At 72.2% G+C, this 57671-nt stretch carries 47 protein-coding genes (1 of these 47 running past the window's edge); 17 read left to right on the plus strand and 30 right to left on the minus strand.

Annotated elements, in window-relative coordinates; all coding sequences use genetic code 11:
- Positions 1–131: 131 nt before the first annotated feature.
- Both J2X59_RS10630 and J2X59_RS10635 read right to left on the minus strand, forming a co-directional pair.
- Positions 132–302, minus strand: coding sequence for a hypothetical protein (locus J2X59_RS10630; protein ID WP_153257418.1), 171 nt, complete (start codon positions 300–302; stop codon positions 132–134).
- Positions 303–437: 135 nt separating this feature from the next.
- Positions 438–4097, minus strand: a complete 3660-nt coding sequence (locus tag J2X59_RS10635; RefSeq protein WP_326496648.1) for a S8 family peptidase — start codon at positions 4095–4097, stop codon at positions 438–440.
- A gap of 158 nt (positions 4098–4255) precedes the next feature.
- On the opposite strand from J2X59_RS10635, the gene J2X59_RS10640 reads away from it, so the two are divergent.
- The 4 genes from J2X59_RS10640 to J2X59_RS10655 all read left to right on the plus strand — a co-directional run bounded on the left by J2X59_RS10640 (position 4256) and on the right by J2X59_RS10655 (position 9037).
- Positions 4256–4912 (plus strand): TetR/AcrR family transcriptional regulator, encoded by a 657-nt coding sequence (locus tag J2X59_RS10640; protein ID WP_066657692.1) that lies wholly within the window; start codon positions 4256–4258, stop codon positions 4910–4912.
- A complete protein-coding gene (locus J2X59_RS10645; RefSeq protein ID WP_326496649.1) occupies positions 4909–5625 on the plus strand; it encodes a hypothetical protein in 717 nt (238 codons plus the stop codon). The genes J2X59_RS10640 and J2X59_RS10645 overlap by 4 nt, the downstream gene beginning before the upstream one ends.
- Positions 5622–7691 (plus strand): YhgE/Pip domain-containing protein, encoded by a 2070-nt coding sequence (locus tag J2X59_RS10650; protein ID WP_326496650.1) that lies wholly within the window; start codon positions 5622–5624, stop codon positions 7689–7691. The genes J2X59_RS10645 and J2X59_RS10650 overlap by 4 nt, the downstream gene beginning before the upstream one ends.
- 326 nt (positions 7692–8017) lie before the next feature.
- Entirely contained in the window at positions 8018–9037 is a 1020-nt protein-coding gene (locus J2X59_RS10655) for a LacI family DNA-binding transcriptional regulator (protein WP_271825680.1), read from the plus strand.
- 163 nt (positions 9038–9200) lie between these two features.
- On the opposite strand, the gene J2X59_RS10660 is transcribed toward J2X59_RS10655, so the two are convergent.
- The 4 genes from J2X59_RS10660 to J2X59_RS10675 all read right to left on the minus strand — a co-directional run bounded on the left by J2X59_RS10660 (position 9201) and on the right by J2X59_RS10675 (position 11969).
- Entirely contained in the window at positions 9201–9872 is a 672-nt protein-coding gene (locus J2X59_RS10660) for a TrmH family RNA methyltransferase (protein WP_374191726.1), read from the minus strand.
- Between the two features lie 87 nt (positions 9873–9959).
- On the minus strand, positions 9960–10271 hold the full coding sequence (locus J2X59_RS10665; RefSeq protein WP_209684090.1) for a DUF4190 domain-containing protein: 312 nt from the start codon (positions 10269–10271) through the stop codon (positions 9960–9962).
- Between the two features lie 58 nt (positions 10272–10329).
- Entirely contained in the window at positions 10330–11196 is an 867-nt protein-coding gene (locus J2X59_RS10670) for a DUF3592 domain-containing protein (RefSeq protein ID WP_326496651.1), read from the minus strand.
- Positions 11193–11969, minus strand: coding sequence for a TetR/AcrR family transcriptional regulator (locus J2X59_RS10675; RefSeq protein ID WP_326496652.1), 777 nt, complete (start codon positions 11967–11969; stop codon positions 11193–11195). The genes J2X59_RS10670 and J2X59_RS10675 overlap by 4 nt, the downstream gene beginning before the upstream one ends.
- Before the next feature lie 138 nt (positions 11970–12107).
- Here J2X59_RS10675 and J2X59_RS10680 point away from each other — a divergent pair, with 138 nt between their 5' ends.
- Positions 12108–12905: an HAD-IIA family hydrolase gene (locus J2X59_RS10680; protein ID WP_058730132.1), complete on the plus strand. Its 798-nt coding sequence runs from the start codon at positions 12108–12110 to the stop codon at positions 12903–12905.
- A gap of 93 nt (positions 12906–12998) precedes the next feature.
- Here the strand turns inward: J2X59_RS10680 and J2X59_RS10685 are convergent, their stop codons facing one another.
- The 3 genes from J2X59_RS10685 to J2X59_RS10695 form a co-directional block, all read right to left on the minus strand.
- A complete protein-coding gene (locus J2X59_RS10685) occupies positions 12999–14435 on the minus strand; it encodes a phytoene desaturase family protein (protein WP_326496653.1) in 1437 nt (478 codons plus the stop codon).
- Complete coding sequence (locus J2X59_RS10690) at positions 14432–15328, minus strand: UbiA family prenyltransferase (RefSeq protein ID WP_326496654.1); 897 nt, start codon at positions 15326–15328, stop codon at positions 14432–14434. The genes J2X59_RS10685 and J2X59_RS10690 overlap by 4 nt, the downstream gene beginning before the upstream one ends.
- Before the next feature lie 108 nt (positions 15329–15436).
- A complete protein-coding gene (locus J2X59_RS10695) occupies positions 15437–16318 on the minus strand; it encodes a CPBP family intramembrane glutamic endopeptidase (protein WP_326496655.1) in 882 nt (293 codons plus the stop codon).
- Positions 16319–16402: 84 nt separating this feature from the next.
- Between J2X59_RS10695 and J2X59_RS10700 the strand changes: the two genes are divergently transcribed.
- The gene (locus tag J2X59_RS10700) at positions 16403–17092 is read left to right on the plus strand and encodes a metal-dependent transcriptional regulator (RefSeq protein WP_066652032.1); all 690 of its coding nucleotides are present in this window, start codon (positions 16403–16405) and stop codon (positions 17090–17092) included.
- Positions 17093–17605: 513 nt separating this feature from the next.
- Here the strand turns inward: J2X59_RS10700 and J2X59_RS10705 are convergent.
- The gene (locus tag J2X59_RS10705; RefSeq protein WP_326496656.1) at positions 17606–18901 is read right to left on the minus strand and encodes a sodium:proton exchanger; all 1296 of its coding nucleotides are present in this window, start codon (positions 18899–18901) and stop codon (positions 17606–17608) included.
- A gap of 349 nt (positions 18902–19250) precedes the next feature.
- Positions 19251–19895 (minus strand): HEAT repeat domain-containing protein, encoded by a 645-nt coding sequence (locus J2X59_RS10710; protein ID WP_326496657.1) that lies wholly within the window; start codon positions 19893–19895, stop codon positions 19251–19253.
- Between the two features lie 91 nt (positions 19896–19986).
- Between J2X59_RS10710 and J2X59_RS10715 the strand changes: the two genes are divergently transcribed.
- A complete protein-coding gene (locus J2X59_RS10715) occupies positions 19987–20940 on the plus strand; it encodes an aldo/keto reductase (RefSeq protein ID WP_326496658.1) in 954 nt (317 codons plus the stop codon).
- Positions 20941–21094: 154 nt separating this feature from the next.
- Here J2X59_RS10715 and J2X59_RS10720 read toward each other — a convergent pair whose 3' ends face one another.
- The gene (locus J2X59_RS10720; RefSeq protein WP_326496659.1) at positions 21095–23512 is read right to left on the minus strand and encodes a hypothetical protein; all 2418 of its coding nucleotides are present in this window, start codon (positions 23510–23512) and stop codon (positions 21095–21097) included.
- Positions 23509–24060, minus strand: a complete 552-nt coding sequence (gene pyrE / locus J2X59_RS10725; protein ID WP_058729844.1) for an orotate phosphoribosyltransferase — start codon at positions 24058–24060, stop codon at positions 23509–23511. Before pyrE ends, J2X59_RS10720 begins: the two co-directional genes overlap by 4 nt.
- 76 nt (positions 24061–24136) lie before the next feature.
- On the opposite strand from pyrE, the gene J2X59_RS10730 reads away from it, so the two are divergent.
- From J2X59_RS10730 to J2X59_RS10740, 3 genes are all read left to right on the plus strand, one after another.
- Complete coding sequence (locus J2X59_RS10730) at positions 24137–25825, plus strand: hypothetical protein (protein WP_326496660.1); 1689 nt, start codon at positions 24137–24139, stop codon at positions 25823–25825.
- A 93-nt stretch (positions 25826–25918) separates the two neighbouring features.
- Complete coding sequence (locus tag J2X59_RS10735) at positions 25919–27277, plus strand: M23 family metallopeptidase (RefSeq protein WP_251154127.1); 1359 nt, start codon at positions 25919–25921, stop codon at positions 27275–27277.
- A gap of 250 nt (positions 27278–27527) precedes the next feature.
- Positions 27528–28364 carry an exodeoxyribonuclease III gene (locus J2X59_RS10740; RefSeq protein WP_066652020.1) on the plus strand — a complete coding sequence of 279 codons (837 nt, stop codon included), beginning with the start codon at positions 27528–27530 and terminating at the stop codon, positions 28362–28364.
- 369 nt (positions 28365–28733) lie between these two features.
- Here the strand turns inward: J2X59_RS10740 and J2X59_RS10745 are convergent, their stop codons facing one another.
- Entirely contained in the window at positions 28734–29657 is a 924-nt protein-coding gene (locus J2X59_RS10745; RefSeq protein ID WP_326496661.1) for an AEC family transporter, read from the minus strand.
- Between the two features lie 126 nt (positions 29658–29783).
- Here J2X59_RS10745 and J2X59_RS10750 point away from each other — a divergent pair, with 126 nt between their 5' ends.
- Together J2X59_RS10750 and J2X59_RS10755 are read left to right on the plus strand one after the other, a co-directional pair.
- Complete coding sequence (locus tag J2X59_RS10750) at positions 29784–30377, plus strand: nitroreductase family protein (protein ID WP_066652018.1); 594 nt, start codon at positions 29784–29786, stop codon at positions 30375–30377.
- A 70-nt stretch (positions 30378–30447) separates the two neighbouring features.
- Positions 30448–31206: an HAD-IIB family hydrolase gene (locus J2X59_RS10755; protein ID WP_326496662.1), complete on the plus strand. Its 759-nt coding sequence runs from the start codon at positions 30448–30450 to the stop codon at positions 31204–31206.
- A 91-nt stretch (positions 31207–31297) separates the two neighbouring features.
- Here J2X59_RS10755 and J2X59_RS10760 read toward each other — a convergent pair whose 3' ends face one another.
- A complete protein-coding gene (locus J2X59_RS10760; RefSeq protein ID WP_326496663.1) occupies positions 31298–31921 on the minus strand; it encodes a phosphoribosylanthranilate isomerase in 624 nt (207 codons plus the stop codon).
- 64 nt (positions 31922–31985) lie between these two features.
- Positions 31986–33038, minus strand: coding sequence for a serine/threonine-protein kinase (locus J2X59_RS10765; RefSeq protein ID WP_066652012.1), 1053 nt, complete (start codon positions 33036–33038; stop codon positions 31986–31988).
- A gap of 200 nt (positions 33039–33238) precedes the next feature.
- On the opposite strand from J2X59_RS10765, the gene J2X59_RS10770 reads away from it, so the two are divergent.
- The gene (locus J2X59_RS10770; protein WP_058729617.1) at positions 33239–33442 is read left to right on the plus strand and encodes a DUF2945 domain-containing protein; all 204 of its coding nucleotides are present in this window, start codon (positions 33239–33241) and stop codon (positions 33440–33442) included.
- Between the two features lie 4 nt (positions 33443–33446).
- Here J2X59_RS10770 and J2X59_RS10775 read toward each other — a convergent pair whose 3' ends face one another.
- From J2X59_RS10775 to J2X59_RS10815, 9 genes are all read right to left on the minus strand, one after another.
- Positions 33447–34220, minus strand: coding sequence for a DedA family protein (locus tag J2X59_RS10775; protein WP_209684115.1), 774 nt, complete (start codon positions 34218–34220; stop codon positions 33447–33449).
- A gap of 329 nt (positions 34221–34549) precedes the next feature.
- Positions 34550–36679 carry a PTS fructose transporter subunit IIABC gene (locus J2X59_RS10780; RefSeq protein WP_326496664.1) on the minus strand — a complete coding sequence of 710 codons (2130 nt, stop codon included), beginning with the start codon at positions 36677–36679 and terminating at the stop codon, positions 34550–34552.
- Between the two features lie 82 nt (positions 36680–36761).
- Positions 36762–37787, minus strand: a complete 1026-nt coding sequence (locus J2X59_RS10785) for a 1-phosphofructokinase family hexose kinase (RefSeq protein WP_326496665.1) — start codon at positions 37785–37787, stop codon at positions 36762–36764.
- Complete coding sequence (locus J2X59_RS10790) at positions 37784–38572, minus strand: DeoR/GlpR family DNA-binding transcription regulator (protein ID WP_326496666.1); 789 nt, start codon at positions 38570–38572, stop codon at positions 37784–37786. Before J2X59_RS10790 ends, J2X59_RS10785 begins: the two co-directional genes overlap by 4 nt.
- A 149-nt stretch (positions 38573–38721) precedes the next feature.
- Positions 38722–39276, minus strand: coding sequence for a DUF2231 domain-containing protein (locus J2X59_RS10795; protein WP_066652001.1), 555 nt, complete (start codon positions 39274–39276; stop codon positions 38722–38724).
- 90 nt (positions 39277–39366) lie between these two features.
- Positions 39367–41535, minus strand: coding sequence for an ATP-dependent Clp protease ATP-binding subunit (locus J2X59_RS10800; RefSeq protein ID WP_326496667.1), 2169 nt, complete (start codon positions 41533–41535; stop codon positions 39367–39369).
- Positions 41536–41588: 53 nt separating this feature from the next.
- On the minus strand, positions 41589–42983 hold the full coding sequence (locus tag J2X59_RS10805; RefSeq protein ID WP_326496668.1) for an MFS transporter: 1395 nt from the start codon (positions 42981–42983) through the stop codon (positions 41589–41591).
- 632 nt (positions 42984–43615) lie between these two features.
- Complete coding sequence (gene tatA / locus J2X59_RS10810; RefSeq protein WP_396137163.1) at positions 43616–43906, minus strand: twin-arginine translocase TatA/TatE family subunit; 291 nt, start codon at positions 43904–43906, stop codon at positions 43616–43618.
- 253 nt (positions 43907–44159) lie between these two features.
- Complete coding sequence (locus J2X59_RS10815; RefSeq protein ID WP_326496669.1) at positions 44160–46904, minus strand: glycoside hydrolase family 2 protein; 2745 nt, start codon at positions 46902–46904, stop codon at positions 44160–44162.
- A 318-nt stretch (positions 46905–47222) separates the two neighbouring features.
- On the opposite strand from J2X59_RS10815, the gene J2X59_RS10820 reads away from it, so the two are divergent.
- Both J2X59_RS10820 and J2X59_RS10825 read left to right on the plus strand, forming a co-directional pair.
- The gene (locus tag J2X59_RS10820) at positions 47223–47621 is read left to right on the plus strand and encodes a pilus assembly protein CpaE (RefSeq protein WP_326496670.1); all 399 of its coding nucleotides are present in this window, start codon (positions 47223–47225) and stop codon (positions 47619–47621) included.
- Between the two features lie 80 nt (positions 47622–47701).
- Positions 47702–48532, plus strand: a complete 831-nt coding sequence (locus tag J2X59_RS10825) for an aldo/keto reductase (RefSeq protein ID WP_326496671.1) — start codon at positions 47702–47704, stop codon at positions 48530–48532.
- Between the two features lie 50 nt (positions 48533–48582).
- Here the strand turns inward: J2X59_RS10825 and J2X59_RS10830 are convergent, their stop codons facing one another.
- Positions 48583–49731, minus strand: a complete 1149-nt coding sequence (locus tag J2X59_RS10830) for a class I SAM-dependent methyltransferase (RefSeq protein ID WP_326496672.1) — start codon at positions 49729–49731, stop codon at positions 48583–48585.
- A 39-nt stretch (positions 49732–49770) separates the two neighbouring features.
- Here J2X59_RS10830 and J2X59_RS10835 point away from each other — a divergent pair, with 39 nt between their 5' ends.
- Positions 49771–50274 carry a hypothetical protein gene (locus tag J2X59_RS10835; RefSeq protein WP_326496673.1) on the plus strand — a complete coding sequence of 168 codons (504 nt, stop codon included), beginning with the start codon at positions 49771–49773 and terminating at the stop codon, positions 50272–50274.
- A 153-nt stretch (positions 50275–50427) separates the two neighbouring features.
- Here the strand turns inward: J2X59_RS10835 and J2X59_RS10840 are convergent, their stop codons facing one another.
- From J2X59_RS10840 to dnaK, 4 genes are all read right to left on the minus strand, one after another.
- A complete protein-coding gene (locus J2X59_RS10840; protein WP_251160524.1) occupies positions 50428–50838 on the minus strand; it encodes a heat shock protein transcriptional repressor HspR in 411 nt (136 codons plus the stop codon).
- Between the two features lie 123 nt (positions 50839–50961).
- Positions 50962–51966 carry a DnaJ C-terminal domain-containing protein gene (locus J2X59_RS10845; RefSeq protein ID WP_326496674.1) on the minus strand — a complete coding sequence of 335 codons (1005 nt, stop codon included), beginning with the start codon at positions 51964–51966 and terminating at the stop codon, positions 50962–50964.
- A gap of 24 nt (positions 51967–51990) precedes the next feature.
- Positions 51991–52665, minus strand: a complete 675-nt coding sequence (locus tag J2X59_RS10850; protein WP_326496675.1) for a nucleotide exchange factor GrpE — start codon at positions 52663–52665, stop codon at positions 51991–51993.
- A gap of 2 nt (positions 52666–52667) precedes the next feature.
- A complete protein-coding gene (gene dnaK, locus J2X59_RS10855) occupies positions 52668–54539 on the minus strand; it encodes a molecular chaperone DnaK (protein WP_326496676.1) in 1872 nt (623 codons plus the stop codon).
- Positions 54540–55158: 619 nt separating this feature from the next.
- Here dnaK and J2X59_RS10860 point away from each other — a divergent pair.
- Positions 55159–57671 carry the 5' portion of an Ig-like domain-containing protein gene (locus J2X59_RS10860; protein ID WP_326496677.1) on the plus strand. The gene runs 49 nt beyond the window's last position, so only the first 2513 of its 2562 coding nucleotides appear in the window; the start codon lies at positions 55159–55161; its stop codon lies beyond the right edge, outside the window.

A 57671-nucleotide genomic window follows, 5' to 3' on the forward strand; every position in this document is an offset into this window, starting at 1 on the left:
CCCAATATCCACTGGGCGCACCCCCCCCCCCCCAAAAACACCCCAACCCCCCCCCCCCCCCCCCGGGGGGGGGGGGGGGGGGCCCCGCGCCCCCCCCGCCTCCCGTCCGTCGTGGTGGTGGCGTTCCGCGATCAGGCGCGGAAGAAGTCCTGGTACGACGGGTCGCCCACCGGCTGGGCGTGACCGGGCTGCGCGAGCCGCTCCTCGACCATGGCCTGGAGCGCGTCGGGCGGGGTCAGCCCACGGCGGCGCCACTCCATCGGGTTCGCCCGGAGCTGCATCAGGGAGGTGTGGGATCGCATGGCCTCACTCTCCCATCCATTGCCTAGTTTGCCTAACTACATGTCCCATTGCCGCACTCGGGACCACTCCGCTCGACGACCGGGAACGGCGAACGCCCCGCCACCGGACCGGCGACGGGGCGTTCGTGTCGAGAACTACTTGCGGGGTGCCACCTTCGCGGTCTCGGCGGAGGTCGCCGAGCCGTCCTGGTAGCCCGTCGCCTTCGCCGTCACCTCGACGGAGAAGCGGTGCCCCGCGTCCGTCGTGCCGAGCGTGTAGCGCTGGTCCGTCGCACCCTGCACCGCGACGCCGTCACGGAGCCACTGGTACGAGTACGAGACCTTCTTGCCGTCCCACGAGCCGGGCTTCGCCTTGAGCGTCTTGCCGACCTTCGGGGTGCCGGAGATCGTGACGGCGCTGCCCTCGCGGAGGGTGAGCGTCGGCGCGGTCTGCGCCGCCTGGAGCACGTCGGCCTGGTCGCCCACCGCGTTGCCGAGGTGGAGCAGCAGGACCCGGGCGTTCGTGGCGTCGGCCTGTCGCGTGACCTGCAGCGCGCCCTTGTCCGCGTAGAGCACACCGGTGGTGGTGCCCTGCGCGAAGGTGAGCGCCGGTGCCGACGGGTCGTACGTCGCCGGGTCGGTCTCGTCCACGACGTTGGAGCCGCTGGTGGCGAGGGCCGGGGCGTACGCCGACTCGGTCAGGACCGAGTAGTCGAACGGACCGGTCGCGCCGATGGTCGACGCCGACACCGTCAGCACCTTGACGGCGCTGTCGAACGTGTTGACGTCCTGTCCCGCGGTACCGCCGTTGAGCGGCTGCGCGTCGACCGTCTTGCCCGTCGCGAGGTCCACCGTGGTGGCGAGCGTCGCGTCGACCGTGGCCGACTTGGCGTCGTAGACCAGGTAGTCCGGCTCACCGTCGCGGTCCGTGTCGATGAGGACCTCGACGTTGGTCACCGCGCCGGGGTTCGCGTCGGCACCCGCGGTCTGGACGCCGAAGGCGAGCGTGTCGGATGCCTTGTCGTAGTTCGCGCCGTAGGCCCGGATGTCGGCGGCCTGCAGCGACTGCTTCGCCGAACCGGCGGGCAGCGGCTCCTGCGGGTCGGTCCCGCCCAGGACGAACGGTGCGACGGACGAGTGGTACCCGGTCACGGCGTCGCCCTGGTCGACCGAGCGGCCGGTGAGCGCGAGCTCCGCGGTCGTGGTCGAGCCCGAGAACGCGATGTCCTTGCCGTGCACGGCACTGACCGGCTTCGGCGCGACGTACGCACCGAGGCGCATCGGGTTCAGCTTCGCGTCCGTCGGCGTGAAGGACACGACACCGGACTCGGCGGCGACGAACTCACGCTGGTAGCCGGACTGCACCGACTCCTGCGTGGGGTCGATGACCCGACGGAGCTGCGTCGGGTCGGCGATCGTGTACGTCAGCTTGACGGTCGCGGTGCCGTGCGCCGGAGCGGTGACCCGCTTCGTGCTCAGCGAGAACGCGACACCCGGCTGGTCCACCTGGGCCTGGTACGCCACGTCGTACGTGTGCGGACGGCCGTCGGTGTTCTGGATCTGCAGGGTGCGGGACTCGGTGGTCTTCCCGCTGACCTCGACGACACCGTACGAGGCGGTGACGAGCTGGTCGTTCTCGATGCTGCGCACCGTGGTGCCCGCGGTGACCGCCTGCAGCGCGTCGACGCGGCCGGTGCCCTGGCGCAGCAGCGTGGCGTCCCGGTCACCCTGACGAACGTCGTGCGTCGCGGTGTTCATCACGGCGGCCTTGACCTGCGGGGCCGTCCACGACGGGTGCGACTGGAACGTCAGCGCGACGATGCCGGCCACGTGCGGGGTCGCCATCGAGGTGCCGCTCATCGACATGCGGCCGTCACCGGTGCCGTTGGCCGCGGAGATCACGTTGACCCCGGGGCCGGCGACGTCCGGCTTGACGATGTCGTCGAACGAGCCGTGCACGCCACGGCTGGTGAACGGAGCGAGCGTGTTCACGTTCGCCTGGTCGGTCGCCAGCTGGAAGCCCTTGAGCTCCTGGGCGAACTGCACGTGCAGGGTCCCGGCCGTCGCGGCGGCCTGGAGGCTCGCAGCACTGTCCGAGGTCAGCTCGGCACCCGGGATGGTCGCGTTCCCCGCGATGCCCGAGTCGAAGCTGGTCACCGTCCCGGCCAGCAGGACGCCGACACCGCCGGCTGCCTGCACGTTGTTGAAGCGCACACCGGAGCCGCACTCGAGCGCCCCGTCGGTCCACTTCAGCCAGACGACCTTGCCCTTGATCTTCGCGGACTCGTCGGCGCTGAACGCCTGGCAGCCGTCGATGTTCGTGGTCGGGACGACGACGTCGCCCTCCACCGGCAGCGTGCCCTGGTAGTTCTGCGAGTACTGCGCTCGGTAGGTGCCGGCGACGTCGGACGGCGCGGTGGCCTTGACACCGTCGAACAGCGACTGCCCGGTGGCGCTCGCGGCGACGGTGAGGGCGCCCTCGGCGTTGCCCGGCGAGCCACCGATGTCGGTGAAGTCGTCGGCGTTGCCCGAGGCGATGACGGGCAGGACACCGCGGGCGGTGAGCGCGTCGATCTTCGCGTTGTCGGGGTCGTCCGGTGCGCCGTAGTCGGAACCGAGCGACAGGTTGAGGACGTTGATGTCCTTGCCCTCGGTCAGGGCCTGGCCGACCCAGTCGAGCGCGGCACCGGTCAGGTCGGTCGAGCCGCCGCCGTCACCGAACACCTTGAGGGCGTAGAGGCCGGCGTCCGGCGCGGTGCCCGGGCCGATCCACATGTCCTGGACGGACTGGTTGGTCAGCTTCGTGTAGTCGCCGCGGAACGTCTTCTTGTCCGCGGTCAGGCCGTAGCCCGCGGCGGTGCCGGACACGTGCGTGCCGTGGTCGCCGCCCTTGCCGTCGATCGGGTTCGCGTCCGGCTTCGGGGTCGGGTCGTAGCCCGCGCTCGAGGAGTCGGCGTTGTAGGTGGGGCCGGCGAAGTCGTAGCCACCGAGGTACTTCTTCGCATCGAACCAGCTCGGGTCCGGCGCGCTCGTGCTCGCGAGGGCCTGCTCGTACGCGGCCGTCGTGCCGGGGCCGCCGAAGTCGGCCTGGGTGTAGTCGAGACCGGTGTCGAGGACGGCGACGTTGACGCCCTTGCCGGTGCGGCCGGTCTGCTGCCACGCGTCGAGCGAGCGCGTGTAGACGTCGCTCGCGGCGTTCTTCGGGCTGACGCCGTCCGCGCCCGGCTGCACCAGGTCGGGGTCGACGCCGCTCGGGGCCTTCGACGCGTCACCCGGGGTCGGGTCGACGATCTTCTTCGGCGTGAGCGGGATGATGCTCTCGACGTCCGACCGGCTGGCGATGTCGCGCAGGGCGTCGACGTCGGCGACGACGGCGACACCGGGGACGGTGTACTCGGTCGAGTACAGCTCCGTCGCCTCTGCGTCGGACCGCTTGACGGCGGCGCGGACGGCGTCGACGGTCGACGTGATCGCCTGCACGCGCTCCTTCGCGGCGGACGACGGCGTCTTCGACCTCGTCAGGTCGCCGCCCTTCGCCTTCGCGTCGACCTCGAGGGCCCCCTGGCCGGTCGTGCGGACGAACGCCGCGACCGTCTTCTGGGGCTTGGCGTCGCGCAGGGGCGCCGCGAGCTTGAGGTCGGCGGCGGAGAGACCGCTCGGCGCGGCGTTCGCTGCGCCGCCCACGGCGAGACCGCCGCACGACAGGGCGACGGCGGCGATGCCGGCGGTCAGGATGCGTGCGACGCGTGACCGCGTGGTGCGCTCCGTGGTGGGTGGTTGCTCGGGTACTGCACGGTTCGGTGTTGCACGTGTCACAGGGCGCACTCCTCGGCTCTGTCCGTGGTGGGAATTCCTGTGAAGTTATGCGTTCGTTCACAGGCGGAACAGTCCGCACTTTGGAGGACTGGCCCTCGTTCGGGGGTACACCACCTCGTAACTTGCACAGCCGTGTGCACGTTATTACGATGGTGCTCGTGACCACCACCGACCAGCCCGGACGCGCGCCCCGACGGGACGCGACGGCGAACCGGGCCGCCCTGATCGAGGCCGCACGGAGCGTCCTGCAGCAGGACCCCGATGCCTCGCTCGAGACCATCGCGTCCGCCGCGGGCCTGTCGCGCCGTGCGGTCTACGGACACTTTCCCTCCCGCGACGACCTCGTACGCGAGGTCGTGACCGGCGGCGCCGCACGGATCGCCGGCGCGATGCCGTCGTCGTCCGAGCTCGCCGACCTCCCGCCCGCCGCACGGCTCGCGGCGATCGCCGTGACGCTCTGGGCCGAGGTCTCGCACGTGCGCTCCATGGCCCGCGTCGCCCTGCGCAGCCCGTTCGCCGAGTCCGTGGCCGAGGTGTTCGCGCCGCTGCGGGCACAGGTCCGCACGGCCTGCGCGCTCGGCATCGACGAGGGCTCGATGCGCGACGACGTCGACGCGGACACGCTCGCCCGCCTGGTCGAGGCCGCCTGCATCGCCGTCCTCGACGAGGCCACCCGGTCCGGCACGAGCGACGAAGCCGGTCGCCGCACGGTCGTGCTGTCGGCGCTCGGCACCGCCGGCATCGACTGGCGCACCGCGCTGCTGTCCGAACCCGCCGCACCCGCACCCCGTACCGAGCAGGAGACCCGCGCATGACGCTCGAACTCGACCACGTCGGCATCGGCGACGAGCCCGGCGCCGCGCTGCCCGTCGTGTCCGCCGTCGCCGCTCCCGGTCGCCCCGGTGTCGTCGCCGTCGAGACCGAGCAGGCGCCGGTGCTCGCGTCCCTGATCGCCGGCGGGCGGATGCGTCCCGAGTCCGGGCGGGTGCTGCTCGACGGACACGAGGACGCCGCAGCGGTACGCGCGGCCTTCGCGCTCGTGGACACCCCGGGCGTCGCCGAACCGTTCCCCGTCATGACGATCCGGAAGGTCGTGCGCGAGGAACTCGCGTTCGCCGGGCAGCGCCCCTCGCGCGACCACGTCGACACCGTGCTCGACGAGCTCGGCATGCGGGACCACGCCGACACGCACGTGCAGCGGGTCCCGACCGACGTGCGGGTGCGGCTGCTCGTCGAGCTCGCGCTGCTGCGGGACGGGGTCACGGGCATCGTGCTCACCTCGCCCGAGCGGCACGGCGGCGCCGTGGCCGACTGGTTCACGGTCGTGCGCGACGTCGCCCGGCGCGGCGTCACCGTCGTCCTCGTGACGTCGAAGGCCGCCGCAGCCACCGTCGAGCAGCTGCTCGACACGATCCGCACCGAGGGTCCCGACGACGCGACCTCGACCGACGGGGGCGACCAGGGCCTCCCGTCCGGCCCCTCCGACCCCGAAACTCCCGCAACCGTCCCGACGGAGGCACCCGCGTGACCATCCCCTCGCTCATCCGCGCCGAACTGGCGCGCCTCACCGCAACGCCGCTCGCCCGGCTCGCGTTCGTCGCCCTCATGGTGGTGCCGCTGCTCTACGGCGGCGCGTACCTCTGGGCGAACCGCGACCCGTACGCCAAGCTCGACCAGATCCCGGCCGCGATCGTCGACCAGGACGCCGGCGCGACGCTCGACGGCGACCGGGTCGACTACGGCGAGGACGTCACGAAGGAGGCGATCGACGGCGCCGACTTCAAGTGGACCGAGACGACCGCGGCCGACGCGCGCTCGGGCGTGCGGAACGGCAAGTACGACTTCGTCGTGACGATCCCGCACGACTTCTCCGAGGCCCTGGCGTCGGCGCAGGGCGACGACCCGAAGCGTGCCGAACTCGTCATGACGACCGCGGACACGAACTCGTACCTCGCCTCGACCATCGCGGAACAGGCCGGCAAGACCATGCGCACGGCCGTCGCCGAGCGGGTCGGCAAGCAGGCGGCGACGACCCTGCTCGTCGGACTCGCCGACGTGCGGGACAGCCTCGGCGACGCCGTCGACGGTGCGGGACAGCTCGCATCGGGGGCGACCACGGCTGCCGACGGCGCGTCCTCGCTCGCGTCCGGCACCTCCGCGCTGTCCGCCGGGGCATCGCAGCTCGCCTCCGGCACCGCCGCACTGCCGTCGCAGACCGCGCAGCTCGACAGCGGCGCACAGCAGGTCGCGTCCGGGGCCTCGACCCTGGCGTCCGGGCTGCAGTCCGCACAGCAGCAGACCGCCTCGCTGCCGGCGCAGACCGCGCAGCTGAACGACGGCGCGCAGCGGGTCGCCGCGGGGAACGCCGCGTTGGCCGAGAAGGTCGACTCGGTCAGCGCCGACGTCGACGCGGTGCAGCCGGTGGACGCCGCCACGGTGCTCGCGCAGATCACCGCGAACCTGCCCGAGGGCGTCACGCTGACCCCCTCGCAGCAGGAGGCGATCACGAAGGCGGTCGGCGACGTGAACACCGCCGGCGCCTCGGCCAAGGAGACCTACGCGTCGACCAAGTCGGCCGTCGACCAGCTCCGCGACGGGTCGGCCCAGGTCGCGGCCGGCACGTCGGCGCTGGCCTCGGCGTCGCCGCAGCTCGCGGACGGCATCGCATCGGCGTCGAGCGGCGCCTCGCAGCTCGCATCGGGCTCGTCGCAGGTCGCCGCGGGCACGTCGAAGCTCGCCGCCGCGGCACCGACGCTGTCCTCCGGTGCGGCCTCGCTCGCGGACGGTGCCGCGTCGGCCGCGTCCGGTGCCTCGCAGCTCTCATCGGGTGTCGACCAGCTCGAGGACGGCTCGAAGGAGCTCGCCGCGAAGCTCGACCAGGGACGCACGAGGATCCCGGCGTCGACCGCCGCACAGCGCTCGTCGCAGGCGTCCGTGATCTCGGACCCGGTCAAGGTCGGCGACGACAACGTCGCCGCCGCGTCGAACTACGGCGCCGGCCTCGCACCGTTCTTCATCTCGCTCGCCGCCTGGATCGGCATGTACGCGCTGTTCCTCATCCTCAAGCCGATCTCCAAGCGGGCGATCACCGCCGTGCAGAAGCCGCTGCGCGTGGTGCTCGGCGGCTGGCTCACCCCGGCGCTCCTCGGGGTCGTGCAGATGGCGGCGCTGTTCCTGATCGTGCGGTTCGCGCTCGACCTCGACGTGGTGCACGCCGGGTCGACGGTGGCCGTGATGGTGCTCGCCTCGGCGACCTTCGCGGCGATCATCACGGCGCTCAACGTGCTGCTCGGCTCGGTCGGGCAGTTCCTCGGCCTGGTGCTCATGCTCGTGCAGCTCGTGACCGCCGGCGGGACCTTCCCGTGGCAGACGCTGCCGGGGCCGTTGGCGGCGCTGCACTTCGCGCTCCCGATGACCTACTCCGTCGACGCGATCCGGCAGACGATGTACGGCGGGTCGTTCGCGGCGGTGTGGTCGGACGCGGGGGTGCTCGCGTGCTGGTTGCTCGGCGCGCTGCTCGTGTCGTACGTCGTCACGGCGCGGCAGACCCGCTCGCGGACGCTGCGCGACCTGCGGCCGAGCCTGATCGGGTAGCGCGGGCGGCGCGGGCGCGGCGCGGAGCGCGGCGGCGCGGGCGGCGCTCGGCGCTCAGGGCGGCGCGCTCGGCGCTCGGGGCGGCTCGGCCGTCAGCACAACGAGAAGCACGTCGCGCCACGCGGTTCCGTGGCGCGACGTGCTTCCGGTGGTGCGCGAGCACCCAGCACCACACGCCGCCTCCGCGCCACCTCCGCCCCGCGAGCACGCCGGACACCCCGCGCTCGCCCCACCGCACCCCACCCCCGGTGGCGCACCATGTCCTGACAACCGCTCGAGTCGGGGCCGCTACGATCGAGGGAAACCACGACGGGTCGAGGGAGATCATGGGAGACGGCAGGTCCGCCACCGCAGACGGCAAACCGGCGACCATCTACGACGTCGCCGCCCGCGCAGGGGTCTCGAAGTCCCTCGTCTCGCTCGTGCTCCAGCGGTCCCCGAAGGTCAGCGACCAGCGCCGCGAGGCCGTCCTGCGGGCCATCCAGGAACTCGACTACCGCCCGAGCACCGCGGCCGTGTCCCTCGCCGGCACCCGCAGCCGCACGATCGGCGTCGTCCTCGACGACTTCCGCAACCAGTGGTTCGTCGACCTGCTCACCGGCCTGCGCGAGGCGCTGCAGGACCAGGGGCACCGCCTCGTCGTCGCCGACCGCTTCCTCAACACCGGGCTCGACGCCTCACCCGTCGAGGGTTTCCTGTCCATGCGCGTCGAGGGCATCGTCATCGCCGGCGAGCCCGACACCGACCTCGCGATCCCGGCGAGCATGCCCGTCGTCGTCGCCGGCGGTCGTGCGGTGCTCCCCCGCGCCGACACCGTCGCGAACGACGACCGCGCCGGTGGTCGGATGGCCGCCGAGCACCTGCTCGCGCTCGGCCACACGCGCATCGGCTTCGTCGGCGGGCGCTCGGCTGCGTCCGCGGAGCGGCTCACCGGCCTGGAGGCACGGATCACCTCCGCCACGTCGCCCGCCTGGCTCGCCACCCACGTCATGCCCGTGGAACCCACCGAGGAGGCCGGCGCCGAGGCCGTCGGGCACCTGCTCGACGCCCACCCCGACGTCACCGCGGTGTTCGCCGCGAACGACGTCATGGCGCTCGGTGCGATGTCGGGGCTCGCCGCCCGGGGCTTGCGCGTCCCCGAGGACGTGTCGGTGATGGGCTACGACGACACCCCGCTCGCGGCGTCGTCCTACGTCGGCCTCACGAGCATCGACGACCGCAGCGTGGAGATCGGCCGCGGCGCCGGGGAGCGTCTGCTCGCCCGGATCGCCGACCCGACCGCTCCGGCGCAGGAGACCCTGGTCGAGCCCCGGCTCGTCGCCCGCCGCACGACCGCTCCGCGCTGACGCGAGCCCGCGCGCACGAGACTCGCCTGAGCGGACGTCTTCGCGGCCCCGGCGCCGCGAACGTGTCCGCGGAGCCGAGTCTCGTGCGCGGCCCCGCCGGCCCGGCGGCCCGGCGGCCCGGCGGCCCGACGGCCCCGCGGCCCAGCCGCCCGCGGCGAGCGCGTCAGTCCGTCGGCAGGACCGCGTGCTGGACGACCCACGCGTGCATGACGATCGCCGCCGCGGCCGAGGCGTTGATGCTCCGCGTCGACCCGAACTGCGTGATCTCGAGGTGGGCGTCCGCACCGGCGACGGCCTCGTCGGTGAGCCCGGGTCCCTCCTGCCCGAACAGGAACACGCAGCGCTCCGGGATCGCCGCGGTCTCGATGCGCTCGGCGCCCGGGGTGTTGTCGATCGCGACGACCGGTCGCCCCTCCTCGTGCATCGCGGCGAGGAACGCCGCGACGTCCGGGTGGTACTGCACGTGCTGGTACCGGTCGGTGACCATCGCCCCGCGCTTGTTCCAGCGCCGCCGACCGATGACGTGCACGGTGCCGGCGAGGAACGCGTTCGCACTCCGCACGATCGACCCGATGTTGAGGTCGTGCTGCCAGTTCTCGATCGCGACGTCGAAGGCGTGTCTGCGGGTGTCGAGCTCGGCGACGATGGCGTCCATCGACCAGTACCGGAAGCGGTCGACGACGTTGCGGGTGTCCCCGGCGGCGAGCAGCTCCGGGTCGAGCCGGGGGTCCTCCGGCCAGGGCTCGGGGTGCGGCCCGACGCCGTTCGTCGTGGCCTCGTGGGTCGGTGGCAGCGTGGGACCGTCCGGCTGCGCCGGTCCCGTCGACGGGACCACGGGGTCGGACGGGAGGCGCTCGGTCACGTGACCAGCGTAGGGCGCGTGCCCCGCGCCTCCCGTCCGGCGACCGCCGTCAGCCGACGGTCAGTACGACGTCGGGTACGTGACCGACGGCTCGGACATCGCGACCGCGACGAGCGCGATGAAGAGCACGGCGTAGAAGACCGTGATCACCCCGCCGACGATCACCGCGGCGAGCGCCAGGCCACGGCCGCCCTCGTCACGCTTCTTCGTCTGGGACATCGCGACGAAGCCGAGGACGAACCCGACGATCGGCGCGACGAACGCCGCCACGAGCGCGATGATCGCGAGGGTGTTCGTGCGCTGCGGGGCGGCCGGCGCCGTTGCGTACGGCTGGTACGGGTGCTGCTGGGGCTGGACGTTCTGTTCTGACACGGCTGACGAGCCTAGGAGCGCCGCGTTTTCGTGGAGAAGTGCCAATCTTCGTCCGGCCTCACGTCGTGCCCGGGCGCAGGAAGTCCTCGGGGTCGTCGCCGCTGCCGGTCGTCGTGAAGATGCGCTTCCGGTCACCGGGGCGGGCCGGGTCGAAGAGCACGGTGACCGTCCCACCGAGCACCGGAGCGGTGCCGTGGGTGAAGCCCTCGGTCCGCTCGACCCAGCGCCGGACGCCGTGCAGGTCCACGAACGAGAACGTCCACCGCAGCAGCGTGCGCGACGCGTCCGGGGTCGTGCCGCCGCTGATCGCGGTGACCTCGCCCGTGGTGCGGCGGCCGTTCGCCAGCACGTCCGTGAGCCGGGCGCGCCGGTTCCCACGGCCGATCCGCGTGGCACCGCCGGCCACGAGCGCGAGGACGGTCACGACGGTGAGGAGCCCCGGCAGCCACCACACGGCGGTGTACAGGATCCAGCTGCCGATGCCCCACGTCTCGTCGTGCCCGAACGTCGGGTCGACGGCCACGCCGACACGGTCCGGGGCGGGCCACTGCGTGGTCGTGGCCCACCAGGTGCACGCGGTGGCACCGACGAGCCAGAGCGGCAGCGGCCCGAGCCCGACCAGGTCGGTGGTGCGCCCGGACCAGCGGTGGTTCCACCGCGTGTACACGCCGACGGCCACCAGGGTGCCGACGACCGCGCTCGGGGCCGCCCACAGGTGCGTCTCCGGGTCGGGGCTGTCGGAGAAGATGCTGTTGACCGTCATCATCCGGAAGCGCAGGACGAAGTCCGACACCGCGAGTCCACCGATCACCCCCGCGGCGACGACCAGCAGTGCACCGACGACGGTCATCGTCAGGGCAGGGGTCGAGCCGCGGTACCGGGCCTCGCGTTCGCGGCGTGCCTGCTGCGGGTCGACCGTGCTCACGAGGCGGTGGTGCCGTGCGTGCGGACGCGGGCCTCGATGCCGGCGGTGATGATCTCGAGGCCCAGGGCGAAGCGGTCGTCGTACGAGTGCTCGCCGAGGATCTCCCCGACCACACGGTGCCGCTCGGGGCGCCCGGCCTCGGAATCGCCGCGGCCGACCTGCACGCCGGCGTGCCCGACGACGAAGTCGTAGACCACGAAGAACGCGTACATGGCCTCGCGCTCGGGCAGACCCGCCTGCTGCAGGGCCCCGACGACCTTCGCCACGACGGCGTCGGACTCGGTGGAGGCGAGCGGGGCGCGCTGGCTGTGCGACTCGAGCACGAGGGGGTGGGTGCGCATGAGGTCGCGGAAGGTGCAGGCGAAGACGTGGACGACCGAACGCCAGTCGTCCGGCCAGACGAAGGTGGCCGTGAACTCGTCGACGGTACGACGGACGAGCTCGGCGTGCAGGTCGTCGAGGCCGCCGATCGTCCGGTGCACGGTCATCGGTGCGACGCCGAGCTTCGCGCCGAGGGCGCGGAAGGAGAGGCGGTCGAGGCCCTCCTCGTTGGCGATGGCGGTGGCGGCGTCGACCACCTGCTGTCGACTCAGGACGTTGGGGCGACCGCGGCGTCGACGGGGTGCGGCGGCGGTGTCGGCTGCCGGTGCCGTCCCGGTGGGGGCGTCGGTCGCCGGGGTGGCTCCGGTGGGGGCGTCGGCCGCTCCCGCGCCGGTACGGCCGTCGGTCGTGGTGCGCGGCTGGGCGGTGGGGCTGCCGGGGTCGACGAGCACGGGGAGGCCTCCTTGATCCGGTACGTGTCCCGAAAATCGTAGCCCAAAGCCGAACGCCGGTCGGTGTCCGGTCGGCCAGTCCTCCACAGCCGGGTGACCACCGGGTCCGGCGAGCGGCGGCCCCAGTACGCTGGACCCATGGCGACCCGCGACGAAGTCGAGTGCTGGCTGACCGACATGGATGGCGTGCTCGTCCACGAGAACCAGGCCCTGCCGGGTGCTCCCGAGCTCATCCAGCAGTGGTTGGACGAAGGGACCGAGTTCCTCGTCCTGACGAACAACTCGATCTTCACGCCGCGTGACCTCAGCGCCCGGCTGCGGTGGTCGGGGCTCGAGGTCCCCGAGGAACGCATCTGGACGTCGGCGCTCGCCACCGCGGACTTCTGCCGCTCGCAGATGCCCGGGGGCTCCGCGTTCGTGATCGGCGAGGCCGGCATGACGACGGCGCTGCACGAGGCCGGCTTCATCATGACCGAGACCGCGCCCGACTACGTCGTCGTCGGTGAGACCCGCAACTACTCGTTCGAGGCGATCACCAAGGCCGTCCGGCTCATCCGCGACGGCGCCCGGTTCATCGTGACGAACCCCGACGCCACCGGGCCCAGTGCCGAGGGGGTCCTGCCGGCGACCGGGGCCATCGCCGCGATGATCGAGAAGGCCACCGGGAAGCAGCCGTACGTCGTCGGCAAGCCGAACCCGATGATGTTCCGCTCGGCGATGAACCGGATCGGGGCCCACTCCGAGAACACGGGCATGATCGGCGACCGCATGGACACCGACGTGCAGGCGGGCATCGAGGCCGGGCTCCACACCGTCCTGGTGATGACCGGCATCAGCGACCAGGCCGAGATCGACCGGTACCCGTTCCGCCCGAGCGAGGTCATCGCCGGCGTGCACGAGCTCGTCCGCGCGGAGCCGATCGAGGTCGAGCTCTAGCGATCGGTCACCACGGGTCCCGGTGCGCCGACCGGCGAGTCACCACCGGTCCCGGCCTGCGGACCGGCGACCGGAGCAGGCGCGCCGTCGCGCTCAGACCGGGTTCGCCCGGAGCAGCCGCTCCGTCGCGATCATCGCGCCACCGACGACCGCCGGGATCCCCCCGCCGGGGTGCACCGACGCGCCCACCCGCCACAGCCAGGGCCGCCAGCGGTCGTTGTACGAGGGGCGATGGAACGGCCCGCTCTGCCACGGCGGACGGGCCGCCCCGTAGAGCGCCCCGTGCGGTTCTCCCCCGGTGCCGTAGTACTGCGGGTCGAGGACCACGTGGTCCTCGAGCAGGTCGGTGATCGGTCGGTCGAGACCCAGCGCTGCCGACACCCGGTCGATCTCCCGCCGCACGAAGGGGTGGTCGATCTCGTAGTGCGCGCCGTCCGCGGGTGCGGTCAGCAGCACGCCCACGGTGCCGTGCGGGTTCGGGGAGAGCTCGCCGGCGCGGTAGTGGTTGACGAACACCATCGTGTCCGCCGGCTCGTCGCCCGCTTCGAGGCTCCGGTACAGCGCGTCCGGCTTCGTCGGCAGCACCACGCTGTGCGTCGCGAGGCCCTCGGGCAGCTCCTCGCGCAGCACGCCGTAGAGCGCGACGGCGGAGCAGGACAGGGCTCGGGGGCGGGGGCGGGAGCGCGGGCGGAGCAGCACGGACATAGCGGACGGACCGGCCGGTCCGGTCAGCGCGGCGAGCCGGTCGGCGTCGAGGGCGCTGACGACCAGGTCGGCGGGGTGGTGCGCGGCCTCGGTGGTGACGCCACCGCGCGCGATGCGGGTGACGGCCTCGCCGGTGCGGACCTCGACGCCGGCGGCATCGGCGAGTCGCTGCAGCGCGAGCACGACCTCGTACACGCCGCCGCGGGGCACCCACGCGCCGGTCTCCGCCATGATCGCCGGCATGCTCGCGTAGAGCGCGGGGGTGCGTGCGGGTGAGACCCCGGCGTTGAGGGTGTGGATCGCGATGATCTCGCGCAGTCCGTCCGGCAGCCAGGACAGGCCGTCGAGGTAGGCGCGCGTGGTGAGCCGCGAGCCGTAGACGGAGAGCAGGCGACGGACGGCCGGCAGGGCCGAGGGGTCGAGCGGGTCGGCGAGCAGGAGCCGCGTGACGTCGTCGGCGAGCGGCGCGTGCAGGTCGGCGAAGCGTCGCCACGCCGGGTACCAGGGGTGGTCGGGCGAGACCGGCAGCGCGGTCTCCTCGACGCCGTGGAAGTACCGGCCGACCTCGGGCATGCGCACCATGTCGAGGTGCCCGTCCTCGCCGGAACGTCCGCCGAGTCGCCGCAGCAGCTCGTCCCACACCGCCGGGAAGGTGACGAGCGACGGCCCGGTGTCGATCCGGTCCGCCCCGAGCTGGATGCGACGGCTCTTGCCGCCGAGCCGGTCCGACGCCTCGAGCAGGGTCACCCGGTGCCCGGCACGGGCGAGCAGGGCGGCGGCGGTGAGGCCACCGATCCCGCCTCCGACGACGACGACACGACTCACCGGGCACCTCCGAGCACGATGGACACCAGGAGCAGCACCCCGGCGAAGGATCCCGCGATGTACGGGAAGGCGACCGACAGGCGGTACAGGCGGTGACCGGTCTCCGGCGACGGGGTACGCAGCAGGCGCACGACGAGGACGCCCGCGATGAACAGGTTGACGGCGGCCACCGGGATGCTCACCACCGCGAACAACACCGTCGACACCGCCCACCAGGCGCCGCTCCACAGTGCGGTCCCCCGGGGTCCGAGCCGGACCGCGGTCGTGGTGATGCCCGCGTCACGGTCCTCGACGATGTCCTGCACGGCGTCGAAGGCGTGCTTGGCGACGCTCCAGGCCATCAGTCCCAGCGCGGCGGGCCACGTCGGCTCCTCCTCGAGGGCGAACGGCACGATGACCAGCGGCAGCGCGTACGCCGCGTTGCTCAGCGAGTCGAGGTACGGCCGGGCCTTGAAGCGCAGCGGTGGCGCGGAGTAGCAGACGAAGACGACCGCGTAGAGCAGGATCGCGGCGTTCGCGAGCGGCGGCAGCGTCAACAGGAACGCGACGAGGAACGGCACGTTGACCACGGCGACCGCCCAGACGATGAGTCGGACCTCCGACTGCCGGATCCTGGCACCCTCGATGGACCCCTTGCGGGGGTTCGTCGCATCGGTGTCCTGGTCGAAGACGTCGTTGACGCCGTAGATGAGCAGGTTGAACGGCAGCGTCAGCCAGATCAGGATCGGCAGCGCCCGAAGGTCGAACAGCGCTCCGGTGAGCCACACGGCGACCAGCCCCGAGCCGATCGTGTTGATCCACAGGACCGGACGCGAGACGTGCACCAGTCGGCGCACGGTCGCACCGGCCCCGGACCGCAGGGTCCTGGGCAACTGTCCGGTCCCGTCGGTCACCGGCCCGAGCGTACCCGGCGTCTCCGACCGGCGGCCCGGGTGCGCACCGGCGGACGAGTCAGCCCGGCGGCACCCGCCGGGCCCGGTACCGGAGCGCAGGCGGTCGGGTCAGACGGCGGACGGGAGGCGCGGCTCGTCCCCCTGCACCGCGGGCGCCCCCACGGGCGGCACCGACCGCCACCGGCGCAGCAGGCGGCGGCCCCGGTCGTCCCGCCATGCGACCACGCCGCCGGCGACCACCCCGAGGGCGAGCACCGCGAACGCGAACAGTCCGAGGAGTCCGACGGGCACCATCCGCACCAGGTCCTGCGTCGGCACCGTGGCCGACACCGCGATCGACCCGAAGTCCCAGAAGGCGTGCAGCAGCACGGGCGCGAGCAGGTTCCCGGTGAGCCGGCGGGCGAGGTAGAGCGTCGAGCCGAACGACGCGGCGAAGACGACCTGCACGACGGTCGCACCGACCCCCGCACCGGAGAGGACGTTGAGGAAGTGCAGCAGCCCGAACAGCACGCACGACGCGATCCACACGCCGAACTCGGGCAGCCGCCGCCGGAGCCCGACGAGCAGCACGCCGCGGGTGAGCAGCTCCTCGAACACCCCCACGAAGAGGACCCCGACCGCGAGCAGCAGGAAGTACCGCACCGGCTGGGCGCCCCACTCGACGAGCGGGAGCCGGGCGACGCACACGGCTGCGATCAACGCCGGGGCCGTGAGCGTCCACCGGAGTGCCGTCCGACGACGGTCGGTGGTCGCGATCGGCCACCAGCCCAGCGCGGTGACGTAGACGCAGAGCACGAGCACCGCGATGCCCTCCGGCACCACGAGTGCCCCGAGGACGCCCTCGACGGTCTGCCCGAGCGTGCTGTAGTCGTCGCTCGGCCGCGAGCGCCAGGCGCTGACGGCCGCGAAGGCGACGAGCGGCGCGAGGCCGAGCAGGAGCGACGGGGGCACCGGCCAGCGACGGCGTCGGACGGGTGCGGTGGTGGTCACCCGCCGTTTGTACCATTGACGCATGCGCCTGCCCTCCCTGTCCGTGATGGCCCGGAGCGGACACTGCACCACGGCGGTGTCGTGATGCGCCTGCCCTCCCTGTCCGTGATGGCGGAGGACTACGTGAAGCTCGTGTGGAAGTCGACCGAGCGCGGCGGTGAGGGGCTCGCGACGCGGGACATCGCGGCGGCCCTCGGGGTCTCGGCGTCGACGGTGTCGGGGAACCTCCGCAAGCTCGACCGCGACGGCCTCATCGAGCACACCCCCTACTACGGCGTCGTGCTCACCCCGCTCGGGCAGCAGGTCGCCGTGGCGATGGTCCGTCGCCACCGGCTCATCGAGACGTACCTGGTGCAGCGGCTCGGCTACTCGTGGGACGAGGTCCACACCGAGGCCGAGGCGCTCGAGCACGCGGTGTCCGAGACGTTCCTCGAGCGGGTCGACGCCGACCTCGGCCACCCGACGCACGACCCGCACGGTGACCCGATCCCGGCGACGGACGGCTCGGTCCCGTCGTCGGCGGGCACGCTGCTCGGCTCGGTCGAACCCGGTGCCTGCGGGGTCGTGGACCGGGTGTCGGACGACGACCCGGCCCTGCTCCGGTACTTCGACGAGCTCGGGGTCGCTCTGGGTACGCACCTGCGCGTCGAGCGGGTCCGCGACTACGCGGGTGTGATCGCCGTCAGCCGGCGGGCTCCCGACGGCGAGGAGTCCCTCGTCGACCTGCCGGCCGCCGCCGCCTCGGCCATCTGGCTCGCCCCCGACGCCGACTGACGCCAGCCCGCCGCCCGCTCGCCGAGCGGACACTTCCTGTCACACTCGGCGGCTCCTGCCGACGGATCCTGCCCGCCCGACGGGACGCGCGCGGCATGTCCTGCCCGTTCGATGCGGCTGGTGCCCACGAACGGACGGGAGGCCCGGTGCCAGCCCGCCCCGAGCCTCCCGTCCCACCATTCCCGTCGCACGACATGCCGCTCACCTCCGCCGCCGACGGCACGTCGTGCGACCTGAACGGTCGCCGACGGCAGGTCATGCGACCGGAACCGCCGGCGCGCCCATCGGACGGGAGGCGGTGCCAGCCCGCCCCGAGCCTCCCGTCCCACGATTCCCGTCGCACGACATGCCGCTCACCTCCGCCGCCGACGGCACGTCGTGCGACCTGAACGGTCGCCGACGGCAGGTCATGCGACCGGAACGGCCGCCGGCGGCAGGTCGTACGACCGGGACCGCTCGCGGCGGCGGCCGCCGCGGCCGCGGCCGCGGCCGCGGGCGGAGCCGCGCCGCCGCCTACGCGGCCGGAGCGCCGGCGGCGCCGGCCCGCCGGAACGGCGCCCGCAACGTCGGCACGATGTCCTTCCGGTTGATCCACAGCACCACGAGCGCCGCGACCACGTGCACCCCGCTCAGCACCCACCGCCCGCTCGTGTCCGTCACCACGAACTGCACCGCGAACAGCGCCACGAGCGCGATCGCCGACCACCGGTGGAAGCGCAGCGCGATGATGATCGTCACGCCCAGCACGGTCTGCGACGCGGTGAGCACGAACTCCTCGACCTGCCGACCGTCGAGCGGCAGCCCGCCCGTCGTCCCGCCACCGAGCACGTGGGCGATCGGCAGCGACCCGACGAGCAGCGACCACTGGTTGACCTTCGACGCGATGAGCGTCCCGATCGCCGCGCCGCCCATCCCGCGCAGGGCGAAGAGCGCTGCGACGATGAACTCGGGCGCCTCGGTGGCGAGCGGCGCGAGCCACTGCACGAGGAAGTAGCTGTCGATGCCGAGCGCGCTCCCCGACTCGACGAGTCCGTCCGCGAACGGCTCCGCCGACGACAGGATGACGGCGGCGGCCACGAGGAACAGCGCGACGATCGTCCAGCGGCGCGCACGCTGCGGCATCGAGGCGATGTTCCCCGCCATGCCGACCATCTCCTCGTCGCCGCCGTCGTCCGGCGCCTGCGATGCCCGCCACAGGTACGCGACGAAGGCGGCGAGCAGCACGAACCCGAACCACAGCGGGATCGAGCCCATCAGCGGGATGAGGAACGCGACGACCGCCAGGAGCGCCAGGAAGCCGATGTCCAGCCGCGAGGACTGCTCCAGCTGCAGCACCTTCGTCGCCGACCGGGGCAGGGTGCCGGCGCGGACGTACCGGCGGGCGACGAGCAGCGAGATCACCACGACGAGGGGCCAGCCGAACCCGAGCAGCAGCCGGTTCGAGCCGGTCATGTTCGCGGCGGCGAACTGCTCGTACGACGGGTCGTACCCGGAGCGGAACGCGTAGTACAGGTCGACGGCGTACTCGGGCAGCACCGCGATCAGCGCGAGGATCGCGATGGCGAGGGCGCCGGAGATGTCCTTCTGCGCGGCCTCGGCGGCCCAGGCGAGCAGGAACGAGGCGGCGACCACCGCACCGCCGAAGACCAGCAGGTCGACGACGGGGTTCGGGGCGAAGCCCGTGACGCGGAAGACCACGGCGGGCAGGGCGATCACGATGCAGATCGCGATGCGCCCCCAGGCGCTGCGGCCCATGCGGGCGGGCGGTGCGTCGGCATCGACGACGCGGACGGGTGAGGTGTCGATCACGGGATGGTCCCTTGGTCGGGCCGCACCGATCGCGCAGGGGTGGGGAGCGCTTCGGCACGGCAGAACGGCCGAAGGTCTCGCTCGCCCGCCGGGTGGGACCGGCAGGTGGTGCACCGGGCCGATCGTCGTGATGGCCAGTGTGTCGATGCACGCGCTGGGAGCTACTCCCCTTCGCCGTCCACCTTGGCGGGCTCCCATCCGCGTGCGCAAGCCGATCGGGCCTGTTCGTCGACCCGAATCCGGGTCTTCCGCGGCCCGTCCCGGAACGGCGGGACGCGCTCGTGGCGCACCGCGCGTCGGACGGGAGGCGCGTGGCGGCGCAGCCACGGGCATCCCGTCCGTCAGGTGGTCACCCGGAGGCGCGTTTGCCGCGTCCGAGCGCCATCTCGCGTCGGGCGCGTTCGAGCGCGAGCGCCGACCCGGCGTCCGGGTCGGCGAGCAGTCGTTCGGTCTCGTCGACGTGCGCGCGGACGGCCTCACCGCGACGATCGGACGCGTCTGCCAGGACGGGGGCGACGACGTCCTCGCCGAGCGAGACCAGCGCACGGCTCAGCGCGAGTCGGGTCTCCCGGTCACCCTGACCGAGTTCGCGGGCGAGGCGTCGGGCGAGGGCGGGACCCTCCTCGGCCGGAGCGAGCAGGACGGCCGCACGCCAGGCCGTGCGCCGGACACCGGGGTCGTCGTCGCCGAGCCGGTCGTCCACCTCGGGGTACACCGACCCGTCGCGGATCTTCGACAGGGTGTGGAGCGCCTGCGAGCGCGCCTGCGCCTCGGGACGGTGCAGCTCGTGCGTCAGCCGGGGCACGACGGTCTCCGCCGGCAGCCTGACGAGCGCCCAGGTCAGGGCCTCGCGCACCTGCAGGTCCGGCTCGACGGCACAGCGTTCGACGAGCACCTCGAGGTCGGACGGCCTCGCCTCGGTGCCGGCGGCCATCACGGCACGGAGTCGGACGGACGAGCGGGGGTCGGTGAGGTCGTCGGCGAGGGTGGTCATCCCCTCATGCAACACCGGGTACCCGCTGGTCACGTGCACGGAGCCGGGGCATAGCGTGGACGGGACCCGTACCGCACCGGAAGGACTCCCCATGCCCCGCATCGGAACCAGTGACCTGCACGTGTTCCCCCTCGCCCTCGGCGGCAACGTCTTCGGCTGGACCGCCGACGAGCAGACCTCGCACCGGGTGCTCGACGCGTACACCTCGGCCGGCGGCGACTTCGTCGACACCGCGGACGTGTACTCCGCGTGGGCGCCGGGCAACGAGGGCGGCGAGTCGGAGCGCGTCATCGGCTCGTGGCTCCGCGCGTCCGGGAAGCGCGACGACGTCGTGGTCGCGACGAAGGTCTCGCAGCACCCGCAGTACAGCGGGCTGTCGGCGTCGAACGTCGCCGCGGCTGCCCGCGCGAGCCTCGAGCGGCTGGGCACCGACCGGATCGACCTGTACTACGCGCACTTCGACGACCAGGACACCCCGCTCGAGGAGACCGTCCGTGCGTTCGACCAGCTCGTGCAGGAGGGCCTCGTCCGGTACACGGCGATCTCGAACTACTCGCGTCCGCGTGCCGAGGAGTGGATCCGCATCGCCAAGGAGAACGGGCTGGCGCTGCCCGTCGCGATCCAGCCGCACTACAACCTCGTCACCCGTGAGCCCTACGAGTCGGACATCGCCCCGCTCGCAGCGTCCGAGGGCCTGGGGGTCGTGCCCTACTTCGCCCTCGCCGCCGGGTTCCTGACCGGGAAGTACCGCACGAAGGACGACTTCGCCGGCAAGGACCGCGAGGGGCAGGTGTCGGGTTACTTCTCGGACGAGGGACTGGCCGTGGTCGACGCGCTCTCCCGCATCGCCGAGGCGCACGAGGCCGAGATCGCATCGGTCGCCCTCGCGTGGCTGCAGGCCCAGCCGGACGTCGTCGCGCCGATCGCGAGCGCGCGGAACACCGAGCAGCTGCCGGCGCTCCTGGCGTCCGCGGACCTCGAGCTGGGCGCCGAGGAGCTCCGCGCCCTGGACGAGGCGTCCGCGCGGGTCCCCGCCGCGTCCTGACCGGCGCCGCCCGCCCCGCCCTGCGCCCCCGCGCTCCCGCGCCCGCGGCCCTGCGGCGCGGCTACCCTCGCGAAACGCAACGTCGGCGGTTCCTCGCAGCGGTACAACGCTGCGAGGAACCGCCGAGGTTGCGTCCTGCGGAGAGGGGATCGGGTCAGGTGCCGCTCGGGGCGAGCGAGCCCGTCAGCGGCTGGCCGCTCGAGCGCGTCGCGAAGCACGAGATGAAGGTGTTGCCGCGGTCCCAGGTCTCCTGGTCGGGCGCGTAGGTGCCCTGCACCTGCACGTCGCCGTACCGCGCCGCCGCCGCGGTGTCGACGGCCTGGGCGGTCTGGCATACCTGCGCCGCCTGCGCCGCCAGGTCGTCCGGCCCCGGCCACGCTCCGGCCTCGACCTGGATGCGGGCGGTCAGCTGCCCGGCGTGCGCTGCCGTGCAGTCGACCACCGTGAAGGACTGCGCCCAGGCGTCGGTGAACGGCGACAGGCACTCACCGCCGGCGAGCTCGTTCCAGGCGTGCTCACCCGGGGCGGCCTGGGTGGTCGCGAACTGCAGCGGCGGCGCGGGGGCCGCGGCGGCCTCGGTGGACTGCTCTGCCGAGGGCTCGTCCGAGGGAGCGGCCGACGCAGCGGCGGACGACGCGCTCGCCGCTGGAGCGCTCTCCTCGCTGATGGAGTTCCCGAGGATCCAGCGGGTGAGCCCGAAGACCGCCACGAGCAGCACCACGATGAGCACGACGGCGCCGATGACGAGCAACTGCTTGCCGCGCTTGCCCTCGCCCGCGAGCCGACCGAAGCCCTCGTTGATGAAGTTGTCCCGTCCGCCGCCGTCGCCGGGAGCCGTGCTCCCCGAGGCCGTGCGGTCGGGAGCCGTCCCACGGGTTGCTGCGCGTGCACCGGGCGTCCCGTCACGACGGGGAGCGCCGGCCGGAGCGGCGACCGCGGGCATCATGCGCGTCCCCGAGTCCTCGGGGTCGTACCCGGTGTCGCCGAGCTGCCCGACCGCAGCCGTGCCGAACAGGTCCTTGATGACGCTCGTGTCGCTCGTCTCGCGGCCGTCCCACTCGTCCTGGTCGAGGTCGTCCGGTGCAGCGGCGGGCAGGCGCTCGACGGGGTGCTCGTCGTACCGCTCGTCGTGGACGTCGTCCTCGTCGCGGCGGTCGCTGCGGGCGTCGCGATCGCCGGCCAGCCCCCGGAGGTCCTGGCCGACGGACGGCGGGAGGTGCGCCGGGTACGCAGCGGTGGCGTCCGACGACGCCGGTTCGATCAGCGGCGGCGCCGCGGTCGGCGGCACGGTGGCGTCGGGCTCCGCCCACCAGGGGGTCGCCGGTGCAGCGACGGGCACCGGCGCATCCGCAGCGGAGTCGTCACGTCCGACACCGCCCACGGCCGGCAGCGCCGTCGTCCGTGCATCGTCGTCGCGGTGTTCGCGGTCGCCCCGGTCGTCGTCCTGCACCGACGGCAGCGCCGTCGTCCGTGCCACGTCGTCGTCCTTCGCATCCGCCGGGGCCGACGTCGGCACCGGAGCGGGTACCGGCACCGGTGCCGGCACCGGCGCCGCGAGCAGCCCGCTCGGGAGCCCACCGGCAGGCGTGTCGACCTCGCCCGCGACCACGTCGTCGTCCGCCTCGTCCGCGAGCGACCACGACCGCGCCCCGAGCGCCGTGGTGTCGAACCGGTCGGTCGTCAGCGTCGTCGGGACCTCGCCGGTCTCGTCGTCCCGGATCGCCCAGTCGAACGGCCGTTCCGTCGCGCCGGCCGGGGCAGCGTCACCCGCTCCCTGCAGGCGCAGCAGCTCGGTGAAGCTCGGCGGCTCGTTCGTGGGTGCCGGCGCGGGCGGCAGGACGTTCTCGACCCCGAGCGGCTGCGCGACCGGCCCGGTCGGCGTCGGCGCGGGCGTTCCCGGCTGCGACCCGGTGACCCGCCCGAGCCAGTCGACGTCGCTGCGCCCCTGGCCGAACGGGTCGGCACGTCGTCGCTCGTCGTCGACGGCGCGGTTCTCGGCAGCGCGCTCGTCCCGGTGGCGCATCGCGGTCGGCAGCGAGATCGAGGACGGGTGCGAGACCGTGCTCGTCGGCGGCACCGGCGCAGCGGGCGGGATGCGGTCCCCGAGCGTCTCGCGCTCGTGCTCGACCGTCGCCTGCGGGTTCTCCGACGGCTCGCGGAGCTCGTCGCCCATGTGGATCGCCTGGGTCGCTCCGGCATCCTCGTCGGACTCGGATCCGGACGCAGCCCCGGACGCGGACCCCGGCCCGGACCCGGCCTCACGGTCGCCGACGGGCGGCGCCGGCACGACCGGTGCGGGCGCGACCGGTGCGGGATCGACGGCCTCCGGCTCGAACGGCTCCGGCAGTGGCGCGCCGGTCTCACGAGCGGCCCGCTCCGCCTCGCGCCGCTCGCGGCGCGAGGGCCACTCGTCGGCACCACGCGGCGCACCGAAGATGTCTGCGGCACTGCGGAGACCGCGGAACGGAGCGTCCGAGCCGGACGCACGCAGGGCCTCCCGGTCGTCCGCCCCGTCTGCCGGGCCGGACGGACGGTCGGGATCGCGCGCGTCGTCCGGACGCTCCCCGGTCACGCGCTCAGCCCCAGGTCGGCCAGTCCGATCGCGGCGAAGTAGGGGTAGCCGGCCGCCTCGATGCGCTCCTTCGCGCCGGTGTCGCGGTCGACGACGACGGCCACTGCGGCGATGATCGCGCCCTCGCGCTCGAGCGCCTCCGCAGCCTTGAGCGGCGAGCCGCCCGTCGTGGAGGTGTCCTCGAGCACGACGACGCGCTTGCCGCGGACGTCCGGACCCTCGACCTGGCGGCCGCGGCCGTGGTCCTTCGGCTCCTTGCGCACCACGAACGCGTCGTAGGCGAGGCCGCGCGCCGCGGCCTGGTGCAGCACGGCACTCGCGATCGGGTCGGCGCCCATGGTGAGGCCACCGACGGCGTCGACGTCCGGCACCTGCTGCAGCAGGTCCGTCATCACCTGACCGATGAGCGGAGCGACCCGGTGGTCGAGGCTCACCTTGCGCAGGTCGATGTAGTACGACGCCTGCTTGCCGCTGGTGAGCGTGAAGTCGCCGTGGAACACCGCGTCTGCGGAGATGTGCTGGATCAGCTGGTCGCGCGTGTCGGTCACAGCCCACAAGGGTAGTCGCTCGGCCCCGGAACGCCATCGCCAGGCGGCGTCACGGCTCGCTCGGTACGCTCCGCTCATGTCACCCGTCGCGCCCGGCCCGTCCGGCCGCGCTGCGGTCCCGGAGCCGGTCGCGATCGCTCCGGCGGGTCCGCCGTCGCGCCGCAGGTGGGTCGCGTCCGGCCAGGAGGCACTGGGCGCCGCCGTCGCGCTCGCCCTGTCCGTCATCGCCCTCGGCCACGTCCTGGTCACCGAGCGGGTCGCCCTGCTCTGGTACGACGGCGACTCCGTCCTGCTGCCGCTCGTCGAACGGTCGATCCGGCTCGGGCAGCCGTTCGAGTGGGCGATGTCACCGGCCCTGTTCTTCTTCCCCGAGCTGCCCGTCTACCTGCTCTGCTCCCTCGTCACCGCGACCCCGCAGCAGGCGCTGGCGCTGAACGGTGTGCTCGTGCTGCTCGCCGTGTACGCGTTGGTGCGGGCGGCGGCGAACGAGCTCATGCCGGCCGCACGCCGGTCGGCCAGGATCGCGGTGTCCGCCGTCGCGCTCGGGTTCGTGACCGCGATCGTGCTCACGGAGTACACGGCAACTGCGACCTCGCTCGAACTCGGATCACTCCTCCTGACGACGACCTACTACTACGGCGCTGTGCTCGCCATGCTCGGCACCGCGGTCCTGGTGCTCCGCGCGGTCCGGACCGGCCGCGCCTCCGTCGTCGTCCTCGTCGTGACCGGCCTCGTCGCCGCGTGCACCACGGCGTCGAACCCGTTGTACGTCCCGTGGTCGGCGGCGCCCGTCGTCGTGACCCTCGTGCTGCTCTCGCTCGCGCGACGCGTCCCCTGGCGTCCGACCGGGTGGATGTCGGCCGTCCTCGTCGCCGGTTCCGTCGTCGGGTACCTGCTCCGGATCCCGCTCGCCCCGTTCGTGTCGCTCGACCCGTCGACCTACGTGCACCCGGAGCAGGCGGGCCGGACGCTCGCCTTCTTCGCGGCGCTGACCGACGACCGCGCCGGGTCGGCCCGTGGCGACGCCGAGCTGCTGCTGCTCTTCGCGGGCGTGGTGCTCGCCGTCGGCGGCACGGTCTGGGCCTGGCGGGTGCGGACCGCGCGGACCGTGCTCGTCGCGACCGTGCTGCCGCTCGTGACGGTCGTGGCGGTGTCCGTCGGGGTGGTCGTCGCCGGGTCGGAGACACCGCGGTACCTCGAGCCGATCGTGACCGCGCCGCTCCTGGCGCTCGTCGCCGTCGCCGAGCTCGTGCGTTCCGCCGTCCGACGGACCCGGGTGCACCGGCCGCGCCGCGGCGTGCAGCTAACCGCGGCGATCGCCGCGGTGGTGGTCCTGCTGGGTGGGGCGGCCGTCGCCCCGGCCACGGTCAGCACCGTCGCGACGGCCCGGTACGCGCCGGCGGACTGCCTGGACCGCTGGGCGGACGGACGGCAGGTCACCGGCGTCGGGCAGTTCTGGACCGTCCGGCCCCTGGCGGCGTACGCGTCCGACGACGTCGAGCTCCTGCAGGTCCGGGACACGTTCGAGACCTACCCGTGGCTCGTCGACCTCGGCGCCTACCGGGACGCCAGACCGACCTTCGTGGTGATCGGTGCCAACGACGTCTGGACGACCGCGGTCGAGGACTCGCTCGGGGCGCCGGCGACCATCACGCACTGCACCGGGTTCGACGTCTACGACTACGCGGGCACGGTCGGGGCGGCCGTCCTGCAGCGCGACGTGGTCGGCAGCGCGGACGCCATCCGTCGCGAGCGGGGCTTCTGAGGCGCGGTCGCGGCCCGCGATGCCGTCGGGAGTTCTCCACAGGCGGCGCGGCGGCGTGTCGCGCCGGCTGTACGGATGTATAGGCTCGACCCCGTGACTCGTCCCACAAGCCACCGCGTCCCGCGCCCCGCCCTCCGTCTCCGCATCGCCGCCACCGGCCTGGCCCTCGCCGGCCTGCTCGCGACGGTGCTCGTCGACGCGCCGAGCGCGAGCGCCGCGAAGTACCCCTCGTGGGACGAGGTCATGGCGGCCCGGGGGCAGGAGTCCGCGAAGCAGGAGCAGATCACGAAGATCCGCGGGGTCATCTCCGGGCTGTCGGACCAGGTGCAGGAAGCCGAGGCCGAGGCGAAGCGCCTCGGTGACGACTTCTTCGACGCGCAGAGCGAAGCGCAGGAAGCCGCGGCCACCGAGCAGAAGCTCCGTGCCGAGGCCGACGAGCACGCCGAGATCGCCGAGCGCAGCGCGTCGCAGGCGGGGCAGTTCGCGGCGCAGATGGCGCGGCACGGTGGCGCCGACGTGACGGCGTCGGTCCTGGCCGAGGGCGAGGACGCCCGCGACCTGCTGTACGACCTCGGCGCCCTGAGCAAGCTGTCGGAGCAGGCCGAGCGGGTCGAGGCAGCGGCGAGCGCCGACGCCTCGGTCGCCCGGTCGCTGACCGCGCAGGCCGACCGCGCGTCGAAGGCGCTCGACGAGCTCGCGGCCGAGGCCGAGCGCAAGATGCAGGCGGCCCAGGCAGCCGCCGACAAGGTCCAGGCCGCGTACGACGAGCAGCAGGAGAACAAGGCGCGGCTCGACGCCCAGCTCGCGACCCTGACCTCGGGGCGTGTGCGCACCGAGGCCGAGTTCGCCGAGGGTGAGAAGGTCCGCAAGGCGGCTGAGGAGAAGGCCCGGCAGGAGGCCGAGGCCGCACGGCAGCGCGAAGCCCAGCGGCTGGCCGACGCACAGGCGGCGGCAGCGAACCGCGGTGGCGGTGGCGGCGGTGGTGCGCCCGCTCCGGCTGCCGGCGGTGGCGGCGGGGGCGGCGGGGTCGGTTCCGGCTCCGGCACCGGCTGGGTGCGCCCCGGCGGTGGCTACGTCATCAGCCCGTACGGGTACCGCGTGCACCCGATCACCGGTCGCGTCACGAAGCACGACGGACTCGACCTGACGAGCGGCTGCTCGACGGCGATCGTCGCGGCCTCGTCCGGCACGGTCGAGTACGTCGGCTGGTACGGCGGGTACGGCAACTACGTCCGCATCAACCACGGCGGCGGTGTCTCGACCGCGTACGGCCACATCGTGAACGGTGGCTTCCGGGTCTCCCCCGGCCAGCGGGTCTCGGCGGGGCAGCTCATCGCCCTGGTCGGCTCGACGGGCAACTCGACCGGCTGCCACCTGCACTACGAGGTCCACATCAACGGCGCCACGATCGACCCGGCTCCGTTCATGGCGGCGCGGGGCGTCCGCCTCTAGTCCGGAGCGCACGGCGGGCGGCGCTCGTCACGCCGGCGCTGCACGGCGGGCGGCGCGCGTCACGCCGGCGCTGCACGGCGGGCGGCGCGCGTCACGCCGCGACTCCGACATCGCACCTGTCGATCGACGGGTGCGATGTCGCACACCCGGCCAGAATCGTCGGGCCAGCGGCGTCGGGCCGGACGCGCCGGGTGTCAGCTCCTGGTCCGGCGCGAGCGGCGTGCCAGCCGTCACCGGTAGGTTCGATCCCATGCGCGTGGCGACCTGGAACGTGAACTCCGTCCGCACCCGAGTGGGCCGGATCGTCGACTGGCTGGTGCGCGAGGACGTCGACGTCCTCGGCATGCAGGAGATCAAGTGCAAGCCGGAGCAGTTCCCGGTCGAGGCGTTCGAGGCGGCCGGCTACCAGGTCGAGGCGCACGGGCTGAACCAGTGGAACGGCGTCGCGTTCGCCAGTCGCCTGCCGATGGAGGACGTCACCCGCGACTTCCCCGGTCAGCCCGGCTTCCTCAAGGGCCACGAGGGGCCGGACCTGCCGGTCGAGGCACGGGCGATGGGCGTCACCGTCGACGGTGTCCGGCTGTGGAGCCTCTACGTCCCGAACGGCCGGGAGCTCGGTGACCCGCACTACACGTACAAGCTCGACTGGCTCGCACAGCTGGCCGACCGCACGACCGAGTGGCTCGACGCCGAACCGGACACCCCGCTCGCGCTGATGGGCGACTGGAACGTCGCGCCGCTCGACCAGGACGTCTGGGACCTCCGGGTGTTCGAGGGCGCCACGCACGTCAGCGAGCCGGAGCGTGCGGCGTTCCGCGAGTTCGAGACCCGCGGGCTGCAGGACGTCGTCCGCCCCCTCGTGCCAGAGGGCTACACCTACTGGGACTACAAGTCGCTCCGCTTCCCCCGCAACGAGGGCATGCGCATCGACTTCGTGCTCGGGTCGCAGGCGTTCGCGGACGTCACCGTCGGCGCCACGATCCACCGCGACGAGCGCAAGGGTGACGCCCCGAGCGACCACGTCCCGGTGTCGGTCGACCTCGACCTGGAGACCTCGCTCGACGACGATCGTCCGATGATCTTCTGACGCCGGCCCGGTCCCGGCCGACAGCCGGCGCCGCGCCCGCGGTCGCGGAGCGCGCCCGCCGCTGACGTCCCCGAGCGCGCCCGCCGCTGACGTCCCCGAGCGCGCCCGTCCCTGTCGTCTCCGAGCGCGCCCGTCCCTGTCGTCTCCGAGCGCGCTCGAGGCCACCCTGTGCCCGCTCGGACCACAGCGAGCGTGCACGACGTGCCGCGCGGTGGTCACCGACCGGGCTCGATCGGTCGGCCGAACCCGCTGACCGTGACAGGAATGGCCCGGTCAGCACCGGCGGGCACCGGCATGCACCGGCAGGCACCGGCATGCACCGGCAGGGCACCGGCAGGCACCGGCAGGCCCGGGCGGTGCGCCCGCGCACTACGGGTGCAGGAGCGCGGCGATGACGACCAGGACCGGGACGGCGCCGATCGTCGAGACGAGCACCACGTCGCGCGCCACCGGGACGGCCGCCTGGTAGCGCTGAGCGTAGTTGAACACGTTCTGGGCCGCCGGCAGCGCCCCCAGGGTGGTGAGGACGAAGACGTCCTGGTCGTCGAGCCCGAAGACGAACCGGGCGACGACGTACGCCACCGCCGGCATGACGAGCAGCTTGAGCGCCGAGGCCACGAGCACGTCCGGTCGTGTGGAACGGTCACGCAGCGGGGTCGCGCCGTGCAGGCTCATGCCGAACGACAGCAGCACCACGGGCACCGCAGCAGCACCGACCAACGAGAACGGTTCGAGCACGGGCGCCGGCAGCTCGAGGCGGAGCGCGGAGCACACGAGCCCGACGAGCGAGGCGATGATGATCGGGTTCCGGAAGGGTCCGACGACCCGGGACCGCCAGCCGCCACCGCCCGCCGTCGCCGCGTCGAGGACCGTCAGGGCGAGCGGGGCCAGCACGACGAGCTGCAGCAGGATGACCGGGACGACCGCGGTGGCCTGGCCGAGGACGTACACCGCGACCGGCAGACCGATGTTGTTCGCGTTCACGTAGCCGGACGCCAGGGCCCCGACCGTGGTCGTGGCGACGGACCGCCGGAGCACCAGGCGGAACACCGCGACGGCGACGAGCCCGACCGTGACGGCACTGACCAGCGACACCCAGAGCATCGGGGAGAGCAAGGACTCGATGTGCGCCGTGGCGATGGTGTGGAAGAGCAGGCACGGCATGAGCACGAAGAACGCCAGGCGGCTCATCACGAACTGCGCGTGCGGATCGAGCAGGCGGACGCGCCCGACCACGTAGCCGGCGGCGATGATCGCGCCGATGATCGCGAACCCCGTCAACACGCCACCCATCGCACCCATCCTCGCAGCCCGACGGCACGGACGGCGACCAGCACGGCAACACGTGCGGCCGACCGGCCTACATGTGACGTCACTCAGCCGGGAAATGCGTACGCATCGAATACGGTTGCAGGCACCATGACCTCGACGCCCGACACGCTCTCCCGTTCGACCGACTCCAGCCAGCCCCTCGTGCCGCTGCTCGAGGAGCGCTGGAGCCCGCGCTCCTACGACGACACCGCGACGATGACCGACGCCCAGCTCGACGCCGTCCTCGAGGCCGCTCGCTGGGCCGCGTCCGCGATGAACCACCAGCCGCGCCGCTTCGTCGCCGGCCGCCGCGGCACGGACACGTTCGCGAAGATCAACGACAACCTGCTCGGCTTCAACGCCGCGTGGGCCTTCCGCGCCAGCGCCCTGGTGGTCGGCATCCTCGAGACCACGACCGAGGACGGCGACGAGCGCCCCTTCGCACAGTACGACCTCGGCCAGTCCCTCACCGCGCTGACCGTGCAGGCGCACGCCGAGGGCCTCCACGTGCACCAGATGGCCGGCATCGACGCCGAGGGCCTCCGCGCCGCCTTCGACCTGCCCGAGCGCTTCCTCCCCTACACCGTGACCGCGATCGGCACCGTGGCAGACCCGTCGCAGCTCGACGAGAAGGCCGCCGAGCGCGAGGTCGCTCCGCGCACCCGCCTACCCCTCGACGAGGTCGTCCTCGTCAAGGAGTAGGGACGACGCGCAGCAGCGCACGACGACGGCCGGGACCCCGCTGCCCACCGGGCCTGACAGAATCGGTGTCATGACCACGCCCCGCCTCGTCGCCTTCGACCTCGACGACACCCTCGCGCCGTCGAAGTCCCCGCTCGACCCGCGCATGCTCGAGACGTTCGCCGCGCTGCTCGCCACCGTGCCCGTCGCGGTGATCTCGGGCGGCAACTTCCAGCAGTTCGAGCAGCAGCTCGTGCACCCGCTCCGCGAGCGCGAGGGCCTCGTGCTCGACGACCTGCACCTGCTCCCGACGTGCGGCACGGCGTACTACCGCTGGTCCGGGTCGGACTGGGCCCTGCAGTACGCCGAGGACCTGACGGACGACGAGAAGGCCCGTGCCCTCGCGGCGGTCGAGTCGCAGGCGAAGGCCGCCGGCTACTGGGAGTCGGAGACCTGGGGCGAGATCCTCGAGGACCGCGGGTCGCAGATCACGTTCTCGGCGCTCGGCCAGTCCGCCCCGGTGGACGTCAAGAAGCGCTGGGACCCGACCGGCGAGAAGAAGGACCACCTGCGCCGACTCGTGCAGGCCGAGCTCCCCGACCTCGAGGTCCGCTCGGGCGGCTCGACCAGCGTCGACATCACCCGGAAGGGCATCGACAAGGCCTACGGGATGCGCCGCCTCGCCGAGCTCACGGGCATCGACCTCGACGACATGCTGTTCGTCGGCGACCGCCTCGACCCCGAGGGCAACGACTACCCGGTGAAGGCCCTCGGCGTGCCCTGCCACGCGGTGGAGGGCTGGGAGGACACCGACGCGTTCCTCACGGACCTGATCCCCACCCTGCGCTGACGCGCACACGGACGGACGGGAGGCCCGGTGCCAGCTGGCACCGGGCCTCCCGTCCGTCCCGTGGTGGCGTCAGGCGCGACGTCGCCCGGCGTCAGGGGATGCTGCGGGCCGCCTCGACGAAGGAGCGGATCTTCGCGGCGTCCTTGACGCCGCGCTCCGACTCGACGCCGCTCGAGACGTCGACGCCGTCCGGGTCGAGCGCCTGCACGGCGGCGACGACGTTCGCGGGCGTCAGACCGCCCGCGAGGATCCAGGCCTCGTCCACCCGATCGGCGAGCGTCGCCGGGTCGACCAGCGTGCCGCTGCCGGGCACCGCGGCGTCGAGCAGCAGCAGGTCGTGGTCGAACGCCGCGCGCTGCTCGGCGGTCTCGCGCAGGTAGTCGTCGGCGGACACCGCGCGGATGGTGAAGAAGCCCGCGTCGCGGGCACGGGCGAAGTCGCTGGCCGACTCGCGGCCGTGCAGCTGCAGGGTGGTGAGCCCCACCTCGGAGGCGATGCCCACGACCTCGTCGATCGGCTGGTCTCGGAAGACCCCGACGGCGTCGATGCCGTCGGGCACCCGCTCGACGAGCTCCTTGGCCAGGTCGGCCGTCACGGTGCGGGGGCTGCCGGCGGCGAACACGAACCCGACCGCGTCCGCACCGGCGTCCACAGCGGCGTCCACGGTCTCGGGCGTCGACAGGCCGCAGATCTTGATCCAGCGCTGGTCGGTCATGGTCCCATCCTGCCAGGGCGGACCGTCGGACGATGCCCTCGATCTGCGCTGTGGACGAACCCGCTCAGTGCAGCGTGCCCGCGACGTACGCTGCCGCACACGCGGCGAGCACACCGAACGTGGCGAACGAGCCGACGAGCACGTTCCGGCGACGCCAGCGGCGCACCGCCGTGAAGGTCCCGCGCTTCGCGTGCTTGTGCGCCGCGCGGTGCAGCTTGTGGTCACGCTTGTGCTTCGTGCGGTCCGGCCCGAGCGGCACGGGACCGGTGATCTGCGTCGACCCGCCGCGCAACGCGTTCGCGACGGCCACTGCCGTCGGGCGCTTCGCCGGGTCGCGGTGCGTCATCTTGGCGAGCAGGTCCTTCCACTCGACACCGACCTCCGCGGGGACCTGCGGGTCGTTCCGGAGCCGCGCGAGGGCAGCCTCGATGAGGGTGCCGGAGTACTCCTGCTTGCCGGTCAGCGACTCGAGCAGCACCAGGCCGAGCGAGTACACGTCGGTCGCGAAGCCGATCGGCTCACCGGCCACCTGTTCCGGGCTGAGGTACGCGGCCGTACCGATGATCGTGCCGTCGTTCGTCAGGCGGGAGCCGTCGACGAAGTGGGCGACGCCGAAATCGGTGAGCTTGACCGAGCGGACGAAGCCGGATGCGCCCTCGTCGTTGATGAGGATGTTCGCCGGCTTGACGTCACGGTGCACGATGCCGCGCGAGTGCACGTAGGCCAGGGCGTCGGCGAGCTGTGCGCCGAGGTCGGCGACCTCGTAGTTGTGCAGCGCACCGCCCGCGAGCCGACGGAGCAGCGTCGTGTCGGCGATGAGCTCCATCACGATGAAGCGGTGCGGACCGTCCTCGAACTCGTGGGTCCCGGCGTCGTAGAGCGGGACGAGGCCCGGGTGCGAGAGCATGCTGAGCAGGCGGATCTCGCGTTCCTGACGGACGCGGTCGGCCGTGGTCATCGAGTCCGGTGTCGCGAACAGCTTCACGGCGACGAGCCGGTAGGTGTGCTCGTCGCGGGCCTCGTACACGGAGCCCATGCCGCCGGTACCGATGAGCTTGACGAGCCGGTAGCGGCCGGAGAGGACCGTGTCGGCTCGTGCGCTGTCGACCAGGGTCATGGTGCACGTCGTTCCGTCTGGAGCCATCGGGGACCGCGGCACACGCCGCGAACTGACTCGCCGTCAACGGTACGCGTCCCACCTCGATCCCGCAGGGGCGTTACGACATCGTGATGGGGGACAGATGCCCGTGGATCCGCGGATCTGCGGGGGTACGGTCCGGAGTCACGGAACCACACCCACTACGCAAGGAGGACATCGTGGCGCTGTCGAAGGGCGACGAGGTGCACTGGAACACCTCGCAGGGCAAGACGACCGGCAAGCTCGTCGAGAAGAAGACGAAGGACTTCACGTTCGACGGTCAGGACTTCAAGCCGACGGACGACGACCCGTACTGGATCATCGAGTCGGAGAAGTCCGGCAACAAGGCCGCCCACAAGGAGTCGGCCCTCACGAAGAAGTGACCGGTCAGTCGTTCGCGGGCGTCGCACGGCGGCGTCCGCGGGCGGCTCCGGTCGTCGCGCCGTCCTGCGCCGCCGCACGCTGCTCGGCCCGCTCGGCACGGACGCGGCGGATGCGCCGGACCACGAACGTCACGACGACGACCGCGATCGCCACGTAGAGCACGCGGTCGATCCACTCGGTGTACTGCTCGACCTTGTCGTACTGCGTGCCGAACGCGGCACCGAGCAGCACGAGCGCGCTGTTCCAGATGCCGCTGGCGATGATCGTGAAGACCGAGAACGGCACGAGGTGCATCCGGTCGGCGCCGGCGGGCAGCGAGATCAGGCTGCGGACGATCGGCACGAAGCGGCCGAAGAAGACCGCGCTCTTGCCGTGCCGGTGGAACCAGTCGGCGGCCTTGCGGAAGTCGTCCTCGTCGACGAGCGGCAGTCGTCCCAGCAGCCGGACGGTCCGTTCGAACCCGATCACCGCGCCGAGCCAGTAGAGCACGAGTGCACCGAGGTACGACCCGAGCGTCGCCAGCACCAGGACGAGGACGAGGTTCATCTGCCCGGCACCCGCCAGGAACCCCGCGAGGGGCAGGATCACCTCGGACGGGATCGGCGGGAACACCGTCTCGACGAAGAGCATCAGCGCGACGCCCCACTCCCCCAGTGCGTCGATGAGCTGGAGCACGAAGCCCGACAGCCCACCGAGGTCCTCGGTGCCCTCCGGCCGGGAGCCCGCGGCGGTGGTCGTCACGGGCAGGGTCGGCGGCAGCGTGAGGGCGGTCGTCATGCCCCGAGTCTCCCTGAGTGCCCTGACAGATCACGGTGCGCCGCCCGCGCACGCGCCGGACGCCGCCGTCTCGCGGACATGCCCCCGTCCGGCCGTCATCGGTGCCGCTCCCGAGACGCCGGCGTCGGACCGAGACGCCTCGTCATCGCCGAGACGCCTCCACATCCGGCGGCGTCTCGGCAGCAGGCCGGCGTCTCGCGGAGACGCCGGCGTCTCGCGGCCCGGCGACGCGACTCGGCACGACCCCGCGGTGCGAGCCGCACGACGACGGACGGGAGGCCCGTGGCGGATCCGCCACGGGCCTCCCGTCCGTCGTGTGGTGACGACCGCTACACGGCGGCCGGCGCGCGCTGCCCGACCGTCTCGCCGGCCACTGCTGCCTGCTCGGCCGACGCTGCCTCGGCGGCGGGCGACTTGCGCACCCACTTCTTCAGCCCGACCAGGACCAGCGCGGAGACGACCGTGCCCGCCAGGATCGCGACGATGAACATCAGGACGTCGCCGATGGCGAAGAAGACGAAGATGCCACCGTGCGGAGCGCGCGACGTGACGCCGGCACCCATCGAGATCGCACCCGTGACCGCGGCACCGATCATCGAGGCGGGGATGACGCGCAGCGGGTCGGCCGCCGCGAACGGGATCGCCCCCTCGGAGATGAAGGACGCACCGAGCAGCCACGCCGCCTTGCCGTTCTCGCGCTCCGGCTTGGTGAAGCCCTTGCGGTACAGCACGGTCGAGGCGAGCGCCAGGGCCAGCGGCGGGACCATGCCCGCGGCCATCACGGCCGCCATGATCTCGAACGGCACCACGTTCGTGGCGGTGCCCGCACCGAGGCCGGCGACGGCGAACGCGTAGGCCACCTTGTTGACCGGGCCGCCGAGGTCGAACGCCATCATCAGGCCGAGGATGATGCCGAGCAGGATCGCCGAGGCACCGGAGAGCGAGTTGAGGAACCCGGTCAGCTGCGTCATGAGCCACGCGATCGGCCCGCCGAGCACGAGGAGCATGAGGCCCGAGGCGATGATCGACGCGAAGAGCGGGATGATCACGACCGGCATGAGGCCACGGAGCCAGCGCCAGGTCGGGATGCGGCCGATCCAGTACGCGGCGGCACCGGCGATGAGACCACCGACGAGCCCGCCGAGGAAGCCGGCGTTCATGAACACGGCGATCGACCCGGCGACGAAGCCCGGCGCGATGCCCGGGCGGTCGGCGATGGCGTAGGCGATGTACCCGGCCAGGGCGGCGACGAGGAACCCGAGGGACACCCCGCCGATCTGGAAGGCCGCTGCACCGAGGTAGTATCCGAGGCCCTCCGGCGGCAGGTTGAGGAGCGTGTAGTTCGTCAGCGTGTAGACGGCGTTGTTCTGGCCGGAGTCGCCGTGCGGGAGCGCGATGGCGTAGCCGGAGAGCAGGAAGCCGAGGGCGATGAGGAGACCGCCGCCCGCGACGAACGGGATCATGTAGCTCACACCGGTGAGCAGCCAGCGCTTGAGCGCCTGCCCGAAGTGCTCGTCGGCCTTGTTCGACTCGGTCGCGGTGGCGGCACCGCCCTGGACGCGCGCGGCGTTCGGGTCGTCGGCGGCGCGGATCGCCTCGGCGACCATCGCGTCGGGCTCGTCGACGCCACGCTTGACCGGCCCGGACACGAGCGGCTTGCCGGCGAACCGGCTGCGGTCACGGACGTCCACGTCGACCGCGAACACGACAGCGTCGGCGCGGGCGATGAGCGCGGGGTCGAGCGGCTCGACCTGCGAGGAGCCCTGCGTCTCGACGTGCATCTCGGCTCCGGCGCGCTCCGCGGCGGCGACGAGGGCGTCGGCGGCCATGTAGGTGTGCGCGATGCCGGTCGGGCACGCGGTGACGCCGACGATGACCTTGCGTGCACCGGCGGCGCCGCCGGTCGCGCCGCCGGCTTCTGCGGCCTGCGCGGGCTGCGACGTGGTCGGACGGGAGGCACTGCTCCCGTTCCCGACACCGGCTGCGGCGACCTCGCCGCCCACTTCGCGCTGCACCAGGTCGACGACCTCCTGCGGGGTCGAGGCGGTGCGGAGCGCGGCGGTGAAGTCCTCGCGGATGAGTGCCCGGGCGAGGGTCGACAGGACCGTGAGGTGGTCCTTGTCGGCACCCTCGGGCACGGCGATCATGAAGACGACGTCGGCGTCGCCGTCCGGCGCTCCGAACGGCACCTTCCGGGCGAGCCGCGAGAACGCCAGCGTCGGGCTCGACACCGAGGCCGACCGGGCGTGCGGGATCGCAATGCCGCCGGGCACACCGGTGCCGACGCTCGCCTCGCGCTTGATGGCGTCCTCGGCCAGGGTGGCGCCGTCGGCCGCACGGCCGGTCGCGGCGACGCGGTCGGCGAGCACGCGGATGACGTCGGACGACGTCGCGCCGAGGTCCTCGTCGAGGCCGACGAGCTCGGCGCTGATGAGGCGCTGCGTCGTGTCTGCGGACATGGGGTTGCTCCTTTGCAGTGGCGCCGGGGGCGCGGGCAGTGCTGGTTCGGGGTGGTGCTGCGGGGTGGTGCTGCGGGATCGGTCAGGCGATCGGCGCCGGGACCTGCGTCGTGTGCAGGGTCCGGACCGTCACGCTGCCGGGGTCGGTGTGGTCGAGGGCGGGCACGTCGCTCCCGGGCAGTGCCGCGGCAGCGGCCCCCGTGGCGACGGCCTGGGCGAGGCGCTCGGACGCCGAGGCTCCGGCGACCTCGGCGAGCAGGTAGCCCGCGAGGGACGAGTCACCGGCACCGACCGTCGAGCGGGCGACGATGCGGGGTGCGGCGGCGACGTGGCTGCCCTCGCCGGAGACGAGGACGGCGCCGGCGCTGCCGAGTGTGAGCAGCACGGTGTCGACGTGCTTCTCGCGCAGCCGGTGGGCGGCGGCGACGGCTGCCTCGAGGTCCTGCTCGTAGACCTCGGGGTCGCCGCCGACGACCTCGGCGAGTTCCTCCGCGTTCGGCTTGACCAGGTCGATCCGCTCCCCCGACTGCAGCAGCGCGGTGAACGGGATGCCCGACGAGTCGACCGCGACCCGGACGTCGTTGCCGTGGCGCTCGCGCACGGCACGGACGAGCACGGCGAGCGCGTCGTCGGGCAGGCCCGGCGGCAGGGACCCGGCGAACACCACCCAGCGGGCGGACGGCCCGGTCGGGGTCGGTCCGGCGGCGTCGGCGACGAGCGCGGCGAGGTCCTCGAGACGACCCGCGAGCGAGGGCCCGGGCTCGTTGAGCTTCGTCGTCGTGCCGGTCGGCTCGGTGACGGTGACGTTCGAGCGGAGCGGGGCACCGATCGGCAGCGCGGCGGTCGGGATGCCCCGGGTCGCCAGGCCGAGCAGGACGGGGTCGAGCTCGTCGCCGGGCAGGACCGCGAGGGTGTCCCCGCCGCTGGCGACGACGACCCGGGAGACGTTGACGCCCTTGCCGCCCGGCTCGGCCGTGGTCCGGACGGCCCGCTGCACGGCGCCGCGCTGCAGCTCGCCGCCCAGCTCGATCGTGCGGTCGAGGGACGGGTTCGGCGTCACGGTGACGATCCGGGTGCTGGGGTGCACGGTGTGCTCCTGCTGGTTCATGCGACCACGACCTCCACGTCGGCGTCGGCGAGCGCACCGGCGAGGTCCGCCGGGGGCTCCTGGTCGGTGACGAGGGTGTCGACCTCGTCGAGCCGGGCGAAGCGCATGAGCGCCTCGACGCCGTGCTTGGCGGCGTCGGCGAGGACGACGCTCCGTCGGGCCGCGAGGACGTAGGCGCCCTTGACCCCGGCCTCGTACTCGTCGGGCGTGCTCAGCCCGAAGCCGGCGGACAGGCCGTTCGTGCCGACGAACGCGACGTCGGGGCGGAGCGCCGCGATCTGCTCGACGGTGGCCGTGCCGACGGCGGCGCTCGTCAGCCCGCGCACCCGCCCGCCGAGCAGGTGCAACTCGACGTGCTCGCTGTGCTGCAGGGTGGCGGCGATCGGGACCGAGTTCGTGACGACGGTCAGGGTGGCTCCGGGGGTCGCGGGCTCCCAGCGGACCAGCTCGGCGGCGACGGCGGCGCAGGTGGTGCCGGCGTCGAGGGCGATGGACCCGGTGAACGACGACGGCACCAGGCGCATCGCGGCGCGGGCGATCGCCGTCTTCGCGGTGCCGTGCTGCCCCTCGCGCTCGGCGACGGAGAGCTCGACCACACTGGAGCGTCCGGCGGGGACCGCTCCCCCGTGCACGCGGCGCAGGAGACCGGCGGTCTCGAGGGCGTCGAGGTCGCGGCGCACGGTCTCGGTCGTGACGTCGAAGTGCTCGGCGAGGTCGGCGACGGACACCCGCCCGGCCGACTGCAGCGCGGCGGCGATGGCGTCCTGCCGCTCGGTTGCGTACATGCCGGAACTCCTTCGTTCTCGTTGGTTCGAGGAACTGTACGTCCGAAAGCAACACGAACGCAACTGTTTCGTGGCAGAACCAACACGAACGAAGGAACGCCCGACCTGCCGGTGCAGATCGGGCGTTCCTGTGGAGGCCGAGTGGAGCGTCAGTCGTCGAAGGGGACCCGGTCGCTCGACCCCACCCCGGCACGCTGCCGGTAGGACAGGTGTCCGCCGAGGTACCCGCCGACGCTCACGACGGTGAGCCCGACGACGCCGAGCGCCTTGCCCGCCGCGGTGTTGCCCTTCCGTCGCTGCCACCACGACAGGCCGAAGAACGTGATGCCGACCCAGTTCACCGCCTGGTGCACCCACCCGGTCCGGCGCTGCTCGAGCGAGAGCTCCGCCCAGTCGACGTAGCCGGCGATCGAGGCACTGCCCGCCGATGCGATCCCGACCCCGGTCAGCGTCTGCGCCGCGCGCGCGTTGCCCTTCCCGCCGATCAGGTCGAGGACGGCTGCCGAGATCCAGGCGCCGAGTGGCACCTGCACCATCAGCGGGTGCAGGGGGTGTCCGAACGGCACGCCGTGCAGCAGCTGCCGCAGGGCCTTCGGCTTCGCGACCGCGCGGACGACGCGCGTGTCGAGGTCGACGGCCTTGTCGAGCACGCTGGCGTGCTCGATGGAGTCGGTGAGGCGACGGATGATCGGCAGCTCTGGCATGCCCTGGACGCTAGGCCGCCGGGCCCGGTGCCGGTTCCAGGAACCGGCACCGGGCCTCCCGGCCGCACCCTGCCGCGGGGCGGACGCGACCTACTCCTCGACGATCTCCGCGAGCTCGAACGGCTCGACCGTCAGCTCGTCGCCGTCCGCGGCGACGTCCACGCGGACGGTCTCCCCGTCGCGGACGTCCCCGGACAGGATCGCCCGCGCCAACCGGTCGTCGATCTGCCGCTGCATGAGGCGGCGGAGCGGCCTCGCCCCGTAGACGGGGTCGTAGCCGCGGTCGGCGAGCCAGCTGCGCGCCGCCGGCGTCACGGCCAGTTCGAGTCGGCGGTCCGACAGACGACGAGCCAGACGATCGACGTACAGCGACACGATCTGGCCGAGGTCGTCGGTGGTGAGCGCCTGGAACACGACGATGTCGTCGAGACGGTTGACGAACTCGGGCCGGAACGCCTGCTGCACGAGCTCACGCACGGCCTCGTCCCGTTGCTCGTCCGTGAGCGTCAGGTCGGTCATGAACTGCGATCCGAGGTTCGACGTCAGGACCATGATCGTGTTCCGGAAGTCGACCGTGCGCCCCTGCCCGTCGGTCAGGCGTCCGTCGTCGAGCACCTGGAGCAGGACGTCGAACACCTCGGGGTGCGCCTTCTCGACCTCGTCGAGCAGCACCACCGAGTACGGGCGGCGACGGACGGTCTCGGTGAGCTGCCCGCCGGCCTCGTACCCGACGTACCCGGGCGGGGCACCGATGAGCCGCGCGACCGAGTGCTTCTCGCCGTACTCGCTCATGTCGATGCGGACGAGGGCCTTCTCGTCGTCGAACAGGAACTCGGCGAGCGCCTTGGCGAGCTCGGTCTTGCCGACGCCGGTAGGGCCGAGGAACAGGAACGAGCCCGTCGGGCGGTCCGGGTCGGAGATGCCGGCGCGGGTGCGACGCACCGCCTCGGACACGGTGGACACCGCGGCGCGCTGCCCGATGATCCGACGGCCGAGCTCGGTCTCCAGGTGCAGGAGCTTCTCGGTCTCACCCTGCAGCAGGCGCCCCATCGGGATGCCCGTCCACTGCGCGATCACGGCGGCGATGTCCTCGTCCGTGACGCTGTCGTTCACCATGCGGTCGGCGCTCTCGGCCTGCTCGGCCGCTGCGAGCTCGGCCTCGATCCGGGGCTTCTCGCCGTACTCGATGCGCGACACCGTCTCGTACTGCGCCTCCCGCTGCGCGCGCTGGCTGCGCATGTTCAGCTCGTCGAGCTGCTGCTTGAGCTCACCGATGCGGTTGAGGCTCGCCCGCTCGGCCTGCCACCGCTGCTCGAGCTCGTCGAGCCGCTCCTGGCGCCCGGCGAGCTCCGCGCGCAGGGTCGCCAGCCGCGCCTTCGACGCGTCGTCCTTCTCCTGCTTCAGCGCGAACTCCTCGACGCGCAGACGGTCCACGCTGCGCTTGAGCTCGTCGATCTCGACCGGACTCGAGTCGATCTCCATGCGCAGTCGGCTGGCGGCCTCGTCGATGAGGTCGATCGCCTTGTCGGGGAGCTGTCGACCGGAGATGTAGCGGTTCGACAGGCTCGCAGCGGCGACCAGGGCGGAGTCGTTGATCGTCACCTTGTGGTGCGCCTCGTACCGCTCCTTGAGTCCGCGGAGGATCGCCACGGTGTCCTCGACGCTCGGCTCCCCGACGAACACCTGCTGGAAGCGGCGCTCGAGCGCAGCATCCTTCTCGATGTACTCGCGGTACTCGTCGAGCGTCGTCGCGCCGATCAGCCGCAGCTCACCGCGGGCGAGCATCGGCTTGAGCATGTTCGACGCCGCGACGGACCCCTCACCGCCGCCGGCCCCCATGAGGGTGTGCAGCTCGTCGATGAACGTGATGACCTGACCGTCGGAGTCGTCGATCTCCTTGAGGACGGCCTTGAGCCGCTCCTCGAACTCGCCGCGGTACTTCGCGCCGGCGATGAGCGCGGACATGTCGAGCGACACGAGCCGCTTGTCCTTCAGCGAGTCGGCGACGTCGCCGGCGACGATGCGCTGCGCGAGCCCCTCGACCACGGCGGTCTTGCCGACACCGGGCTCACCGATGAGCACGGGGTTGTTCTTGGTCCGCCGCGTCAGCACCTGGGAGACTCGGCGGATCTCGGCGTCACGGCCGATCACCGGGTCGAGCTTGCCGCTCCGCGCGATCGCGGTGAGGTCGACGCCGTACTGCTCGAGGGCGGTCTTCTGCCGTTCCTGCGAGTCGGGGGCGCCCTGGAGGTTCGCCATGCGGTCCGTCCTTTCCGTGCGGTGGTGGTGTACTTGAGTCTACTGCACTCAACTTACGAGCGCAGCGGTGCATTCCGGATCCCGACCGCGCTGACGACGGCGCCGGCGGCGAGCAGCAGCGCCATCACGACCATCGCGCGGTGCAGCCCGTCGACGCTCACCCCGCCGCCCAGGACGACGCCCGCCAGGGCCACCGTCACCAGCCCGGCGATGCGGGCGACCGCGTTGTTCACGGCGGATCCGGCGCCGGCCTCCGCCTGCGGCACCGACCCGAGGACGGCACTCGTCAGCGGCGTCACCATGGTCGCGATCCCCGCGCCGATCAGCACGAGCCCGGGCAGCACCGACCACCAGTAGCCCGCCGGGTCGTCGCCGGCGAGCAGCATCAGCAGCGCGCCGACCGCGGCCACGGCCGGCCCGGCAGCCATGAACCACCGTGGACCGTACCGGCCGGAGAACGAACCGACCGTGGTGGACAGCGCCAGGAGCATCAGCGTCGGCGGCAACGTCGCGAGTCCGGCGACCCAGGCGGGGAAGTCCCAGACCTCCTGCAGGAACAGGGTCACGACGAAGAACACCATCCCGAGCGCCCCGTAGATCGAGAGCGTCGCGAGGTTGCCGACTGTGAAGTTGCGCGCGCGGAACAGCTCCAGCGGCACCAGGGGCGAGCCGGCGGTCCGGGTCACGCGGAGCTCCCACGGCACGAACGCCACGAGGGACGCCGCGCCGAGCACGAGCGCGGCGACGACGACCGGCGCGCCCCACCCGAGGCGCTCCTGCTCGATCAGGCCGAGGACGACACCGCCGACCCCGACCACGGCGAGCACCGCGCCGACGGCGTCCACCCGCGGACGGTCACCGGTGACCACGTCGCCGGAGATCCGCCGGACCAGGGGGATCGTCACCGCGATCGGCACGGCCGTCACCACGAAGATCCAGCGCCAGCCGATGCCGTCGACGATCAGCCCGCCGACGACCGGTCCGAGGATGGACGCGGCGCTCGACCAGGCCGTCCACGACCCGATGGCCTTCGCCTGCGCGGCGCCCCGGAACGCCGCGACGATGAGCGCCAGGGCGCTCGGGGTCACGAGCGCCCCGCCGACGCCCTGGAACGCCCGGGCGACGACCAGGACCTCGCCCGTCGGCGCGATCGCGCACACCACCGAGGCGACACCGAAGACGACCAGGCCCCACCGGATGATCCGGACCCGGCCGAACAGGTCCGAGAGGGAGCCGGCGACCAGGATCAACGAGCCGAGCGTGACGAGGTAGGCGTCGACGGTCCACTGCTGCACGACGAGACCACCACCGAGCTCCCGGCGGATCGCGGGCAGGGCGACGTTGACGACGCTCGAGTCGAGCCCGACGACGAAGGACGCGAGGATCGCGACCACGAGGACCACCCGGCGGTCGTCGCGGAGCGGGGCCGTTGCGGCCGGAGTGGTCATGCGCCCCATCATCCTCGTCGGGGTCGGGCGGCGACCGGTTGCACCGGCGAAACAGCGCCTTCGCGAGCATCGTCCGCATGCACCGTGTCCCTGCACCCCATCGACCACGCCTCACCGGTCTCGACGCAGCACGCGGGCTCGCCGTCCTCGGTTTGTTCGCCACCCACGTCGGAGCGGCGGACACGCTCTTCGACTGGTCGGACCCGGCGAGCTGGTCGGGACGATGATCCCCGTCGGCGGAGGTGGGGACAGTGGCAGCGGCCCCGCGCCGGTGGCGCCCGCCGTCCCTGAGGGCGCCCCCGGCATCGTCGCCCAGAACCCGCCCTTCCCGCGGATCGAGTGGGCACTCCTGCTCGACGTCACCCAGCACGCCGGGTCGACCTTCGAGCTCGTCGGAGCCCTCGGCGTCGCTCTCGCGGTGCTGGCTGCGCTCGGACTCCACGGTCGGTACGCCCCGACGGTCCTGCTCCCGCTGAGCGCTGTCGGCCGTCTCGCCGAGCACTCGACGATCCACCGACGACGACGTCCTGACGTCGAGCAGGACCGGGCCCGGAGCAGGACGGCGCCCGAACGCCGAAGCCCCCGCGACCAGAGTGGTCGCGGGGGCTGCCGACAGGACGGGGCTGGGTGTCCTAGTTCTTGGGCTCGGCGGTCGAGTGCACGTCGGGCTGCACCGAGGGGCCGGGGTTGACGACGGGCTGCGCGGTCGGCTGCGCCGTGTTCTGCACGGTCGGACCGGTCGTCGCCGTGTTCACGGTGCCGTCGTCGTTCTTCTTCTTGTCGTCGCCCATCTCCTTCTTGAAGATGTTGATCGACTGGCCCAGGCCCTTGGCGAGCGCCGGGAGCTTGGTCGCACCGAACAGCAGGATGATGATCCCGAGGATGATCAGCAGGTGGATCCCCGTCAGGTTTCCGAGCATCATGTCTCCTTGTTCTGGGTCTGGCGACGCCCGTCCGGTCATCGTCGACCGGGAGGGCGGAAGTCCGTCGTCCGATCATCGTAACCCGCACCCGACCGGAAGCCCAGGCGGGAGCCGGAACGGACACCGTTCGCACAGGCTGCGACGGACGACATGGCGGCACCCCCGGGAGGCCGCTGCTCTCCGGGGGTGCGCCGCTCCGACCGCGGGTCGAGGCGCGGCCGGGCCGGCGGTGACGCCGGGTACATCCAGTACATCAGTTCCTGCTGCGAGAGGCCGTCGGAGCCAGGGCGTCGTCGAGCGACCAGAGCGCCGCGCCTTCCGAGAGGCGAGCAGCCTCGGCGTCGGACAGCCCGCGGACCCGGAAGCCCACGCGCTCCCCTGGCAGCAGCGTCATGAAGCCGCGGTCGACGGTGCCGGTCGACGCGATGCGGTCCGGCTGCACGAGCAGGTCCCGCACGAGCGACTCGGCCTCGACGACCAGGTCGTGTCCGTCACCGTCGGCCGCGGGGGCGACCGTCGTGCGGTACCGCGCTGGCTCCCACTGCACGTCCCTGTCCGGCGACGCGGTCCAGACCGCACGACGCCAGTCCATGTCCGCCACGACGAGCTCACGCGTCGGGTCGTCCAGGACGCCGACCGACTCGGGCAGGTCGACGACGGCGACGCCGGCCTCCGACAGCCGGACGGGCAGCGTGACCTCGGCGAGGATCCTGCCGGACACGTGCATGCGCCGGACCCGCACCACGCTGTCGCGACCACCGCGGGAGGACCGCACCGCGATCTCGACGGGCGAGTGTCCGAACGACCCGGGCGACACCCCGAGCGACAGCGTGTCGACGAGCCCCCCGGACTCGGAGGCGCCGTCGGCGGTACCGGTGCTCGCGGCGGTCCCGACCGCCCCGTCGAGGGGAGCCGACGTGCCGACGCGGTCCGCGCCTCCAGGCCGGTCTCCGGACGACGTCGGAACCGCGTCGTCGTCAGCGGACGGACGCACGACGGGCCGGATCGCCAGCAGGACGTCGTCGTACAGCCGACGCAGCTCGTGGGCGAGCGGCTTGAGCCGCCCGGCGGAGTCGATCGCGGACCACGATGCCACCGGCCAGAGGTCGTTGAGCTGCCAGACGACGACCCCGGTGTTCCGCGGCCAGTGCGTCCGCCAGTGCTCGACGCCGGTCGCGACGGCGCGCGTCTGCTGCAGCTGCGTCAGGTAGTGCCAGCGGTCGAACTCGGCCGGATCGACGACGCCGAAGCGCGGCTCGATCCCCCGTGCCAGCTTGCCCATGCCGTCGTCGGCCTTCTGGTGGTGCACGACACCGGGCGAGTCCACGCGCAGCGGCTCGTCCGTGACCGCGTCGCGGAGGGTGCGCCAGGCGGGCGGTGCCTGCCACCCGAACTCGGACACGAACCGCGGGACGGAGTCGCGGTAGTGGTCGTCGGACAGCCGGTTCCAGACGTCCCACGAGTGGTGGGTCTCGTGGTCGACGTCGTTCGCGGGCAGGGTCTCGGAACCCGACCAGGGCGAGGCGACCGTGTAGAAGCGCGACGGGTCGACCGCGTCGACGATCGTCGGGAGGAGGTCGAGGTAGTAGTCGAGCCCCCAGCCGCGGTCACCGAGCTCCTCGGCCCAGCCGTCCGCGTCGTGCAACCAGATGTTCTCGTTGTTGCCGTTCCAGACCACGAGCGACGGGTGGCCGGCCAGGCGTGCGACGTTGTCCCGGGCCTCGGCGACGACCTCGCTGCGGATCGGCTCGATCTCGGGGTAGGCCGCGCAGGCGAACGCGAAGTCCTGCCAGACGAGCAGGCCGAGCTCGTCGCAGACGTCGTAGAAGTCGTCGGACTCGTAGACCCCGCCGCCCCACACACGGACGAGGTTCACGCCGAGGTCTGCGGCGACGCCGAGCCGGTCCGCGGTCCGCGCGCGGTCCACCCGCGACACGATGACGTCGTCCGGGATCCAGTTCACGCCGCGGACGTCGATGACGGTGCTGTTCACCACGACGGTGAAGGGCTTGCCGATCGCGTCGTCCGCGGTGTCGATCCGGGCCGAGCGGAAGCCCGTCTTCGCCGTCCGGCGGTCCAGGACCTCGCCGTCGACGGTCTGCAGCTCGACGGTCACGTCGTACCGGGGCTGCTCGCCGTAGCCGCGCGGCCACCAGCGCCGCACCTCGGGCACGCGCACCGTGACGACGGTCTCGTCGTCCTTCGGGGTCAGCTGCGCCCGGGAGCGCTGTCGGGTCGTCCCGCCGTCCACGGTCGGGCCAGCGACCGTGACGACGAGCACGAGGTCGTCGTCCTCACCGTCCTGGTCGAGGTCGTTCATCCCGGACCGCTCGACCCGCACGTGCGCGTCGAGGACGCCCTCGCCGGCCTCGACGTCGACCAGCGGCTTCACCTCGGCGAGCCGCGCCGTGGACCAGCGCTCGATCGCGACCGGACGCCACGGACCGCTCGTCACCGCGGTCAGGCCCCAGTCCCAGCCGAAGTTCGAGGCCTGCTTGCGGATGTACGGGAACGGTTCGTCGTACGGTCCCGGCATCGAGCCGGCGCGGGCGGCGACCCGGCCGGCCTCGCGGTACGGCGACTCGAAGAGGAGCTCGAGCTCGCGGTCGCCCGCGGCACCCGGCACGTCGTTGAGGTCGAACCGGTAGCGCCGGTGCATGTTGCGGGTGGTGCCGACGACCACGCCGTCGAGGCTCAGCTCGGCGACCGTGTCGAGCCCCTCGCACACCAGGTCGACGCGCTCGTGCCCCCGAGGTGCGACGTCCACCGTCCGCCGGTAGGCCCAGTCGGCCCGGCCGACCCACTTCGCGCCGTCCTCGTTGCGGTCGAACGTCGGGTCCGCGACGAGTCCCTCGCGTTCGAGGTCCGTGTGCACCTGACCCGGCACCGTGGCGGGGATCGTGCGACCCGTGATCCCGGCCGGTGCCCCGGTCGGCACCTGGTCGCCGGCGATCGCCACGGTCCAGTCGTCGCGGAGTTCCTCGCGCTCGAGGGTCATGCGGGTCCTTTGCTGGGCGGACGGGGAGGGCGGACAGGACCCGGCGGCGGCTCGTGGCCGCCCCGGCACCGTGACACCGGCCGGCGGTCGTGCCCGTGGTCGCGTGAGCGGCCGGGAGGCACGGCACCGGTCGCCCAGGCGTCGTCGCGTCCGCGCGCGCGGACGAGTGCTCGTCGCGCGCGGGGGTGCTCGGCGATGCTAGTACGTCGACCTTGCCGGCGACCACGTCCGCGACGACGGACCGCGCGACGCGTCCTGACGGCGTCGGGCCCCGTCGGGTCGTGTCCGCCCTCCGGCCCTGCGTGGCAGGGTGGTGCGGTGATCACCGTCGAACTCGCCCGGTCGCTGCGCGACGCCGGACTCCGCTGGCACCCGGGGACGGGCGACCGGTTCGTGATCGACAAGCCCGGGGTCGACGACGACGTCTACACCGTCTCCGAGATGACGGTGGAGCGGCACGACCACCCCAGCGGCACCTCGCTCGGCTTCAACGGCACGACGGAGTGGGCGCTCGACTCGGTCGAGGCGTCCGAGTCGCTCTGGCTCCCGCGGGAGGACCAGCTGCGCGACCTGCTCGGACCGGCGTTCGTGTCGCTCGCCGCCGGGTTCGTCGTCACGGCGACGATCGACGGGGTCGCCCGGGAGTTCCGGAGCGACGACCCGGCTGTGGCGTACGGGGACGCACTGCTCGCGTACATCACCGACGCCCTCGCCTGACCGGTCCGGTTCCCGCGCGCAGCGCGCCCGACTGAGTGTTGCCGGAATGCCTCCTGGGGACGCTTTGGTTGCATGGTGGCATGACCGTTCCGAACATCACCCTGAACGACGGCAAGACCATCCCGCAGCTCGGCTTCGGTGTCTTCCAGATCGATCCTTCCGACACGAAGGAGGCGACCCTCACCGCGCTCGAGGTCGGCTACCGCCACATCGACACCGCCGAGATGTACGGCAACGAGAAGGAGGTCGGCGAGGCCATCGAGGCGTCCGGCATCCCGCGCGAGGAGATCTTCGTCACGTCGAAGCTCAACAACGGCTTCCACGACCCGGCCCTCGCCGCCGAGAACGGCAAGAAGTCGGCCGACCTGCTCGGCGGGTACACCGACCTCTTCCTCATCCACTGGCCGCTGCCGACGGTGTCGGACTTCGTGCCGACCTGGAAGGCGATGGAGGAGCTCTACCACGCCGGCACCGCCCGCTCGATCGGCGTGAGCAACTTCCAGGCGCACCACCTCAACCGCCTGGCCGCCGAGACGACGATCACCCCGGCCGTCAACCAGATCGAAGTGCACCCGTACCTCGCGCAGGACGAGCTCCGCGCCTACGGCACCGAGCACGGCATCGCGACGGAGGCCTGGTCCCCGATCGCCCAGGGCCTCGTGCTCGACGACGAGACCATCACCCGCATCGCCGGCGCCACGGGCAAGACCCCGGCGCAGGTCGTCCTCCGCTGGCACATCCAGCGCGGCGACATCGTCTTCCCGAAGTCGGTCACGCGCTCGCGGGTCGAGGAGAACTTCGCGATCTTCGACTTCGAGCTCTCCGACGACGACATGACGGCGATCACGTCGCTCGACAAGGGCCACCGCACGGGCCCGGACCCCGACACGTTCGACTACGTCCCGGCCTGAGCCAGCGACCACGACGAGGCGCCCCGCCGGCCGGCGGGGCGCCTCGTCGTTCAGGCCCCGCGCCGCGAGGCCGTCACGGTGAACTTCGCAGTCCGCACGACCTGCCGCGTCGGGCCGACCAGGCGTTCGAGCAGCGGCCGGTAGCGCAGGTGCGAGTTCCAGACGCACCACAGTTCCCCGCCGGCCTGGAGGATCGTGACCGCGTTGCGGAACATCGCCTCGGCCGCGTCGGTGCTCACCGTGGTGCCCTCGTGGAAGGGCGGGTTGCAGAGCACGAGCTTCGCAGACCCCTCGTCGAGCTCGTCGCCCGCGTCCGACCGGACGACCGTCACCCGGTCCGCGACGCCGTTCGCCACCGCCGTCGCCCGCGTCGACGCCACGGCGATCGCCGAGACGTCGGTCGCGACCACCTTGACGGCCGGGCGGCGGCGCGCCAGAGCAGTCGCGATGACGCCGTTCCCGCACCCGAGATCGACGGCGACCCGCGCCGACGGGACGGCGTCGTCCATGACGTCGAGCAGCACCCGGGTGCCCTGGTCGAGCGACGTCCCCGCGAAGACGCCGCCGTGCGCGACGAGCGTCATCCCGAGCTCGTCGACGTGCACCGAGCGAGGCCAGCGGTTCGTCGCGTCCGCGCGCACCGCCGTCGCACGGAGCGGGTCCTGCGCGATGAGCAGCCGCGACTTGCCGCGACCCCGTGACGCGGTGACCTCGCCGAAGTACCGGCGCAGGACGTCGTTCTGCGACAGGTTCATGTGCTTCGAGACCCCGCCGCAGAGCAGGACCACGTCGGGCGCCGCCCACCGTGCAACGGCGCGGGCCAACTCGTCGAGCCGGTCGTTCGACTTCGACAGCCGGAGGAGCACCAGCCGGACGTCGCGGAAGGCCTGCTCGAGCGTCTCGGTCAGCACGAAGCCGCTCCGGCCGAAGGTGCCCGCGTTCGCCTGCAGCGCCCGCACCCCGACGAGCGAGTCCTGCACGACCCGGACACCCGACGCGCCGTGCACGGTCATCGCCCCGAGGGTCAGCACCCCGTACCGATCGTCGACGACGGCGACCTCACCGGGTTGCCGGAGTGCGTCGCCGTGCACGTGCGGTGCCTCGTCGAGCATGAAGCGGTCGGTGCCGTCGATCGCGACGAGGTCGGGCTCGTCGTTGACCGGGGAGCGCCGGAAGTGGTCGGCGAAGTCGAATGGCACGGCCCCAGGGTACCCAGACGACGGTACGGAGCCGCACCGGTGCGGGAAGCACTGTCGGACCTCGGGCACCTCGGTCTCGTCGAGTTCCGCCCGAACCGGTACACGCGCGTCACGGTCCCCCGCCGCGACGAACTCGTCCCGACGCTGCAGACGCTCGGACTGCTCGTCGGGGGCGTCGTCCGCACCACGATCGGCGGCCTCGGGGACCGCGACCGCGCCGCACTCTTCCGCCGCATCGGGCTCGTGCTCGACTGCATGGCGATGCCCACCGGGCAATGGGGTTCCGACGCGATCACCCCGGTCTACCGGACGTTCCTCGCGGCGTGCGACAACCCCCCGCTCGTGGCGGCGCTGAGCGGGACCCTCGACGGCCTGACCTACCGCCTGCGGCACGACGACATCCGGAGCGCGCGGCCCTGGGAGCACGTCCGGAACAGCCTCGTCGCGCTCCGCGTCGCGGTCGACTGCCGCGACGGACGGCTCGCGGAGCGGGCGAGCTGGACGGTCCACCTGCTCCCCGACCCCGACCGCGGGCGGTCCTGACGTGTGCGCGTCCTGCGTCCGCTCGGTCATCGACACGGTCCGGGCGCACCGTCCCGGTCGCTGCTCCCCCGAGGACGATCGCGCATCGCTCCCCCGCTGCACCGCGGTCGACGGCGCGCGTCGCGACCTCTTCGACCCGCCGGTCGACTGACGTCAGCGCTCCGGGCGGTAGAGCACCACCGCGGTGTTCCGCTGCGGTCGCATGCCGGCGCGCAGCGGGACCGCAGCGCCGGTCGTCGTCGCCGCGAAGACACGGGCGCCCGGTCGCGCGATGAGCTGATCGGCGAGCGCACGCTCCAGTTCACGCACACGGTCGCGGAGCACCTGGTTCTCGTTCTCGAGGTCGAGCACCCGCCGGATCCCCTCCAGCGACACCCCCTCGGATCCGAGCCGCGCGATCTCGCGCAGCTGCGCGACGTCGCGCATCGAGTAGCGGCGCGAGCCGCCGCGGGTGCGTCCCGGCACGACCAGGCCGAGCCGGTCGTACTGCCGCAGCGTCTGCGGGTGCATCTCCGCGAGCTCCGCCGCCACCGCGATCGCGAAGACGGGCGAGTTCTCGTCCATGTCGGTCATGGCTGGTTCCTTTCCGTCGTCCGCGTGGTGCAGAACCAGCCTGGAGGCCCGGTGCGGCTTCCTGACGGAGCCGCGCCGAGCCTCCAGGCCGGTTGTCGTGCTGGTTGCGCAGCGCTAGTTGCGCGCCTTGGCGAGGAGGTCCTCGCGGGGGTCCTCGTCGGGCAGGACGGCGCGGAGGGCCTCGACGGCCTCGCGCTGCTTGTCCGACAGGTGCGACGGCACCGCGACCTGCACGGTTGCGAGCAGGTCACCGGTGCCGCTCTTGGTCGTGACCCCGCGTCCCTTGACGCGCAGGACGCGGCCGGACGGCGTGCCGGGGGCGACCTTGAGCTTGACGGGCTCGCCGCCGAGCGTCGGCACCTGGATCGTCGCGCCGAGCGCCGCCTCGACGAACGTCACGGGGACGTCCACGCGGAGGTGCTGACCGTCCCGCTCGAAGACCGGGTGCTTCCGGACGGAGACGCTGACGACCAGGTCGCCGGCCTCTCCGCCGTCCGGACTCGGCTCGCCGCGCCCGCGCAGGCGGATCTTCTGCCCGTCAGCGACGCCCGCGGGGATGCGGACGTTCACCGGTCGGCCGTTGCCCTGCGAGAGCTTGACGGTGTCACCGGCGATCGCGGTGGTGAAGTCGAGCGTCGTCGACGCGGTGACGTCGCGGCCCTTGGTCGGACCGCCGAAGCCGCGGAAGCCGCCGGACGACTGCCCGAAACCCTGACCGCCCCCGAACATGCCACCGAGGATGTCCTCGAAGCCGCCGGCACCGCCGCGGCCGCCGCCCTGACCGAAGCGGACGCGCTGCCCGCCCTGCTGGCCGAACATCCCACCGAAGACGTCCTCGAACCCGCCGCCCTGGCCCGGGCCACCCGCGGTGAAGCGGGCACCCGAGCCCATGGCACGGACCTGGTCGTACTCGGCGCGCTGCTCCTTGTCGGAGAGCACCGAGTAGGCCTCGCTGATCTCCTTGAAGCGGGACTCGGCCGCGGCGTCACCCGGGTTGGAGTCCGGGTGGTACTGCCGGGCGAGCTTCCGGTAGGTCTTCTTCAGCTCAGCGTCGCTCGCCGTCTTGTCGACGCCGAGGACCTTGTAGAAGTCCTTGTCGAACCAGTCCTGACTGGCCATGAATCCCTACCTCCTTCCCGAGCCTCAGGCGGGGACCGCGACGGCGACCTTGGCCGCGCGGAGCACGCGGTCGCCGAGCTTGTAGCCCGGCTCGACGACGTCCGCCACGGTCTGGTCGGTCGCGCCCGGCGTGGGCAGCTGCACGATCGCCTCGTGCACGTTCGGGTCGAAGAGCTCGCCCTTCTCGCCGATCTGCACCAGCTTGAACTTCTCGAAGCCGCCGCGGATCTTCTGGCCGATGACCTGCATGGGGCCCTCGGTCAGGTCGCCGTGCGCCTCGGCGCGGGTCAGGTCGTCGAGGGCCGGCAGCAGGGCACGGACGACCTCGGCGATGACGGCGTCGCGGTTCGCCTCACGGTCGCGCTCGACGCGCTTCCGGAAGTTCACCAGCTCGGCCTGCGCGCGGAGCATGTCGGCGCGCATGTCGGCCACGAGGTCGCGGTCGGCCTGCGACAGCTTGTCCTCCTCCATGCCGCGGGCCGCGTCGTCGAGCAGGGCCTGGTCCTCCGGCGAGAGGTCGCTGGCCTCGTCGGCACCCGCCTGGTCGGCCTGCGGGCCGCCGGCGGCGGGGCCGTCCGTGGGGATCTCCACGTCCGGCCCCTCCGCCTCGATGAGGTCCTCGGGCTCCTGCGCGTTGGTGGCGTCGCCCTCGACCTGGGGCTCGTCCTCGTTCGGCACGTTGTCCTTGGGGTCCGTCATCGTTACTTCTTGTCCTTGTCGTCCTCGTCGTCCACGACCTCGGCGTCGACGATGTCCTCGTCGTCCGCCTGCTGCCCCTGGCCGTCGGCGGTCGGCTGCTCGCCACCGGCCGCGGCGCCCGCGTCCTGCTGCGAGTAGATGGCCTGGCCGAGCTTGCCCTGCGACTCGTTGAGCTTGTCGAAGGCGGTCTTCACGGCCTCGTCGTCGTCACCCGCGAGGGCCGACTTCAGGGAGTCGACGTCGGCCTGCACCTCGGACTTGACGTCCGCGGGGAGCTTGTCGTCGTTCTCCTTGATGAGCTTCTCGATCGAGTAGACGAGCTGCTCGGCCTGGTTGCGACGCTCGTTGGCCTCGCGGCGGGCCTTGTCCTCGGCGGCGTGCTCCTCGGCCTCGCGCACCATGCGCTCGATGTCCTCCTTCGGCAGCGACGAGCCGCCGGAGATGACCATCGACTGCTCCTTGCCGGTGCCCTTGTCCTTTGCGGACACGTGCACGATGCCGTTGGCGTCGATGTCGAAGGTGACCTCGACCTGCGGCACGCCACGGGGAGCCGGCGCGATGCCGGTGAGCTCGAAGGTGCCGAGCGGCTTGTTGTCGCGGGTGAACTCGCGCTCGCCCTGGAAGACCTGGATCGCGACCGACGGCTGGTTGTCGTCGGCGGTCGTGAAGGTCTCGCTGCGCTTGGTCGGGATCGCGGTGTTGCGGTCGATGAGCTTCGTCATCAGGCCACCCTTGGTCTCGATGCCGAGGGACAGCGGCGTGACGTCGATGAGCAGGACGTCCTTGCGCTCGCCCTTCAGGACACCGGCCTGCAGGGCGGCGCCGACGGCGACGACCTCGTCCGGGTTGACGCCCTGGTTCGGCTGCTTGCCGCCGGTCAGGCTCTTGACGACCTCGGCCACGGCGGGCATGCGGGTCGAACCACCGACGAGCACCACGTGGGCGATGTCGTTGACGCTGACACCCGCCTCCTTGATGACGTCGTTGAAGGGCTTCTTCGTGCGGTCGAGCAGGTCGGAGGTCATCTGCTCGAACTGTGCGCGCGAGATGGTCTCGTCGAGGTTGAGGGGGCCGTCCGCGGTCAGCGTCAGGTACGGGAGCTGGATGTTCGCCGACATCTGCGACGACAGCTCCTTCTTCGCCTGCTCAGCGGCTTCCTTGAGACGCTGCTTCGCGATCTTGTCCGTGGACAGGTCGACGCCGTGCTCGTCCTTGAACTTCTTGACGAGGTGGTCGACGATGCGCTGGTCCCAGTCGTCGCCGCCGAGGCGGTTGTCACCCGAGGTCGCGCGGACCTGGATCGTGGAGAAGTCGTCGTCCTTGCCCACCTCGAGCAGGGAGACGTCGAACGTGCCGCCACCGAGGTCGAAGACCAGGATGAGCTCGTCCTCCTTGCCCTTGTCGAGGCCGTAGGCGAGGGCCGCAGCGGTCGGCTCGTTGATGATGCGGAGGACGTTGAGGCCGGCGATCTCACCGGCGTCCTTCGTGGCCTGGCGCTCGGCGTCGTTGAAGTACGCCGGGACGGTGATGACCGCGTCGGTCACGTCCTCGCCGAGGTACTGCTCGGCGTCGCGCTTGAGCTTGCCGAGGGTACGGGCCGAGATCTCCTGCGGCGTGTAGCTCTTGCCGTCGATGTCGACCTTCCAGTCGGTACCGATGTGGCGCTTCACGCTCGCGATGGTGCGGTCGACGTTCGTGACGGCCTGGCGCTTCGCGGTCTCGCCGACGAGCACCTCGCCGTCCTTCGTGAACGCCACGATCGAGGGCGTCGTGCGGAGCCCCTCGGCGTTGGCGATGACGGTGGGCTCGCCACCTTCGAGTACGGAGACGACGGAGTTGGTGGTTCCGAGGTCGATGCCTACTGCACGTCCCATGGGGCTCCCTTTCGCTGGAGTGATGAAGTCTGCTCGGACTTGCGTCCGATGGGCTCAAGTTTACTCCGGGCGAGAGGCGTGTCAAGCGCGGCCAAGCGAAGTTGCGTCGAGAAGGCGCAGGTTCACGTATGCATCGCATGCAGGAGGCCTTCAGCGACGCATGAAATATTTCATATGTCCATGTTGGAGCCGTGTGTCAACACGGCACGCATTGAAAGACATCTCCACTCACATGAAGAAGACACTCCGCGCAGTCGGGGCCGCTGGGCTCGCCGCTGCCACCATCGTCACCGGGTCGAGCTTCGGGCCCGCTGCCGCGAACGCTGATTCGAGAAGCCCCGACATCCCGACTACAAGCACGATGAAGTGGGTCATGGATCCAGCAATCTGGGATCGTCAAAGCTATCCTCGGGTGACCGCCTTGCGGGTTCGGGCAGATGGCTCGATCGAGAAGCAGGAATTCAAGTCGGACAGGGCAGCAGCGGCAGCGTGGGCTGACGAGATCATCGTCCCCGCTCTGAACGGCGTCGGACCCGTGCAGACAATGGACGGAACGCGGTGTCTGACCGGTAGGGCAAACATGCGGTTCGTCACGTGCGACGGTTCAGCGGACCAATTGATGAGCATCGTTCCGGCGAAGTACAACGGGATCGAGAGACTTGCGATCTCGCGCGTGAGCGACGGAGCAACTCTCCAGGGCGAGAATCTGACATGGTATGGCAACAACGGCTACTACACCGACGTCATCAGCGATGACGTCGCTGACATCACGCCGAATCTCAACGCGATCGCCTCGGACATCAATCTCGAGAGTGGCACGGCAACGCTCTCCGGCGTCGCGTCGTCCGACACGACGGATGTGGACATCAGCTGGACCACGGCGAAGGGCACTGAGAAGAAGCGCAACGTCGATGTGGTCGGCGGGAAGTTCACGCAGCAGCTGACGGAACTTGCGATCGGCACGACGACGGTGCACCTCACGGCCTGGAACGGCGGCGAGGTGATCGCGGAGACGGATGTCGAGGTCAAGCTCGAGGTTGCTCCGGTGACCGCGAACGCCGAGTTCAGCTCGGAGGTCATGAAGACCGTGCAGCTCTCCGGTACCGCTCAGCCGAACGCGCCGATCGAGTTCCGTACCGCCGAGAAGGTGGTCGGCGGTTCCACCGCAGACGGTGCGGGCAACTGGACCGGCACCGTGAACGCTCCGAACGAGCCCGGCCTCTACAACATCGACGTCGTGCAGAAGGTCCGGGATGCGGACGCCGGTCGCGCCGCACTCGACATCGACTACGGCCCGGGTGTCTCGGTGACCTCTCCGGCCGATGGCTTCGAGATCGATCCTGAGGAACCCGAGCTGAGCATCCGCGGCAACGCACCGGCCGGCACGAAGGTCGAGGTCTACGAGAAGGGCCACGCCGCCACGCAGCTCGGAGAGCCTGCCACCGCCGGCTCGAGCGGTACCTACCGCCTGAAGACGGTCCCGCTGGAGGACCGCGAGTACACGCTCGTGGTCGAGGGCATCACGAAGGGCTACAACCGCACCCGGGCGGAGCTGACGGTCAACCCCGGCAAGTCCACGGTCGAGAACCCGACCGCTACGGTCCAGTTCGCGGACGACGTCACGAACGAGGCGACAGTCACTGGCGCCGGCGTCGACGGCGCGACGATCACCGTCAAGGACGAGACCGGCAAGACGCTGGGAACCACGACCGTGAAGGACGGCAAGTGGTCCACGCAGATCCGGTCGCTCGGTGCCGGCAAGCACACCCTGACCGTCGAGCAGACCGGCATCGAGGGCTCGCAGACCGTGACGACGGAGGCCGACTTCGGTGCCGCAGTCACCGCGACCGGGCCTGAAGCTGCGATCGCGGGCTCGACCGCGACGGTCACCGGTACGGGCGCGGACGGCTCGCGGATCGAGGTCACCGAGAACGGTGTTCCGGTTGCCTCGGGCACGGTCGAGAACGGCGTGTTCTCGATCCCGGTCGAGAAGGTCCAGGACGGCGAGCACACCTACACCGTCACCCAGACCGCACGCGGCAACACGGTCACGACTGCGGAGGTCGTGCTCACTCGCGATGCAGTCGTCACCCCGGTGACCCTGACGTCGCCCCAGTCCGGTGACACCTACCCGGCGAAGTCCACCGTGCGCTTCACCGGGACCGGCACGCCCGGCGCGACGGTCCTGCTCGACGCGTTCGGCGGCCTGGCGGACTACTCCACCACCGTGGCCTGGGACGGCACCTGGACCATCGACCGCCCGATGAACATCGGGACCTACCGGTTCGACGTCGTGCAGACCGCGAAGGGGCAGGAGAGCCGTGTCGACGGCATCGAGCTGGTCGAGGACGGCACGCCCGTCGACGGACCGTTCGAGGTCACCGCGCCGACCTCCGGTTCCACCCACAAGAACGAGGTGGTGGCCTTCACGGGTACCGGCACCCCGGGCAGCACGATCACGATCGACCCGAAGGTCCCGGGCCTGTCGACCGTCACCACGACGGTCCCGCTGAACGGCAAGTGGTCGGTCAACCGGTACGTCGGTTCCGGCGCGTACGACTTCGACGTCTACCAGACCACGAAGGGCGCGGAGAACGGTCGCACGAGCATCCAGATCAACCAGCCCGCGTCGGTCGTGCGTCCCTTCGCAGTGACGTCGCCCGAGGACGGCTCGGAACACAAGAACGAGTCGGTCGCCGTCACCGGTACCGGTACCCCCGGCTCCGACATCCTCGTGCACGTCAGCAACTTCAGCTCCGCCGACGTCACCGCGAAGGTCGGCACCGACGGCACGTGGAAGGCCACCAAGTGGCTCGGCGGCGGCTCCTACGTCCTCGAGGTCTCGCAGACCACGAACGGCGCCCCGAACGGATCGACGACGCTGCACGTGAACAAGCCCGCCGCCCCGGTCGATCAGCCCTTCGCGATCACCAGCCACGCAGACGGTGACAGGTTCACCCCGAACCGCTCCGAGACGTTCCGCGGCACCGGCGCGGCAGGGGCGACGATCACCCTCGATCCGGGCAACGGTCTGGCGAAGGTGACCACCCAGGTCACCAACACCGGCGACTGGTCGGTGACGAAGTGGCTCGGTAACGGCCCGTACACCTTCACGGTGAGCCAGACGAAGGA

This window comes from Curtobacterium sp. 260, assembly GCF_030803485.1.
Classification (GTDB): domain Bacteria; phylum Actinomycetota; class Actinomycetes; order Actinomycetales; family Microbacteriaceae; genus Curtobacterium.

Bases quoted from the DNA above. Each gene is read 5' to 3' on its own strand.
- J2X59_RS10710 (WP_326496657.1), bottom strand. From the start codon at position 19,895: ATGACCACCCTCGCCGACGACCTCACCGACCCCCGCTCGTCCGTCCGA.
- J2X59_RS10775 (WP_209684115.1), bottom strand. From the start codon at position 34,220: ATGACGACCGCCCTCACGCTGCCGCCGACCCTGCCCGTGACGACCACC.
- J2X59_RS10780 (WP_326496664.1), bottom strand. From the start codon at position 36,679: ATGTCCGCAGACACGACGCAGCGCCTCATCAGCGCCGAGCTCGTCGGC.
- J2X59_RS10740 (WP_066652020.1), top strand. From the start codon at position 27,528: ATGCGCGTGGCGACCTGGAACGTGAACTCCGTCCGCACCCGAGTGGGC.
- J2X59_RS10815 (WP_326496669.1), bottom strand. From the start codon at position 46,904: ATGACCCTCGAGCGCGAGGAACTCCGCGACGACTGGACCGTGGCGATC.
- J2X59_RS10745 (WP_326496661.1), bottom strand. From the start codon at position 29,657: ATGGGTGGCGTGTTGACGGGGTTCGCGATCATCGGCGCGATCATCGCC.
- J2X59_RS10795 (WP_066652001.1), bottom strand. From the start codon at position 39,276: ATGCCAGAGCTGCCGATCATCCGTCGCCTCACCGACTCCATCGAGCAC.
- tatA (WP_396137163.1), bottom strand. From the start codon at position 43,906: ATGATGCTCGGAAACCTGACGGGGATCCACCTGCTGATCATCCTCGGG.
- J2X59_RS10715 (WP_326496658.1), top strand. From the start codon at position 19,987: ATGCCCCGCATCGGAACCAGTGACCTGCACGTGTTCCCCCTCGCCCTC.
- J2X59_RS10730 (WP_326496660.1), top strand. From the start codon at position 24,137: ATGTCACCCGTCGCGCCCGGCCCGTCCGGCCGCGCTGCGGTCCCGGAG.
- J2X59_RS10800 (WP_326496667.1), bottom strand. From the start codon at position 41,535: ATGGCGAACCTCCAGGGCGCCCCCGACTCGCAGGAACGGCAGAAGACC.
- J2X59_RS10750 (WP_066652018.1), top strand. From the start codon at position 29,784: ATGACCTCGACGCCCGACACGCTCTCCCGTTCGACCGACTCCAGCCAG.
- J2X59_RS10760 (WP_326496663.1), bottom strand. From the start codon at position 31,921: ATGACCGACCAGCGCTGGATCAAGATCTGCGGCCTGTCGACGCCCGAG.
- J2X59_RS10845 (WP_326496674.1), bottom strand. From the start codon at position 51,966: ATGGCCAGTCAGGACTGGTTCGACAAGGACTTCTACAAGGTCCTCGGC.
- J2X59_RS10700 (WP_066652032.1), top strand. From the start codon at position 16,403: ATGCGCCTGCCCTCCCTGTCCGTGATGGCGGAGGACTACGTGAAGCTC.
- J2X59_RS10755 (WP_326496662.1), top strand. From the start codon at position 30,448: ATGACCACGCCCCGCCTCGTCGCCTTCGACCTCGACGACACCCTCGCG.
- J2X59_RS10790 (WP_326496666.1), bottom strand. From the start codon at position 38,572: ATGTACGCAACCGAGCGGCAGGACGCCATCGCCGCCGCGCTGCAGTCG.
- J2X59_RS10785 (WP_326496665.1), bottom strand. From the start codon at position 37,787: ATGAACCAGCAGGAGCACACCGTGCACCCCAGCACCCGGATCGTCACC.
- dnaK (WP_326496676.1), bottom strand. From the start codon at position 54,539: ATGGGACGTGCAGTAGGCATCGACCTCGGAACCACCAACTCCGTCGTC.
- J2X59_RS10630 (WP_153257418.1), bottom strand. From the start codon at position 302: ATGCGATCCCACACCTCCCTGATGCAGCTCCGGGCGAACCCGATGGAG.
- J2X59_RS10765 (WP_066652012.1), bottom strand. From the start codon at position 33,038: ATGACCCTGGTCGACAGCGCACGAGCCGACACGGTCCTCTCCGGCCGC.
- J2X59_RS10680 (WP_058730132.1), top strand. From the start codon at position 12,108: ATGGCGACCCGCGACGAAGTCGAGTGCTGGCTGACCGACATGGATGGC.
- J2X59_RS10840 (WP_251160524.1), bottom strand. From the start codon at position 50,838: ATGGACGAGAACTCGCCCGTCTTCGCGATCGCGGTGGCGGCGGAGCTC.
- J2X59_RS10805 (WP_326496668.1), bottom strand. From the start codon at position 42,983: ATGACCACTCCGGCCGCAACGGCCCCGCTCCGCGACGACCGCCGGGTG.
- J2X59_RS10825 (WP_326496671.1), top strand. From the start codon at position 47,702: ATGACCGTTCCGAACATCACCCTGAACGACGGCAAGACCATCCCGCAG.
- J2X59_RS10655 (WP_271825680.1), top strand. From the start codon at position 8,018: ATGGGAGACGGCAGGTCCGCCACCGCAGACGGCAAACCGGCGACCATC.
- J2X59_RS10850 (WP_326496675.1), bottom strand. From the start codon at position 52,665: ATGACGGACCCCAAGGACAACGTGCCGAACGAGGACGAGCCCCAGGTC.
- J2X59_RS10645 (WP_326496649.1), top strand. From the start codon at position 4,909: ATGACGCTCGAACTCGACCACGTCGGCATCGGCGACGAGCCCGGCGCC.